Source organism: Bacillus sp. CDB3 (assembly GCF_002081505.1).
Lineage (GTDB): Bacteria > Bacillota > Bacilli > Bacillales > Bacillaceae_G > Bacillus_A > Bacillus_A cereus_AT.
Window position 1 is genome coordinate 1 of the sequence record NZ_ALBR01000097.1, and the last position, 57,671, is coordinate 57,671.

Genomic DNA, 57,671 nt, shown 5'->3' on the forward strand with positions numbered 1-57,671 from the left:
GTAGTTGCGTAGTAGAAGTACTAAGTAATTACTAGTTAGACGTAAGTAGTAAGTAAAGTAAAAGAATAAGTAATAAGTAAACTTAAACTTGTTAGTATTAGACAGAGTTTTTTTTATTTACTATATATATCGATATAAACAAGAAATACAAACTAGTCGGAAAATTATTTGTAACTGATTTGAATTACCATATAATTACTTTATCATTTATCTCGCTTTTGAGATAAATGATAAAGGTATAAAAGAAATGAAGCTATTGTCATATTGTTACGGACTTTATATAGGACAAAATAGAATGGTACTTGTTATGGTTAAATATGGGGAATAATGGACGAATTTAACAGTAGAAATAAATGTTAAATAAGCGTAATATATCGATTATGAATGAAATGGGCGTGTATATCGAGCATATAGAAATAGGAGGAACAGGTCGCACTTAAAAAAGGAGACTAGAACATGTTCGGGAGAAAGAAAAGAAAGCCATTAAAACAATTAATTACACATAAGGAGCCTAAATCGCGTATTGCAGAACAATACCGTAACATTCGTACAAATATTGAATTTACATCTGTAGATAATCATATTCGTTCTATCGTTGTCACTTCAGCAGAGCCAGGTGACGGAAAGACCACGACAATTGCAAACTTAGCAGTTGTTTTCGGTCAACAAGGAAAGAAAGTTTTAGTAATCGGAGCTGACTTACGTAAGCCGACGATACAAAACTTATTTGCAATTCATCATTCAAATGGATTAACGAGCTTATTATCAGGACAAGCGAAATTAATGCAATGCATTCAAAAAACAGATGTAGAGAACGTATACTTAATGGCGTCAGGTCCAATACCACCAAACCCAGCGGAACTGTTAGGAAATCGAGTAATGGACGAGGCATTACTAGAAGCTTATAACATGTTTGATATTATTTTAATAGACACACCACCGGTTCTTGTGGTTACCGATGCACAAATACTTGCGAACAAATGTGATGGAGTCATACTTGTCGTGCGCAGTGAACAAACGGAAAAAGATAATATAGTAAAAGCGAAACAAATTTTAGACAAAGCGTCTGGTAAACTGCTTGGTGTTGTACTAAATGACAAGCGAGAAGAAAAGGAACAATATGGCTATTATTAGAAAATAATGTATGATAAAATAATTTTTAAAGCCAATAAGTATTTTTATTGGCTTTTTTGATTTGTTTCACAGTTGTTTATTGCATATACGAAAAAATGATGCAATGGAAATTTTGGAAATTCTTTGGAATGTGTTGTCAAATTTAAGATTATTTTGTAAGATTATATATGTTTTCAAATAACAATCGTACGTAGATATTACTAAAATAAAAAAATGTAAGATTATATGTTATAATTTTTCTTATGTGCAAATTTTAGAAAGTTGGAGGAACTTATGGAAGAAACAATTAGTTTAAAAGAGTTATTTTATATCTTAAAAAAACGTTTAGCAATGATCCTCGTAATCGCCTTTGGTGCAGCTATTGTAAGTGCTATCATTAGCTTCTTCTTCATGACACCAATCTATCAATCTTCAACGCAAATTCTTGTTAACCAGAAAAAGCAAGAGGGTGCAATGATTCAAGCTGGTGAAATACAAACAAATATTCAATTAACGAATACATATAAGGTCATTATTAAAAGTCCAGTAGTCTTAGACCAAGTGAATGAAAAATTAAATTTAAATATGACTGCACAAGCTTTAACAGGAAAGATTAATGTTGCGAATGAAAAAGATTCACAGGTCATTTCTGTTACAGCGGAGGATAAAGATCCGAAGTTAGCTCGTGATATTGCAAACGCAACAGCAGATGTATTTAAAGGTGAAGTTGCAAAAATTATGAATGTCGATAACGTAACGGTATTATCAAAAGCAGAAGTTGCGGAAAATCAATCTCCAATTAAACCACGTCCGATGCTAAATGTAGCAATTGCTTTCATTGTTGGTTTAATGGCTGCAGTTGGTCTTGCATTCTTACTAGAATACTTAGATAACACAGTGAAAAAAGAAGAAGATGTAGAAAATTTACTTGGCTTACCGGTGTTAGGTATTGTAGCACGTATGGATGAAGAAACAGCAAACGTGAAATCACATGCTCCATCATCAAGAAAAGTGAGGGGACAAACAATTGGCTCTTAATAGTTTATTCAAGAAGAAAAAAAATCATCGTCAACGTCGTCAATTAATTGCTCATCAACAACCGAAATCACCAATTTCAGAACAATATCGTAATATTAGAACGAACGTTGAGTTTGCGTCTGTTGATACAAACTTACATTCACTGATGGTAACATCTGCGAACCCAAGTGAGGGGAAAACGACAACGACAGCGAATATGGCAGTTGTTTTCGCTCAACAAGGAAAGAAAGTATTATTAATTGATGCAGATATGCGTAAACCAGCGATGCATCAAATGTTTCAAGTAGATAATATTTTCGGATTAACGAACGTATTAACACATAGTGAACGTTTAGAGAAGTGTGTACAAACGACAACTGTAGACAATTTACACTTTTTAGCGTGCGGTCCAATCCCGCCGAATCCAGCGGAATTAATAGGTTCGAAATCAATGCAAGAACTTCTTGCTCAAGCGTATAGTATGTACGATTTAGTTATTTTTGATTTACCACCAATTTTAGCTGTTACAGACGCGCAAATTATGGCGAATGTATGCGATGCATCCATTCTTGTCGTTCGTAGTGAATCGACAGAAAAGGAAACAGCGGTAAAAGCAAAAGGATTATTAGAATCTGCAAAAGGTAAATTGTTAGGCGTTGTTCTGAACGATCGTGAAAGCGAACAAGGCTCATATTATTACTACGGTGCAAACTAATTAATAGAGTGAGATATGGCAAGAACATATCTCCTTTTTTCCCTTGAATATGAGATACATTTCATATTCAAGGGAAAAAAGATTTTTATACGAGAGGAAGGATGAGAAGAATGATTGATTTGCATTGTCATATTTTACCTGGCGTCGATGATGGTGCGCAAACAGTAACAGATAGTTTAGCGATGGCACAAAAAGCTGTGCAAGAAGGGATTCATACAATTGTCGCAACGCCACATCATCAAAATGGAAAATACGTAAATGAACGCACTCCTATTATTCATCAAGTGAAACAATTAAATGATGAACTACAACAAAACGAAATTCCACTGAAGATTTTACCAGGGCAAGAGGTCAGATTATATGGTGATTTATTAGAAGACTATGAAGCTGGTAAAATCGTTACTTTAAACGAAACGAATAAATACATATTAATTGAGTTTCCATCTAATCACGTACCTCGCTATGCAGAACAGCTATTATATGAATTACGGGTTAAAGGGATGATCCCAATTATCGTTCATCCAGAACGCAATGCCGAGTTAATCGAGCGGCCAGATAAGTTATATAACCTTGTAAGTAAAGGTGCCTTAACACAAGTAACGGCGGGTAGTTTACTAGGAAAGTTCGGTAAAAAAATTAAAAAGTTTTCATTACAACTTGTTGAACATAATTTAACGCATATGATCGCATCGGATGCACATAACACAACATCAAGAGGATTTCATTTAGCGGAAAGCTACGGGTTAATTGAAAAGGAATTCGGAATGAACGTTATGAGTGATTTAAAAGAAAATCCGTACTTATTAATTAGCGGGAAAGCAATTTATAAGGAAGATCCAGAACAAATTCGTCGTAAAAAATTGTTTGGTATTTTTTAATTGAAGAGTTTGGGTGATGTCTCCTAACCACTATCAATGGGGGCACTCGGTTGTGCTGTGGGTAGAAATTTTTATTTCGGACCTACCTTAGACGCTTGTCGTCGGGAGTATGGCGTGAGGATGGGTTAGATGCCCGTAATTTTATTTCTATTAGAAACTCTACCTATGGAGTTATAACTATGACTCTATAGGTAGGGTTTTTGTTATTGCTACATATAGATAAAGCAATATTTTGTTAGGGGGACAAGATTTGGAAAAAGTAAGAAAAGCAATTATCCCAGCGGCTGGTCTTGGGACAAGGTTTTTACCAGCAACGAAAGCAATGCCGAAAGAAATGTTGCCAATCGTTGATAAACCGACAATTCAATACATAGTAGAAGAAGCGATAGAATCAGGAATTGAAGATATTATTATCGTTACTGGAAAAGGAAAGCGTGCAATTGAAGATCATTTTGATCACTCTTTCGAGTTAGAACAAACTCTACTTGAAAAAGGAAAGCACGAAGTACTTGAAAAAGTGCAAGCTTCTTCAAAAATTAACATTCATTACATAAGACAAAAAGAACCAAAAGGTTTAGGACATGCGGTATGGTGCGCGCGTAAATTTATTGGAAATGAGCCATTTGCAGTATTACTTGGGGATGATATTGTTCAAGCTGAAACGCCATGTTTACGTCAATTGATGGATCAATATGAAAGTACACAGTCTTCAGTTATTGGTGTACAAACAGTACCAGAAAATGAGACACATCGTTACGGTATCATTGATCCAGTTGAACAAAGTAATCGTCGTTATCAAGTGCGACAATTTGTAGAGAAGCCTGTTCAAGGAACGGCACCATCAAATTTAGCGATTATGGGACGTTATGTATTAACACCAGAAATTTTCATGTTCCTTGAAAACCAACAAACAGGCGCTGGTGGAGAGATTCAGTTGACAGATGCGATTCAAAGGTTAAATGAAATTCAGCGTGTGTTTGCTTATGACTTTGAAGGAACTCGTTATGATGTTGGGGAGAAGTTTGGGTTTATTAAGACTACGATTGAGATGGCACTTCAAAATGAAGAATTGAAAGTTGAGTTAATGAAATATATGAAGGAACTCGTGAAAAAGGAAAAAGAAGAGGTACATTCATAAGAGAATGTCCTTTTTCATTGTCAATAAGATACTAATTGTATAAAGAAGGGAATAGATGCATTGAGTTATCGAAAACGGCTCTCATTATTGATTTTATTAGATTCATTTATTGTATTAACTGCCGTGTACTTAAGCTATTGGTTCATACATCCAAACGTATTAAATAAAATTCCTATGACCGTAATTATTAGTTCTATTACATTATTGTGCAGCCATCATGTTTTTGCTGCTATTTATAAGCTTTATAACAAGGCGTGGGAATATGCAAGCATTGGAGAATTAAAACAAATATTTAAAGCAATCACATTATCAATTTTAGTAACGGCAATTGTTCAACAGATTATAAATCACGATATTTATTTTCGAATTCTAGCAATCGCATGGATGTTACATTTATTATTGATTGGTGGTTCGCGTTTTGTATGGCGTATGTTCCGTGATACGTATATTAGTAAGGATGCAAATAAAAAACGAACATTAATTGTTGGAGCTGGCTCAGCAGGAACTATGGTAGTAAGACAATTACTACATAATAAGGATGCAGATCTATATCCAATTGTGTTTGTTGATGATGATAGAAATAAACAAAAATTGGAGATTTATAATGTGCCAGTTGTTGGTACAACAAATCATATTCAAGAAATTGTAGAAGACAATGATATAGAACATATTATTATCGCAATCCCTTCATTAAATAGAAATCAAATAAACGAGATTTTTGAGAAGTGTACAAAAACGAAGGCAAAGACTCAAATTGTACCGATGCTTGAAGATCTTTTAGATGGTAAAGTTTCTGTAAATGAATTCCGGGATGTACAAGTGGAAGATTTATTAGGAAGAGAACCAATCCAATTAGATGATGCAGGAATTGGAGAAAAGATTGTTGGTAAAACAATTTTAGTAACAGGTGCTGGTGGATCAATTGGATCGGAAATTTGCCGTCAAGTAATGAAGTATAAACCAGCAAAAATCGTTCTTTTAGGACATGGCGAAAACAGCATTTATAATATCGAAATGGAAATGAGAGTTACCTATAAAGATACAGTTGAAATTACGACAGAAATTGCTGATGTACAAGATCGTCATAAAATATTTGAAATAGTGAAGAAACACCGTCCATACATTGTATATCATGCAGCTGCACATAAGCATGTGCCTTTAATGGAACGAAACCCTGAAGAGGCTGTGAAAAATAATATTTTTGGTACAAAAAATGTTGCAGAAGCAGCTGATACATTTAAAGTAAATACATTTGTTATGGTTTCTACGGATAAAGCCGTAAATCCTCCGAATGTAATGGGGGCTACAAAGCGATTTGCAGAAATGCTGGTACAACATTTGGCAGCGGTGAGTACTAATACAAGATTTGTTGCTGTTCGATTTGGTAATGTTCTTGGTAGTAGGGGAAGTGTAATTCCACTGTTTAAGAAGCAAATTCAAAAAGGTGGACCTGTAACGGTCACTCATCCGGATATGATTCGTTACTTTATGACAATACCAGAAGCTTCAAGACTAGTTATTCAGGCGGGGACATTAGCTAGAGGGGGAGAATTATTTGTGCTGGACATGGGAGATCCAGTAAAAATTGTTGATTTGGCTAAAAATCTAATTACTCTCTCAGGCTATTCTATTGAAGAAATTGGAATTGAGTTTACTGGTTTACGGCCAGGAGAAAAAATGTATGAAGAGTTACTAAACGAAGGAGAAATCCATCCAGAACAAATATTCCCGAAAATACATGTAGGAAAGGCTGTCTTAATGGACCAAGAGGTTTTAAGACAATTTATGAATGATTTTGAGAAAATGAATAAGGAAGAGATTAGAGAGCGATTATTAGGTATTGCGAATAATAGAGTATTAACACAAGAAAATTAATGAATGTTTTAAAAGAGTGAAAAGAATGTATTATAGCTTCAATAGGAAAGTTTTTTATTAAAAGGAAATTCTCTATTGAAAATAGATTAAGTCGTATATTGATATGGTTGAGGTGGTAAAAAGGTGATATATAGAACATATATAAAAAGAATAATAGACTTTTTTCTTGCATTAATAGGATTAATAGTGTTATCCCCCGTATTTATAGTGTTAATTCTTTGTATAAAGCTTGATTCTAGGGGACCGGTATTATTCAAACAACGTCGGATTGGAAAAGATAAAACAGAATTTTATATTCTTAAATTTAGAACAATGAAAACTGATACACCAAGTAATACACCTACGCATCTTCTTAAAAATTCGGAAGATTATATAACAAGGGTAGGAAAGTTTTTGCGTAAAACAAGCTTAGACGAACTTCCACAAATTGTAAATATTGTTAAAGGTGAAATGAGTATTGTTGGTCCTAGACCAGCGCTGTGGAATCAATATGATTTAATTGGAGAGCGTGATAAATATAAAGCGAATGATGTTTTACCTGGGCTTACTGGGTGGGCACAGATTAATGGTAGAGATGAGTTGCCGATAGATGTAAAAGCAAAACTTGATGGGGAATATGTTGAGAAAATCAGTCTTACTTTTGATATTAAGGTATTTCTTAAGACGGTACTTAGTGTAGCTAAGAGTGAGGGAGTTAAAGAGGGGAAAAATTAATAAAAGCCCCCCATTTAATGAATTTTATAGTTTAGGAGTAGAGTAACAATGAAAATACTTGTGGTTTGTCAGTACTACTTCCCTGAACAGTTTAGAGTTAATGATATATGCTCTGAACTAGCAAGAGAGGGGCATGAGGTAACAGTTCTCACAGGCCTCCCTAATTACCCTAGTGGAGTTGTGGACAAAAAATATAAAACATTTAAAAATAGAAAAGAAGAAATAAATGGAGTTACTGTTATACGTTCTTGGCTTCTTGGGAGGGGAAAAGGGACCAAAAAATTAGCATTAAACTACCTTAGTTTTGCTATTTCTTCTACATTAAAGGCAATGTTTATAAAGAAAGATTTTGATCTTATTTTAGTGTATCAACTATCCCCCGTAACAATGGCTTTACCAGGTATCTTATTAAAAAAAATAACCAAAAAACCACTTGTATTGTACTGTCATGATTTATGGCCTGAAAGCATTGCGTCTGCTGGAATTCCATCGGATGGTAAAGTATATAGTATTTTATTAAAAATAAGTAAGTGGATTTATAAAAGAGCAGATGAAATATTTACGAGTTCTAAACTATTTGAAGAATATTTTAAAAATACATTAGATATTAATGATAAGATTACGCACCTCCCGGTGTATGCTGAGGCATTATTTGAAAATATTCCTCCTGCCAATAACAGCGATGGAATCACAAATTTGGTGTTTGCTGGAAATATAGGAGAAATGCAAAGCGTGGAGACAATTGTCTATGCTGCAAATGAGCTGAAAAAGGATGGAAATATAAAGTTTCATATTATAGGAGATGGTTCTTCACGTGCAAAGTGTGAAACATTAGTCGAACAGTTGGAGCTTAATAATATTAGATTCTATGGCCAATACCCTATTACAGAAATGCCTAGATTTTATGAAATGGCAGATGCTTTTTTAGTCACTTTGAAAGCTAATAAGGCTATATCGTATACGTTGCCTAACAAAGTTCAATCCTATATGGCGGCCGGAAAACCAATTATAGGGGCAATAGATGGGGAAACTCAAATTGTTATAAATGAAGCAAAGTGTGGATTGTGTGTTTCGGCAGAAAATTATGAGGAATTGGCCAATAACATAAGGATGTTTGCAGAAGAGAGGGAGAAACATTCTTTATACGGTCAAAATGCAAGGAATTACTACGATTGCAACTTCTCGAAACAGATTTATATGGAGAGATTGAATAATTTACTAGCAAAAATTAAATTAGATGGAGATGTTAAAAATGTTCAAAGATAAAACGTTATTAATCACAGGGGGAACAGGATCTTTTGGTAATGCAGTTATGAAAAGATTTTTAGATACTGACTTAAAAGAAATTCGTATATTTTCACGTGATGAGAAGAAACAAGATGATATGAGAAAGCAATATAAGAATGAAAAGCTTAAGTTCTATTTAGGGGATGTTAGAGACCTAGCAAGTGTTAAAAATGCTATGCATGGTGTTGACTATGTTTTCCATGCAGCTGCATTAAAGCAAGTGCCATCTTGTGAATTTTTCCCTCTTGAGGCAGTAAAAACAAATGTATTAGGTACGGATAATGTACTTACTGCTTCAATAGAGTATGGAGTGAAAAAGGTGATTTGTCTGTCTACTGATAAGGCTGCATATCCAATCAATGCTATGGGAATTTCGAAAGCAATGATGGAAAAGGTTTTTGTAGCTAAAGCAAAAACAGTATCTCCAGATAAGACACATATCTCTGGAACTAGATACGGGAATGTTATGGCTTCTCGTGGATCAGTTATTCCACTATTTATTGAACAAATCAAAAGCGGACAGCCTCTTACAGTAACAGATCCCAAAATGACTAGATTCCTTATGAGTCTTGATGAAGCTGTTGAGCTTGTCGTATTTGCTTTTCACAATGCTGAAGCGGGAGATATTATGGTTCAAAAAGCACCAGCGAGTACGGTAGGAGATTTAGCTCAAGCTGTAAAAGAATTATTTAATGTAGATAATGAGATTAAAGTAATAGGCACTCGCCATGGAGAAAAATTATATGAGACTCTCCTTACAAAAGAAGAGCATGTAGTAGCCGAAGATTTTGGGGGGTTTTATAGAGTTCCAGCTGACAAACGAGATTTAAATTATGATAAATATTTTGTGGAAGGAAATTCTCAATTATCTACACAAGAAGAATATAACTCACATAACACTGAGCGTTTAAATATTGAACAAATTAAAGAAAAATTATTAACACTTGATTATATTCAAGAGGAATTAAGATTATGGAATTCAAATTTGGTAGAATCAAATATTTAAATAAAAGTTATTGAGGCGATAAGGAGAAATGTATGAATTTTTTAATACTTGGAGCTACAGGTATGGCAGGGCATACAATAGCTATTTACTTAAAAGAACAGGGGCATGAAGTAACAGCCCTATCACGTAAACCATTTTCATATTGTAGGAATATTATTGGAGATGTAACAGATTTAAAATTTCTTACAGATGTAATAAATGAGAATGACTATGATGTTGTAATAAATTGTATAGGAATTCTTAATCAGGATGCTGAGGTAAATAAACATAACGCAGTTCTATTAAATAGCTATTTGCCACATTACCTTAGCCACATAACTCAAAATTCTAGAACTAGAATCATTCATATGAGTACAGATTGTGTTTTCTCAGGAAAAACAGGAAAGTATAATGAAAGTTCTGTGAGAGATGGAGAAACCTTTTATGATAGGTCAAAGGCTTTAGGTGAGTTGGAGAACGAAAAAGACTTAACATTTAGAAACTCAATTATTGGACCAGATATGAATGAAAACGGAATAGGATTATTTAATTGGTTTATGAAACAGGATGGTGAAATTGGAGGATATACTAAAGCTATATGGACTGGAGTAACGACCCTAACATTGGCAAAGGCAATGGAACAAGCTGCTGTTAATAAGCTAACGGGTCTATATAATTTAGTGAATAATGATTCCATTACCAAATATGAAATGTTAAAATTCTTTAATCAATATTGTAGAGAGAATACATTAATAATAAATAAAAGCCAAACAGTGGTATTGAATAAATCATTAATAAATAATAGAACAGATTTTGATTTTGAGGTTCCTTCTTATGAAGAAATGATACGTGAGATGAAAGAATGGATTGACAATCATAAGGAGTTATACCCGCATTATTTTAAATAAATTTAAGGGGGAATTAAAATGAAAAAACTAAAAGTAATGACAATAGTAGGGACAAGACCAGAAATTATCAGACTTAGTGAAACTATAAAAAAAATGGATAAGTATTTTGAACATATACTAGTGCATACAGGACAAAATTGGGATTATACATTAAATCAAGTTTTCTTTGATGAATTAGGAATTCGTGAACCAGATCATTATCTAAATAGTGTTGGTGAAAATCTTGGGGAAACAATGGGAAATATCATAGCAAAATCTTATGAGTTGTTGGTTAAAGAAAAACCGGAAGCATTACTAATTTTAGGAGATACAAATTCAGCATTATCTGCAATATCTGCTAAGAGATTAAAAGTTCCAATTTTCCATATGGAGGCGGGAAATAGATGTTTCGATCAAAATCTTCCTGAGGAAATAAATAGAAAAATAGTAGACCATATTTCAGATGTCAACTTACCATATACAGAACATGCCAGAAGATATTTAATATCTGAGGGGTATAGAAAAGAACATATCTATGTTACTGGCTCACCTATGACGGAAGTTTTAAAAAAATATGAAAATGAAATAAATAATAGTAATGTATTAGATACTCTAGGTCTAGAAAAAGGAAAATATATACTGGTTTCAGCCCATAGAGAAGAAAATATTGATAATGAGAAAAACTTTATATCACTAATGAGTGCTATCAATGAGATTGCTGAGCATTATCAGATGCCAGTGATATATTCTACACATCCACGTAGTAAGAATATTATTGAAAAAAGAGGATTTGTATTCCATCCTTTAGTGAGGAATTTAAAACCGTTTGGTTTCTTAGATTATAATAAGTTACAGTTAAATGCTTACTGTGTACTCTCAGATAGTGGGACAGTACCTGAGGAAGCTTCAATATTAGGTTTTCCTGCTGTATCAATCAGAACTTCTACAGAACGTCCAGAAGCGTTAGATAAGGGTGGAATTATACTTGGTGGTATAAAGAAAGAAGATGTATTGCAGTCTGTTGAACTATGCAGAGATATGTGGGAGGGTAATGAAACAGTACTTCCAGTTATAGATTATACAGATACAAATGTGTCAGTTAAGGTAATAAAGATAATACAAAGTTATACAAAGATTGTGGATAAGGTGATATGGGGAAAGGAATAAAATTCATATGAATATTATGGTTTTTGATGTTCCCGCTGAAAGTGGTGGCGCTCTTTCGGTATTAAATGAATTTCACAAGGATGCTATGTTATGCAAAGACAAAAGCATAAATTGGTTTTTTGTTATTAGTAAGCCAGAACTTGAGGAAACAGAAAATATAAAAATATTACGATTTCCATGGGTTAAGAAAAGTTGGTTGCATAGATTGTATTTTGATAACTTCATAGCAAGTAGTTTGGTAAAAACACACAATGTGGATAAAATTTTTTCACTTCAGAATGTAACGGTTCCTAATACTAACGTTGAGCAAATCTTGTATGTTCATAATTCTTTACCTTTTGTAGACCATAAATTTAAGTTTAAAGAAAATAAACATTTATGGATTTATCAAAATATAATTGGAAGAAATATTATTAAATCAGCTAAGAAAGCTGATAAGGTAATTGTTCAAACTGAATGGATGAAAAAAATTTGTATTGAGAAAATAGACGTAGCAAATAAAAATATTAATGTTGTTCCGCCTAATATAAATGTAGAGATAAAGCATTATTTTAAAGCTAATGAGCAATCCCTCTCAACATTCTTTTATCCAGCAAGTGGAGTTGATTTTAAAAATCATAGAATCATCGTTGAGGCTTGTAGAAAGTTAAAGTCAAAGAGAAAGGCACTAGAGTTTAAAGTTTACTTTACTTTAAGTGGAGATGAGAACAAGCATATTTCTGAATTGTATAATGAAGTTAAAACGGAAGGATTACCTATAGAGTTTATTGGCAATCTTTCTCGAGAACAAGTGTTTAATCTTTATACAAAGTCGATTTTGTTGTTTCCCTCGTATATTGAGACTTTTGGATTGCCTATGCTTGAGGCAAAGCTGCATAAAGGGATTATATTAGCCTCTAACTGTCCATTTTCTCATGAAATATTAGATGGATATGAAAATGCTTACTTTTTTAACCCATTTAATGTAGGAGAACTTTCAAGATTAATGGAAGATGTTTTAGAATGTAGATTATATTATAAACATCCTCCTCAATACCAGATATTAAATGAGATTTTTGAAGGAGAGAAATTGCTTGATAAAGTTATAGGTTAACAACTTTGTGCATTCGTTCCTTCAGATAGTTATAGAGCTAAGAAGTTGAAAAAGGTTTTTTAACAATAATTCACAAACTGTATCATTCACTTATTTCTTATAACATGTTTATCCGTCTAAATTTAGCTGGATGGATAAAAGAGTTTAATAAAGCGGTGAACTAGAAATATTTTCTAATTATAGTTTGTATTGTTAAGGATTATTTTTCATCTTTTTTAGCTTTTCAAAAGAATTTAATAGAATAAAGTCTTAATCACTTATATAAGGAAGTTGTGTGTGGGATTACATGTATATATTATTATACTCAATAGTTTTATTAAATATTATTTTTATAACTAAAATTAAATACAAAACTATTATAAAATCAAATGTACTTTTTACAGGTATGTGGTGTATATGTGCGGGCTTATCTTCACTAGGGTTATATGAGTTGAATAAACCGTCAGCGGTTATACACTTTTTTTCTTTAACTGCTATTTTAACTTTTAATGCTGTATTTTTAATGCATAATAACGTAATAAGTAACAGTATAGATTTCATGAAATTGAAAGGATCTGCACGGTTAAAAATTATTTTACTGGTAAATCTCATTTCTTGGATTTACTCTATTCCTTTTTTAATTAAATCTATAAACATTATAGCAACTCAAGGTTTTAAGGTTTTAAGGGCATATGCATTTGATGCCTCTATGGGGTTAGGAACTACTTTACAATTGTTAATATTACAATGGGTAGTCTATGCTATTTTTATAGCTACAATACTTATAGCTATGATTTACACAGCTATAGGAAAAAAAATCCCCTATATTAATATCGATGGCGCTTATTGATGTAATAATATACACGCTGATTTTTGGGGGAAGATATCTAATAGTTAGAATGATGATGTACTATATTTTGGCGTACCTCATTATGAAGTCCTCTAATTTAAAGAATTTACAAAAGAAAAATTAAATATATTTTTTATTAGTTTAATTATTATTATTGTAGTGATATTGACGAGTCAACGGGAGTGGGGGGAAACTAGTTTTATTGAAAATACAATAGTATACTATATCGGTTCTTTTTCATTCTTGGATGTTGTTTTAGATACTTCATATTTTAACCAAGAATTGACTCCATTATTTGGAATGGGTATATTTGGTTTTGTTGTAAATCTATTGATAGCTCCTTTTACATTTTTGTTGGGGATTCCATATAATGGATCAGACTTTTTGATTACACAAGTAACAGCAACTCCTAGGTATATTTCTCCCACACAAAGTTATAATGCTATGACAACCATGTTATACCCATTTTTACGTGATATGGGATATTTAGGTATATTATTTGGAACTGCTTTTTTGTCATGGTTTGTTAGCTTTTCAGAAAAAATGTTAAGTAAGACAAAAGAAATAAGATTCCTGTGTTTATATGTGTATTTAGCCTTTTTTCTGTTTGATAGCGTAATGTCCTATCAATTATTGTTACCTTCCTCAGGTATAACTTTGGTACTACTGTTTTTATTTATAAACTCAAAAGGCCATCCTGATAAAATATAGAATGGCAAGTGTTTAATAATACTCACTTTATTAGTAATATAAGTATTATTACTAATAAAGTGAATAAATATTATTGAATAACTTTTGAGAATATAGCCCAAATATTTTTATTTATAATAGTCAACTACTCGATTAGAGAGAAAAAGGAGGTAATATTCAAGGTGATATCTGTAATAATGTCAAATTATAACACTAGTGAAAAATATCTCAGAGAATCAATTGAAAGTATCTTGAAGCAATCTTTCACGGACTTTGAGTTTATTATAATAGATGATTGTTCTACAAATAATAGCAAATCAGTTTTGAAAAGTTTTAATGATAATAGAATCAAAGTAATATCTAATGAAAAAAATTTAGGTTTAGCAGCTTCTTTAAATAAAGCTTTGCAAATTTCAAAGGGGGAGTTTATTGCTCGTATGGACTCCGATGATATAAGTTGTGAAACAAGACTAGAAAAGCAGTATAAATATTTAAAGTCGAACCCATCAGTGGGCCTAGTTGCATCATTTGCTAAGAAGATAGGTAATGATAAGGGGTATATTTATTCAATAGTAGAAGAACCAGGGAAAATGAATGTGCCAATGTTTTTTGGGAATGTTATTTGTCATCCTAGTGTTATGTTCCGTAGGGAAGCTATAATAAGTAATCATTTGAAATATAACGAAGAATTTAAGACAGGACAAGATTATGAATTATGGTCAAGATTATTGAAAAAGGAAAAGGTGGCAATAATCCCTGAGGTGCTTTTATCCTATCGCATACACAATAACCAAATTTCAAATGAAAAAAAAATGGATCAGATACAAAATACAATGAAAGTTTATTCATACATGTTGGAGGGTTTAGGATTAGAAGTAAACCAAGAGAGCTTGAAAAAGCACCATGCCTTTTGTACCAGCTCTGAATTAGATACATTTAATCTCAAAGAAATGATTTATTGGGGGGATTTTATAAAAAAACAAAATTTAAAAAACAGGGTATACGATGTTGAGTTATTTAGTCAGTATGTCGATTTTACTATATTTAAAAGAAATATAAGGATGTTACTAAATAGCCATAAGGTTTCTTCGTACATTTTAAAATATTTAATAAAAAAAGGTGTACTCCGTATGAACTATAAACATATAAAAAGTCTTGTAAATATTAGATTTAAAAGTATATAAGGCTAAATATTTTGTATAGTAGAGACGTTACTTATATCATCCCAAAAGTCTATTTTGCAAAATACTAAAGGGATCTTAGCTTTTTCAATTTTATCGAATTATATTTTGTGATTTGAATTTTCGAATATTAGCAAACTACAAAATTTAATAGTTTTTGGAGAAGCATGGTTCTTATAGTTTTAGCACTTTGCATAAAAAAAGTATGGAAAAATGTGACATTTAAATAAGGATTACATCAAAAATCAAAGAGGGATTTTGTGTTCATTACTTAAATGGAATAGTGATAGTCGAAGGGATAGAAAGATAATAAATATCTTATAATAGATGCCTACGTTATTGCTGGGATTATAATTGGTACCAGTGTTTTAATTGATGCAAACTTAGTTATTCTGAAGGGTGTTCAATCGGAAGATATAGTTGCCAGCATCCAAGATAACTCTATTTAAAAAAGAAGGTTAATATTTATGAAAAAAAGCTTATACAAGTCATTTCTTGGCTTTTCAATAGGTCCATTGGGGGCAGCCCTAATAAATTTTATAACAATACCTGTTACTACTAGACTATTATCTCCAGAAGAATTTGGTAAAATTTCGATATTTTTAGTGATTCAAGCTTTAGGAACTTCACTTTTATTTTTGGGTTTTGACCAGTCATATATTAGAGAATTTAATAATAGTAAAGATAAAGAAAAGCTTTTGGTAAATACTCTCTTATTACCTTTACTATTTTCAATTGTTGCAATAGTACTATTACTAGTAAATAAAAATTATTTATCTGTAGCGCTTTTTCAGGATGAAAAACATAGTGCAATATATTTTATTGCATTGTGGATTCCTTTTATTGTAATAGAAAGATTTTTATTACTTACTCTTCGAATGGAAGAAAGGGCAATTATTTATTCAGTTTTTAATATTATAATTAAGTTTCTAGTTATGATTTTAACTGTTACATTTTTGCTTTGGAAACAGGATTATCTTTCTGTAATTATGGCCAATGTATTAGGACAGGTAGTAATTGATATTTTTATTATTATTTACATTAAATCAAAAATGAAAATTACTTTAACTTTAAAGTCTATTGATAAAAAATTTATTATAAAAATGATAAAGTATGGCGCTCCTTTTGTCCCAACAGCAATTTTAATGTGGTTTTTAAATTCCAATGATCGATTATTTCTTAATATGTATTCGAGCTTGGAGAATATAGGGATATATTTTGCCGCATTAAAGGTTGTAGGAATTTTCACAGTCATACAACTGATTTTTACAACATTTTGGTTACCGATTGCATTTAGATGGGAAAAAGAACGTGTTCCTTTCAATAAATATAGCGAAGTTAGTGAGTTGGTAATGTTTATAATGTTTGTGTTATTCATTATAATATTATTGTTCAAGGAATTGATCATTGTAATCATTTCATCTCAGTATAATGAATCCTTAAGAGCGATTCCGTTTTTAATGCTATACCCAGTCATGTATACAGTAGCAGAAGCTACTGGAATGGGTATTGCAATTTCTAGAAAAACTAATTTTAATGTGTTGATATCAATTGTATTGGTTGTAGTCAATATAGTATTAAATATCTTACTTGTACCTCGATTTAATTTTGTTGGGGCATCTATTTCTTTGGGAGTGACATACGTTATTTATTTTTGGTTGAAGACGCTGCTTTCCCGTCGTTTATGGTATAAATTTAGAATAAGCACGTACGTCTTTTATACCGTAGCGCTTATCCTAACTGCTACGGTTAATCTGCTGGTTTTAGGTTATTTTTCGTATATATGGAATATACTGATTCTCCTTGGTGTTTTAATTTTTAATAAAAAATATATAAATCAGTTAGTTAATCTTGTTCACCCAGCAGTTTATAAAAAAAGAAAGCATAATTAGTTAAATATTATTTTGAATCAGGAACCAGATATAAGGATTTAAATTTAAAATATGGTTGATTTTACAATATGAATGATAGCACCTTAAATATGGTTTCGGATTGGATACATCTTATTTCAAATTATATTAAAAAATTCTTCTCGCTAGCGCCAAAGTCTTAAATTTATAAGTTAACTGTTTAAAGTTATCCACCACATTAAGGAAAGAAAATATATTAATGGACTTTTTGGAGGTATCTCTTACTTAACAAGCTGGGGTTTTGGTGATTAATATATTACTTTAATTTTGCGTGTTTAGATTCGCTTTTTGAAATTTGGTGATATGTATAGAATTATTGATTATAATTCGAACTCTTTCTAAATAAGCATATAAAAATAATAATACTGGAAAGGAAAATTATCATGTACAAAATAGCAGTAGCAGGCACAGGATATGTCGGCCTAGTAGCTGGTGTATGCTTTGCCGAAGTGGGACATCAAGTAACTTGTGTCGACATTGATGAAAAAAAAGTAAATTTAATGAAATCTGGTGTCTCTCCAATCTATGAAGCGGATTTAGAAGAGCTGATGCAGAAAAATTATACTGCAGGAAGAATTAATTATACGACAGATTATAAATCAGCATACAAAGATGCAGATGCAATTTTTATTGGGGTAGGGACTCCAGAACAAGCAGATGGTTCTGCAAATCTTTCTTACATTGCAACTGTTGCGAAGCAAATTGCTGAAAATGTAGAAAAGGACTGCCTTGTCGTTGTAAAATCAACTGTTCCAATTGGAACAAATGATAAAGTTGAGCAATTTATTCAGGACTTTTTAGTAAATGATGTAAAAGTAGAAGTAGCATCGAATCCAGAATTTTTAGCTCAAGGTTCTGCTGTTCATGATACGTTATATGCAGAAAGAATTGTCATTGGTACAGAAAGTAAATGGGCTGAAGAAGTATTAATGAATCTTTATGAACCGTTTCATTTACCTATCGTTTCAGTAAATAGAAGATCAGCTGAAATGATTAAGTATGCTTCTAATGATTTCCTTGCCCTCAAAATTTCTTATATGAATGATATTGCAAATCTGTGTGAATTAGTTGGAGCGGACATCCAAGACGTTGCAAAAGGCATGAGTTTTGATGAGCGTATCGGAAGTAAATTTTTAAATGCAGGTATTGGTTTTGGTGGTTCATGTTTCCCTAAAGATACAAAGGCATTAGAATATTTAGCGAGACAACAGGGCTATGAATTAAAAACAGTGAAGGCTGCAATTGATGTGAATAAAAATCAAAAGACCTTATTATATAAAAAGGCTAGCCAAAGACTCATTACTTTTAGTGGACTTAAAGTAGCTGTGTTAGGATTGACGTTTAAACCGGGAACAGATGATTTGCGAGAAGCTGCTTCTCTTGAAAATGTACCTCTATTATTAGAGCAAGGTGCAGATATTTACGCGTTTGATCCAGTAGGTGCAAACAACTTTGCTAAGGTGTATCCAGAGGGTAAAAATAAAAATGGTAATATTACGTATGTTGCTAATGTTGAACAAGCTTTAGAAGGTGCAAACGTCTGCTTTATTTTTACAGAATGGGGAGAAGTGAAAGAATTAACTCCAGAATCTTATAAGAAGTTAATGAGAACACCCCTAGTATATGATGGAAGAAATATTTATGATGTTCCAACCATGCAAGAAGCTGGGATAGAGTATCATTCTATCGGAAGAAAATCCACAAGTAGAGAGCGTATGAAGGAGTCGGATAACATTGAATTACAAGCCTCTAGATAATAGTAAAGTATACCTTGTTACTGGAGTAGCAGGTTTTGTTGGATATTTCTTATCTAAGAAATTATTAGAACAAGGTTGCAAAGTAATAGGTGTCGATAATATAAATGACTATTATGATGTAAATCTTAAATATGCTCGTTTAGAGCAACTAAAGCCCCATGAAAAATTTACTTTTATTAAAGGTGATATTTCTGATAAGGATATGATTACTAAGATCTTTGAAGAGTACAAGCCTAATATTGTTGTAAATTTAGCTGCGCAAGCAGGGGTAAGGTATTCGATCGAAAATCCAGATGTATATATTCAAAGTAATATTATAGGCTTCTATAATATCCTAGAAGCTTGTAGACATTATCCAGTAGATCATCTTGTATATGCATCATCAAGTTCTGTTTATGGGGCTAACAAAAAAGTACCATTTGAGGAAACAGATTTTGTAGACAATCCAGTCTCACTTTATGCATCTACTAAGAAATCAAATGAGTTAATGGCACATACGTATAGTCACTTGTACAAAATTCCTGCAACTGGACTTCGTTTCTTTACAGTTTATGGTCCTATGGGGCGCCCAGATATGGCTTACTTTGGATTTACTAATAAGTATTTCGCTGGCGAGTCAATCAAAATATTTAATAACGGTGATTTTGAAAACGACCTATATCGTGATTTTACTTATATAGATGATATCGTTGAAGGGATTCAACGACTTTTAAGTAATCCACCTGAAGGTGATGTTGAACATAAAGTATTCAATATTGGAAATAATAATCCTGAAAAACTAATGGTGTTTATCGAAACGTTAGAGAAAGCACTAGGTAAAGCTTTAGGAAGAGAAGTTGAGTTTGAAAAGGTGTTTGAACCCATAAAACCAGGAGATGTACCGGCTACTTATGCATCAACTGAGTTATTACAGAAGGCTGTAGAATTTAAACCTGAAACTTCTATAGAAAAAGGCTTACAGGAGTTCGCTAACTGGTATGTAAAGTACTATAAAGTAAAATAATATTAATTATGCTTTTGGGAAAGAAAAAGCATCAAAGGTTTAGGTTACTTAAGCTAGAATATGCTTTGATATACTGGTTATAGAATATCATTCCTAGTATAATAGACTAAGTTGTTATTTTTATTATCTGGAGATTTATTCAGAATGATGGAAAGAAGAGGTCTATAATAATGAAAAAGAAAATCCTATTTTGGATATTAGGAATCATAGGAGTATTAATTATAGGTGGAGGAGTCTACGCTTATAATGTATATTCTAAAGTCTCAAATACATTAAATGAAGTTCATAAACCTTTAGAGCGTGATAAAAATAATAAACAAGAAGAAAAAATCAATAAATCTGAGCCTGTTTCAATCCTATTACTAGGAGCAGATGAACGCGGCGAAGATAAAGGGCGTTCAGATTCTTTAATGGTCATCACGTTAAACCCTAAAAATAATTCAATGAAAACAGTAAGTATCCCTCGTGATACATATACAGAAATCGTTGGAAAAGGTAAAAGTGATAAAATCAACCATGCGTATGCATTTGGTGGTGTAGACATGTCTGTCGCAACTGTAGAAAAGTTCTTAAATATTCCTATTAACTATTATGTTGAAGTGAATATGGAAGGATTTAAAGATATCGTTGATGCAGTAGGTGGCGTTGATGTAAATAATGATTTAGAATTTTCTCTTGGGGAACACCACTTCCAAAAAGGAAATATTCACCTAACAGGTGACCAAGCTCTAGCATTCACACGTATGCGTAAAGAAGATCCAAGAGGCGACTTTGGTCGTCAAATGCGTCAACGTCAAGTGATGCAGGCAGTTATTAAAAAAGGCGCAAGCTTCTCTTCTCTAGCAAGTTATGGTGATGTATTAACAGCAATTCAAAAGAACGTGAAGACAAACTTAACGCAAGATCAAATGTTTGATATGCAAAAGAATTATAAAAACTGTCTGCAGAACAGTGAGGATATCCAAATCCCAGGCGACGGTCACAAAGCCGCTGATGGTATTTGGTATTACTATGTTCCAGATGCAGCAAAACAAGATTTAACGAATAAGTTAAGAGCGCATCTTGAAGTGACTAAGTAATATGTAATAACCCAACTCCTTTGGAAGGAGTTGGGTTTATTTTTGCATAGATTTATATTAGTATTATATATTGTGAGATTAATAGATGAGGTGAATCGATGAATAAGAAAGCAGTTCTTGTCCTTTTTATTTTTGTGCTGTTTGTTGCTTCGGTTGTGAGCGGTAAACTGTATTGGAATAAAAAGATTGCGAATGCAACGGGACAAACGAGTGAAGTAACGAAAACAAAGGCTGAAGTGAAAGATAGCGGAGCGAAGAAAGAAGAGAAAAAACAAGATGCAAAATCATCTTTTAATGAAGCGTACGCAAAGAACTTACCAGATGCAGTGAAAGAAAAGTTAAAGAAAGCTGCTCAGGATAAAAAGGCAGTAAATCTTGTTATTGTTGGCGATGAAGCTTCTTCATCTGAAAAAGATGCTTGGGTAGCTAAGTTCACTGCTAATTTAGAGGCTTCTTACGGTAAAGGTTTATGGAATGTGACGGTAAAGGAATATAAGGGTGAAAGTACAGAGGAATTAATCACGAATAAACGTGATAAAGAGATTGCGAAAGAAAATCCAGATGTAATTTTATTTGAGCCACCATTTATTACTGATAACGGAAAAACTGGTAATGGGAATTCTGTAGCGAGTACACAGAAGTTTGTGCAAGCACTTTCTACTAGTGCAAAAGGCGCTACAATTATGATTCAACCATCAAATCCAGTGTATGGTGCGAAGAATTATCCAAAAGCGATTGAAGCATTAAAACAATTTGCGACGCAAAATAATTATACATATATTGATCATTGGGGAGCATGGCCGGATGCAACAACGAAAGCAATTTTACCGTACTTACAAACAGAGTTTGGTTTCCCAAGTGCTAAGGGACATGAAGTTTGGGCACAATATGTAACGGATTATTTTGTGGCTAAATAATAAATGAGAGAGGGTATCGTCGACAAAATATGTTCGACAATACCCTCTCTTTTTTTGTCTTATTTTTGCTATACTAAACTGTACTATAATACAAGATGGAAGGAGGAGAATGATGAAAATACTTGTAGTAGATGATGAATCGAGTATTCGTAATTTGATTCGGATGCAGTTAGAGATGGAAGGGTATGAAGTATTGACGGCGGCTGATGGGAGAGAAGCTTTAGAGAGGTGGAATGAGCAGCCGGATGTACTTATTTTAGATGTGATGCTTCCTGATACGGATGGGTATGAGTTATTACGTTTATTCAGGGAGAAGGATCGTGATATTCCGGTGCTTATGCTGACAGCGAAGAGTCAGATGAATGATAAGTTACTTGGTCTTCAGCTTGGAGCTGATGATTATGTGACGAAGCCTTTTAATTATGCGGAGCTTATTCTTCGGGTGAAGAATATGAGCAGGCGTGTGAAGAAGGAGGTAGTTGTAAGCCACGAAGTAATTCGTGCAGGTGAGTTAGTGATTTGTCCTAAGGAGAGAAAGGTACATGTGAATGAGCAGGAGATTCAATTAACGTACCGAGAGTTTAATTTGTGTCAGTTGTTTGTTTCGAATCCGCAGCGTGTATTCATGAGAGATGAGTTACTCGAGAAGGTATGGGGTTTTGAGTATATCGGAAATACGAGAGCGGTTGATATTATGGTGCAAAGGCTTCGAAAGAAACTCGGGAAGAGCGGAGAGTATATTAAGACAATTTATGGTGTGGGTTATAAGCTTGATTGCTAAAAGGTGATGATATGTCTTTAAAACGAAATATGGTGTTTGGAATAGTTGGATTGTTGATTCCAATTCTTGTTCTTTTGTATGCGGTTGTTTATATTGCACTGGAGAAGAATGTATATCATAATGCGGCAGATTCCTTAGAAAAGTTAAGTGTGGAAGCGCAAATTTATACGATGAATTATTTAGAGAAGGAAGCAGAAGTAGAGACGTTAGGTCCTAATTCGCTTTTAATTGCTTCGTATTTAGCGAAGCGAATGGATGTCAGGGTGCAGATGATTGGGAAGAATGGAGATGTTGTTGCAGATACACAAAAAGGAGCGTTGCTTCATCGGAATATTGATATTGAGAGTTCTTTGAAGGGAAAGAAATCCTATGTTTTCGAGGAGGGAGACCCAGCTCCAATTCTTTTGTTTTCAAGTCCGGTTTATTATGGAAACGATGTCATTGGGAGTATTCGTTTTATAAATGAGTTAACGGATGAGAAGGAAGTTTTAACAAATGTGAGTTGGACGTTTTTTATGACGTCGCTTTGTTTAGTGGCTGCTGGTATTTTCTTTGCGATGCGTTTGGCGAAGTCTCTTCATAAACCAATTGATCAGTTAAGGCAAATGGCGCATCGGCTTGCGAATGGGGATTATGAAAGTAAGATTGAGCTAAATGAGTATGTGGAGATTGCACAGCTTTCAGCATCCTTTAATGCTATGGCTGATGGGATTGAACTGCATATTAAGCAGCTGAAGGAAGAGAAAGAGAAACAGAAAGATTTCTTGGACCGTATTACGCATGGGCTGAAAACACCGCTTACGGCAATTATCGGTTATGTAGATTTGATTCCGAAGTTACAATCGAAGGAGGATGTGCAGGAGAGCCTCCGTTATGTGGCTGTAGAAAGTGAGCGTCTCTTATCACTTGTAGAGGAATTACTTAAGTCTTCAAAGTACGGGACGAGTACGTTTGAAGTGTCGCCTACAGTCGTGAATATAAAGGAATTGGCAGAAGAGGCAGTTTCGATTGTGAAACTCAGGTTGCAGCAGTTTGAAATTGAAGTTATGAATGAGTTAATGGAAGTACACGTCGTTGCGGATTTTGATAAGACGAAGCAAATTTTCTTGAATGTGCTTGATAATGCGATTAAATATAGTGATGCTACGCAAGTTCGTATGAATGTAATTATAAATGAGCAAGAAGCAAAGGTTTTTGTTCATGATGATGGCATCGGTATGGATGAAGGTGTGCTTGCAGAATGGAATGAGTCTCCGGAAGGGAAGGTGCTTCCTTCTAGTTATGGGAATGGCTATGGCTTATACATTTGTCAGGGGATTATGAAGAAGCAAGGCGGAAGTATGCGAATTGAGAGTAGTGAAGAAATGGGAACTACAATATGTATGACATTTGTACTTCCGAGACGGATGGAAGACATAAAAAACTTGAAAGCGGTTAAATGATACATTTATGAAACAATTATGCGGTATTTTCGAAACAACGTTTTTTTATCTTGGAGGTAGGCAGAAATGAAAAGGCTATCATTTCAAATTCTTATGTTTGTCTTTTGTATGATCGTTTCTCTTATTTTGTTCTATGTTATTGAGAAGCAAATATATAATCGAATCACGATTGTGGATGACAAACAAGCCGTTTTACAAAGAGTGAATGAATCCCTTCCTACTGAAGTGAAAGTAAGGCATGAGAAGTGGGGAGAAATTGTTGTAACGGATGAAGTTCGTTTGCATACGATTGTTTCATTCTTTGACCGAATTCGAGTAGAACCGAGAGAAGCGAGGAATCAAGAACAAGTATTTACTGGAGAAGTAACGTACTTGAATGGACATAAACGTACTTTTGCAGTAGGTGACTTGTTCCAGTATGAGGCTAATGTATACGGAAAGAATGGTACGGATCCGATGATCTCAGCATTGCAAACGTATTTGTTAAGTCTGTATTATACACCGGAGCGCATTAGTAATTTCTTTGCGGAGGCAAAGGAAGTTGTAGTGAGGCAAGGGGATGTAATACGTACTATAGATCTTACGCAAATATTTGATTCTATTCGATACGCAAAGCAAATTACAGATTACGGAGAAATTCAGAAATTATTACAATCACAGAATGAGCCGATTGCTTATATTACTGCCTATAAAACAGGCAAGCGTGTAAAGAATGAGCGGGAGGATATTCTAACTATTTCTGTGTATCCATCGTACTTTGTTGTGCAATATCTCGGTGATAATAACGGGAATGTCATGTATATGAAGGGCTCCCTAGCAGAATTCCTTGTAAAGGAGAATGTGTCATGAGAAAGATAGCCTTTTTCTTCTTTTTGCTAGTAATCGGAGGAGCGATGTCTAGTTGCTCTCGAGATACAACCTCTATTAAATATAATAAAAGTGGTCTCCCTATTTTGGATGATCGTCATCTTGTTGCGTATGTAGCGGCCCGTGAGGAAGTTGGTGAAGCTTTGCTTTCATCATTTTGTAAACAACGCGGGTGTACATATGAATTTATTCGTCTATCGACAGAAGAACTTCTTCGGAGAGTAGAAGAGGAAGCTGGAAATCCGAAGGCGGATATTATTATTGGCGGTACAGTAGATGCGCATCAAATGATGAAGCAAAAGAACCTTTCTATTCCTGTTATGAGCCAGCATGCGAACCGTATTTCAAAGTCTGTTAAAGATAAAGATGGTTATTGGTACGGTTATGAAGTGGAGAAACTAGCAATCGCGATTAATAAAGAGCGGTGGAATGAAGAAATAGCGCCGCTCGGTCTTCCGTATCCATCAAGGTGGCAAGATTTATTAAACTCTGCGTACACTGGAAAGATTGTTATGCCAGATCCAAATGTTTCGGGTACTGCATATACGTTTTTTCAATCACTTATTGATACTTTAGGCGAAGAGGAAGCGAAGGCGTATGTGAAGCATCTTGCAGGACAGGTTGGAGAAGTAACAGTGAATGGTTACATACCAGCAGAACTTGTGGCAAGTGGTGAATATATGATAGGCATCAATTTTATGGGAGATCAGAGAATGCTTCAAAAACGAGGCTTTCCTATTTTAAGTAACGAACCCGAGCAAACAGGTTTGTCTGTCAATGCGATTTCAAAACTAAAACGTGCACCGAGTGGTATTATTGCGGACTTATTTATTGATTATTGTTTATCAGAAGAAGCGGGTCACATTTTAGAAAAAGTTTCGTTTGGCGTACCAACGATGTTTGCAAAGAATGAGAAAGAAATAGAAGGACAGCCTGTTAGAAGGACGAACCAAAATATATCAAATAGTGGAATAATCGAGATATGGAATAGACAGCGTCTCTCTCAAAAGTGAGAAAAGGAGACGAGAGTATATGTTTAAATGGCTTAAGCCAGCACCTGCAATTGAGAGATTACCAGCGGATATGATCGCTAAAGTATATACATTACTGCGTATTCGTGTATTAATTGGAATTTCAGTTGGGTATGCTGCTTATTATTTAGTGCGCAGTAATTTTACGTTATCAAGTACGTATTTAGTACAAGAATATGGTTTTAGTACAGCTGAAATTGGACTACTAGGTTCAGTAATGGCGATTGTTTATGGATTTAGTAAGTTCTTTATGGGGAATTTATCAGATAAAGCTTTTGCCCAGCGCTTTATCGCAGTCGGATTATTCTTATCAGGGCTTGTAAATATTTGTTTCGGGTTTGCATCTTCTTTTGGAATGATTGTTACATTACTTGTCCTGAACGGTATTGTACAAGGTATGGGAGCACCACCTTGTAGTATCGTTATGACGAAATGGTTCTCGAAGAAAGAACGTGGTACGAAAACAGGTATTTGGAATATTTCACATAACGTTGGCGGAATGCTAGTGCCGCCCCTTGTCGGAATTGGTGTAGGTATTTTCGGTGAAAGTCATTGGCAAGGCGGCGTGTTTATTTTCCCAGCGATTATCGCAATGGTAATTTCAGTTCTTGTTTGGATCAATGCGAAGGATACACCAGAGTCTGAAGGTCTTCCTCCAATTGATGAGTATCGTAATGACTATGAAAATCTTGAAAAAGCAGATAATGCTAACAAGATGTCACCAAAAGAAATTTTAATGAAATATGTAGTGAAAAATAAATTTGTATGGTTCTTATGTATTGCGAATGCATTTGTTTATTTAATTCGTTTCGGTGTTATTAACTGGGTTCCACTTTATTTAACAACAGTTAAAGGTTTTTCAAAAAATGAAGCACATGCAGCATACGCAATTTTTGAAGGTATGGCAATTCCAAGTTCATTAATCGTTGGTCTTTTAAGTGATAAATTATTTAAAGGAAAACGTATGCCATTGTGTATTATTAGTATGGTTGGAGTTGTTATTGGTACGTTTGTATATTGGCAAGCAACTAGCGTACTTGTTGTAAGTATTGCAGTTTCTATTATCGGATGTTTAATTTACGTACCACAGTTCTTAATCGGTTTAAGTGCGATGGAATTAGTACCGAAATTTGCAGTAGGTACGACAGTTGGTCTGTTTGGTTATGTGGGCGGAAGTCTTGTAGCAAACGCAGCAATTGGTGTTATTGTTGATCGTTCTGGCTGGGATGGTTGCTTTATCTTACTATTAACAGGTGCAATTTTATCAACAGTCTTCTTATTTATCGTTCAACGTGGACATGAGAGAAAAGGTTCTAAAGTGGCGTAATATTTTGTTTGAAAAGCTATCCAATTGTTATTTTGGATGGCTTTTTCTATATAATATAATCTTTCCTTAAAACTATCTTAAAAGATAAGATGTCATATTTCTAATCATTGGAATTTTTGTTACAATATAAATGAATGTGTAAAACTTTGTAAAAAGATTGTAATAATATACAATTATTTTTCAGAAAGTTTTATACAATTGTGGTGTTTATTAAACTATTAACTTATAAAGGGAGAGAGAATATGGTACCAAATACGGTTCGTACTCCAAACAAGAAGAAAAAATGGATTATTATCGGGGTTATTGCACTAATTGTTATTGTGGCAGCAGTTAATATTTTTATTATGCAAGGTAAGAAGAAGGGCGCATCGACAACGGCTGATGCTGTAAGTTTTGAGAAAGTGACAGAGCGTAAGCTGAATAATACGAAGTTAATTTCTGGTCAGGTGAAGCCTGGTAATATTGAAAGCTTCTATGCAGATCCGACTAAAGGAAAAGTGAAAGATATTGAGGTAAAAGAAGGGCAAGAGGTAGAGAAAGGTACGAAGTTATTCTCTTATGACAATGAAGAGATTAATCTTCAAATGAAGCAAGCCGAGCTTGATCAGAAGATGGCTGATATGCGTTATGATCAAGGGAAAAAGAAGATTGATTCATTGAAGAAAGAAATTAAGAAAGCAAAAGATGGCGGGGCTGGGAAAGAAGTAACAGACCCAATGGAAGAGCAAGTAAGTGAGTTAGAGATGACGCAGAAAACAACTGATCTTGAGAAAGAAAAAGGGAAGTTGCAAAAAGAAGAGTTAAGTAAAAAGCAGAAAGAACTTACGATTTATAGTAACTTTACGGGTGTTGTTCAAAAGTTAGATAAAGATGCAGCACAAAGTTCATCTCAAGCGTTAGGTGGACAAGGAAAGGCATTTTTACAAGTGGCTTCTAAAGACCCGTTCCAAGTTCAAGGGACGTTAACTGAGCTTCAAAAGTCACAAATTCAAAAAGATCAAACATTCACTGTAACTGCGAAAGCAAATAGCAAGAAGAAGTGGACAGGTAAGATTACAGAGGTAAGTGAATTCCCAACGAGTGCAGAGATGGCTCAAGCTGGTGGTGTAGGCGAAGCGACTCAAAATATGTCTCAATATACATATAAAGCAAGCCTTGATAGTCAAGACGGTTTATCTCCAGGTTACCACGTTTCATTGCAAGTAAATTTAGAGAATAAGACGATGATTGCTGTTCCGACTAAGAGCATTGTAGAAAAAGGCGATGATGCATTTGTTTATGTTGAGGATAAAGGGAAGCTTCGTAAGCAAAATTTGAAAAAAGGTTCTACTGATGGAGACTGGACAGAGATTGTAGAAGGCGTAACAGTGGGGCAAAAGGTGGTTAAAAATCCTTCCGACGATGTGTATGACGGAATGGAAGTGAAAGAGAAATGATTACGTTAAATAATATTGCTAAAACGTATTACCAAGGGAAATTGGCGGTGCCGATTTTGCATGGTATTAGTTTAACGATTCAGAGTGGTGAGTTTGTTTCGATTATGGGGCCTTCTGGTTCCGGTAAGTCAACGCTTATGAACATTATTGGTTGTTTAGATCGTCCAACAGAAGGCGAATATATGCTGAATGATGTGAATATCTTAACAGCAGATGAATCAAAGCTTGCTTTAATTCGTAATGAATATATTGGATTTGTATTCCAGCACTTTAATTTACTGCCTCGTCTTTCTGCGGTGGAAAATGTTGAACTTCCGCTCGTATACGGTGGCGTGAAGAAAGCAGAGCGACGTCAAAGAGCTCTGGAAGCACTTGGTAAAGTTGGTTTGTCCGACAGAGTTCATCATTTGCCGAATGAGTTATCAGGTGGACAGAAGCAGCGTGTCGCTATTGCGAGATCGATTGCGAATAATCCAACTTTCATTATGGCCGATGAGCCAACTGGTGCGCTTGATACGAAGTCTGGTGAGCAAGTCATGGATATTTTCACGAAGCTTAATGCAGAAGGTACAACAATTGTTATGGTTACGCATGAAGAGGAAGTAGCAGCGTATTCTTCCCGCCGCATTGTACTGCGAGATGGGAAAGTTACAGAAGATAGAAGGTGTGCGGTATGAGTTTACTAGATAGTATAAAAATTGCCCTATCTTCTATTTTAGCTCATAAACTGCGTTCAGCTCTTACGATGCTCGGTATTATTATCGGCGTTGGTTCTATTATTACTGTCGTTGCGATCGGGCAAGGCGGGGAAGCGATGTTGAAGTCGAAATTCGCAGGTTCTGGTGGTAATAACCTTATGCCAATTCAATTTAAACCAGATATTAATGATGAGTTTGCTATAGGTGGATTTGAAATACCAAAGTTAACGGAAGAAGATATTTTGGAAGTAAAACAAGTGAAAGATGTTTCACACGTTATTACGACAAACCAGAATTCAGAGGTGCTTGATGTAAATGATAAAAAAGCAAATCTGAATGTTATTGGTCTTGATAATGAATATTTTGCGGTTAATAAAGTAAAGGTCGTAAAGGGACGTACTTTAAGTGAATCAGATATTTCTCATGCAAATAACGTTGTGATGATTAGTACAAAAACAGAAGAGACATTATTTAAGGACGTAAACCCAGTTGGACAAATTATTGAGATGAAAGGACAACCGATGCAAATTATCGGTGTGTACAGATCTGATAATGAGTTTATGGGATTTGAAATGGAAGAAGCATTAGTCCCCCTTACGTTATGGCCTGTTTTATACGGAACAGATAATATTCAAAATATCGCAATTCAAGCTAAAAATGTAGATGATTTAGAAGCGGCAGGGAAACAAGCTGTTGATGTATTAAATAGTCGTAAGCCAAGTGAAATTCCAGGTAAATATGAACTGGTGAATTTAAAAGAATTCCAAGAAAATGTTTCTAAAGTAACTGGTATTATGACGATGATTATCGGTGGTATCGCGGGTATTTCATTAGTCGTTGGTGGTATCGGCGTTATGAACATTATGCTCGTATCTGTAACGGAGCGTACGCGCGAAATTGGAATACGTAAAGCACTTGGAGCGACGCGTAGTAAAATTTTATTACAGTTCTTAATTGAAGCGGTTATGTTAACACTTCTAGGTGGTTTGATCGGAATTGGTCTTGGATATGGCGGAGCATATATCGTTTCCACATTTGCGAAATGGCCACCGCTCGTTTCATGGGAAGTTGTTGTTGGAGGTGTATTGTTCTCGATGACACTTGGTATTATTTTCGGATTAATTCCAGCGAATAAAGCTGCGAAATTGGATCCAATTGAAGCATTACGTTATGAGTAATTAATAGTGTAGTAGAGCTACACATTACCGTTCTAGTGGGCGGTTCGTAGCCTCAAAATGAGGATGTGAACCGCCCGTTAGAACGGGTTATATAAATAAAGGGAGGCGTTATAATGGAAGCAAATATTAATATGCAAGATGAAGGTGCGAAGAAGCCGTCATTATTTGGAATGGTTACTTCTCCAGGCTTACAGTTTGAGAGAATGAAGGCGAAAAGCCCAGTCTGGGGAGGATTTTTCTTATTTCTTTTAATGGGGACAATCTTATCAGCAGCGGTAGCTTATTTAGGGTTACTTAATACTCCGGAGCTAGCGAAGCTGGTTAAGGATGATGCGACGGGGATAATGAAATGGACTACACTTGGGTTTGGGGCTGTAGGAGGTCTAGTTGGAACAGCTGTTGGTCTTTTTGTGGTAGCAGGATTTTATAAAGTTATTATGATGTTTATGAGCAATGATACTCCGTATATGAAGATATTATCTATTTATATATATGCCAATGTTGTCTTTTATGTTGGTAGTCTTCTTAATGTAGCTTTAGGATATATTCTTGGTGGGAATGGCGCTGATAAATATACAAGTTTAGGGCCTTTATTTGAACAAGGAACAATTGCATATGGCATCGGTTCTGCATTTGAAGTCTTTAACATTTGGAGCTTAATTTTAACTGGCTTAGGTTTGCATATCGTTGCTGGTTTAAGTAAAAAACAAGCAATAATTTTAATTTCTATATTCTTTATTCTTACAATCGGGTTTAGTATGTTAGGCGGTATGTTCTCTAATTTTGGCGCATAATATGTTATTTTAAAAAGGTGACTCTTCTGAGAGTCACCTTTTTTCAGAGTGTTGGGAAACCCTTTAGGGTTCCCAACACTCTGAAATCTTTTTGATTTTAGCAAATGAAAACAACATAAAATAATAGAATTTAGAAAAATAGCCCTCCACCAGACCCTTTTTGGTCAGATGGAGGGCTATTTTTTTCATATTTTGACAAGCTGAGGTGAGATAAGCCTGCATTTGGACAGACTTCAGCCCCCGAAACCGAGCATATCGATAGCCATGGAGTTCTTTGGCGTCCGCAAAGCTTCGCTCTATAGTTGAACAGCGTACTTTATACAACTTTTTCCCTGTAACTGTTAGCTTGTTTTTTCTAGCGATATCTTTATATTTCTCCCATACATGATGAGTGATAACTTTTGTTTCTGTTTCTTTGAAAAGCACACCTCACGTAGCGGACAAACAGCGCAGTCTTCTGGATTCGATTTATATTGACGATATCCTTCGCGATCCGTTGTCGCATACTCTAAAATACATCCCATCGGACAAGCAAATGCATTCATTTCTTCTACATATTTAAATTGGCTTTTCGGTACTTCTTTATTTCGCTTTCCAAATCGGCGATACCCCATCACCATAAATATATTTCTTTCTGATAATTTCTTACAGATATAACCTGTAAAATAGCCTGCATCAAGAGCTACAGCTTCCACCTTAAATCCGAATTTATTAATTTGAGCTTGTAGACGTGCTAAATACGGCTCGGAATCTGCCATATTTCCAGCCGTTATATAGGTATCTGTAATGATATTGTACTTCGCATCAGTTGTACGATGATCTAAGAAATGAAAACCGTTCGGTTTTCCATCTCTCATTAAAAATCCACTATCTGGATCCGTAGTGCTTATACGAGTTTTTTTAGTAGGGGTATCACTTTCCTTTCTAGGTTTTAATTCTTTTTTCCGTGTACCTCACGATCTTCGATTACCGCAGCTTCTAGTTCATCTATATAAAACTTTGCCTTTTCTTTTTTATATTTATGTACAAATTTATTTTTATTAGCATTGGCCTTAATATGTGTAGAATCTGTCATCAGTGCACGTCCTCCCACCATCCGGTTCTCCGTCGCTTGCCTCACAATCTCATCAAAAATTTCTTCGAAAATATTTGTATGAATAAAACGGGTACGGCGATTCCAACTGATTGTAGAATGATCTGGAATAGTATCTGATAGAGAAAACCCTAAAAACCAACGGTAGGCGATATTCGTTTTAATCTCCTTTTCCAATTGACGCTCAGAACGAATACCATAAAAATATCCAATAAACATCATTTTGAATAAAACGATAGGATGGATTGACGGACGTCCATTGTTTTCACAGTAATAAGGGCGTAACTTCTCCTCAATAAAATCAAAACGAATTGTCGCTTCAATCGCACGAAGGAAATGATCTTGTGGAACTAACTCTTCTACAGAAACAGATACACGTTCATCGCGATGATTTTTTAAAGCACCCATCATAAGAAATCTCTCCTTTTCCTCTTTTTTATCAGTGTTGACACATAAAAAGAGGTTCAGACACAAAAACAGGCTGTGGAGAAGACTTTCTCCACAGCCTGTAAAAAGGTGACTCTTCTGAGAGTCACCTTTTTTATTTTTACCCCTATTTCAAATACCCCAAGCAGAATTTCAAATACTGCCTAGTGTAATTTCAAATTCCGGCAGCAGTATTTGAAATTACCCACAATGAAATTTCCTTTCTCATTTTATATTGTAGAGGTACCGCGGAATACTAAAGAGGTATACCTTTTAGAAACGGGTACTTTGTGAAGCCAGCGACTTTTGCAGATACGGTTGTTTTGTATGAAGGTATGATTGTAAATCAAATAAAGAGGTTAAATATTTACCAAGATTATGAAGAGTATTATCAATGTGGTTTAATTGGTCTTTGGCATGCTTATGAAAGATATGAGGAGGAGAAAGGTAGTTTTCCTGCTTATGCGGTTGTAACGGTACGTGGTTATATATTGGAGAGGTTGAAGAAAGAATGTGTAGTGCAAGAGAGGTATGTATGCACCGATCAGTATGAGGAACGATTTGAGTGTGAAGATGCAGGAACGAGAGCGAAGGACTTTATGAGTGTGTTAGATGATAAGGAGAAGCACATCATTTCAGAGCGGTTCTTTGTAGGGGAAAATATGGGGGAGATAGCCGATGAAATAGGGATGACGTATTATCAAGTGAGATGGTTATATCGACAAGCGCTTGAGAAAATGCGAGATAGTGTAAGGGGATAAGAATAGTAAATAGAATGGAAGGCAAGGGAAATATTGCGTTCCATTCTATTTACTTTAATACAGTAAATGTGGCAAGAGGTTTTTTACGTGTAGTGAATCTTTCATGTTCATTCGGGATAATACATGCCCAGCTTTCAAGAATTGTTGTCCGGTAATAAGGGTGTTTGCAAGGTTCGAGCATCATTGTAGAACGAGAAATAAAAATATCATTTTCATTATCCATGATTCTAAATCCTCCCTTATAGAACTTAATTCACATATAATTATATATGAATTATGTAAAGTTTCTATTAATCTTCTGTTGCGTATTGTAAATTTTTACTGTTCGTTTACAATCAATAGATGATGGTCTTTCTAATTTGTATCGCTTGTACATATATATGAAAATAGAAAAGAGTAGGCGGTGATATAGCATGAAGAAAAAGTATATTATTATTATGGTTCTAGCTGTTGTTCTCTTAGTTTATTTAGCAAATAGTAATCCGGGTAAGGGAGAATATACGGATTGGGCAGCAAAACAATTTATGAAGCGTAATGATGTGAGTAAGAAGCTAGACGAGGTTGAGAAAGAAAACAAAGAGGGTATACTTGGCGATCTAGCATCGGCGGGAAAGAAATTGGCAAATAAGTATGTTGAGCCACAAGTTGGATTATTAATCGATCATTATACAAAGCGAAATGATTATATTTTCTTCTCGACATATAAGACAGAGTTTGATGTAGGCGGAGAGAATTATAAGTATGTTTGCGTTGGTTTTTCAAACATTTTTATCCCGATTGAAATGCCGAAGAAAAAAGACGAATCTGCAAAATAATGCAGATTCGTCTTTTGGATTTACGGAGTAATCTGAACTTCAGATATGTTTTTTTCTATGAGGCGAGCCCCTTTTTTACGAGCATTTTCACCAATTGATGAAAATACAGATGAAGAAAGAATGGTATCCATTACTTGATTTACGACTAGTTCATTTACTGGTGTGATGGGATTTTCGATAGAAAAGGCAACTGTTTTTCCATCTTCTTTCACGAAAATTAACTCTAGTACTTGCATGTTTTATTCCCTCCTTTTTATTTATCCCGCAACCGCCGGATTGGTGCGGGATAATAATCAGTGGGGATGAGCACAACCCCCCACTGATTAAAGTTTCACTTTACAGGTTAGAAAGATCTGACGTGCTTACAAGTTGTACAGCTTGAAGTGATGATTGTTGTAGTGAAGCAAGAGCACGTGCTACTTCATGTACTTTTCCTAAATCTGCATTTGTTTTCACACGTTTGAATTGTTTGTTCTTTAAAACTGTTTTACCGTTTTTGTCTAATCCTCCGTTTAATACAGGGCGTAAAGTTAAATCCATTACGATTGTTTCAACTGCCATGTTTATCACCCCCTTTCACTTTATAAATAGGGGGTAAATGTCATGTTTTGGCGTGAAATTTTTTCTTTTTTTGGTACTCTTAAAAGACTAAGAGAGGAGCTTTCGGGAGAATGAATCGTAAATGGTTATTTTGGATTCCTGTATTACTATGGATGGGGCTTATTTTCTATTCCTCAGCACAGCCATATAAAAAACAGGATATGCGCTCAAATATTGAGCAATATGTAAATGTTGAGTTTGTGAAAGAGCATTTTTCATGGGTATCTATCGATTATGGCGGAGGTACACCTGTTAGCATCGCAAATAAAGGTGTAGGTGGATTTGTTGAGTTTTTCCTTCGTAAAGGTGCTCATTTTATGGTGTTCTTTATGCTAGGTTCATTGACGTATTATGCTTTTCATCGATCGGGTTATTCGAGAAAAAGATGCTTTGCATACGCCCTCCTTTTCGTTGCAGGTTATGCAACATTTGATGAAATTCATCAATGGTTTACAGGAGATCGTACACCGATGTGGCAAGATTCATTGCTTGATACGTGCGGCGGGTTAACAGGAATTATAATAAGCAATTGGTTTTGGCATAGAAAAAGGAGCTAATCTCATTTAGAGATTTGCTCCTTTTTGATTTATCCCGCTATTTGCCGGGCAGTAAGACCCCCACCTCAAGATTCAGCGAAAGCAAAGAAGTTAGGTGGGGGTCGGGCTGCCCGTAAAAGCCCGATTGGTGAGGGCTGATAATCAGTGGGGGATGAACAAAACCCCCACTGATTAAAGTTTCACTTTATACGCCAAGTAATTCTTTTAGTTCGTCTGTTGATAGTTCGGTCATCCAACTATCGCTTGTAATGACGGCGTTGTTTAATGATTGTTTTCTTTCTAACATTTCATCAATTTTTTCTTCAAGCGTTCCTGTTGTAATGAGTTTATGAACGTGAACGAAGCGTTTTTGACCAATGCGATATGCACGGTCTGTTGCTTGGTTTTCTACAGCTGGATTCCACCAACGGTCATAGTGAATGACATGGTTGGCAGCAGTTAAGTTCAATCCTGTTCCGCCGGCCTTTAATGATAAGATGAAGATGTCATACGTTCCGTTTTGGAACTGCTCGATCATCTTGTCACGTTCTTTCTTCGGTACACTCCCGTTTAAGAAGAGAACACGCTGACCGAATTTTTCTTCTAGCATACGTTTTAGCATGTTCCCCATGCCAATGTATTGAGTGAAAATTAGGCAACTTTCATTTTGGTCTTTTATATTTTCGATGAGCTCCATTACCGTTTTTGTTTTCATAGAGCGTTCGATGATATCTTGTGGTTCTTCTTCTTTCAAATAAAGGGCTGGATGGTTACAAATTTGTTTTAGCTTATTCAGCATAAGTAATATGAATCCGCGTCTTTCAATTCCACTTAATCCTTCTACATTTTGTAATGTATCTTGAACAAGTTGTTCATATAAGGAAGCCTGTTCACCAGTTAGTGGACAATAAGCTTTTTGTTCTTGTTTATCTGGCAAGTTTAATGCGACTGTTTGATCTTTCTTCGTACGACGCAGTAAAAATGGCGAGATAAATCGTTGTACTTGCTGGATTTTTCCTTCATCACGGTCCTTTTCGATCGGTGTGACGAAGCGGCGCTGGAATTGTCCTAAGCTTCCGAGATACCCATGATTGATAAAGTCGAAAATAGACCAAAGCTCAGCAAGTCGGTTTTCCATTGGTGTACCGGTTAAAGCAATTTTGTGATTTGCTTGTAGGTTTCTTACTGCTTTCGACTGTTTCGTATGTGGGTTTTTTATATTTTGAGCTTCATCTAAAATAACAGCATCCCAGCATAAGGTACTAAGTTCTTCTTCATCAAGCTGAGCTAATGCATAAGAAGTTAATACAACATCTGCTGATTGAAGGAAGTCTTTAAATGACTCATCCTTAGCTCGGTTACCCCCGTAATGTAACTGAACACGTAAATTTGGTGCGAAACGCTCAAATTCTTTTTGCCAATTTCCAAGGACTGATGTTGGTGCAACAATTAATGCAGGTCCTGTTTGGAGATTGTTTTCTTTAGCGTATAGTAAGTAAGTTATCGTTTGAATACTTTTTCCAAGTCCCATATCATCGGCTAATAATGCTCCAAATCCAAGCTTTCGTAAGTATAGCAACCATTCAATACCGTGTTGTTGATATGGACGGAGTGTTGCTTGTAGCGAAGAGGGTACATCTACTTTTGGAATATCTCCAATGTGCAGAAGTTTTTGGAAAAGCTCTTCATAATATCCATCTAGTTCGATTTCAATATCGGTAAACGGACTATCGTCTTCTACAATTTCTGTTTCCGCGGTGTTAGATAAATGTTGCTGCAACACGTCTTTCATTTCTAGTCCATATTTATCTGCGCGGTTCATTAGTTTTTTTACTTCTTCAATAAAGGCAGGATCAAGTCGCATCCATTGACCATTTAAATTGAAAAGGCGTTTGTTCTGCTCAACAAGTTCAAAAAATTCGCTTTCTGATAAATCAATTCCGTCCGTTGAAATGCGCCAGTCGAAATTAACGAGCGTATTCATGCCGAAGAAAGATTGTGTTTGTGCTGTGCTTTGCTTCAGCTGTACACGTAACTTCGGTTTTGTTGCTTTTAAATTTTGCCACCATGATGGTAGTAAAATTGTAATACCTGCTGCGAGTAATTCATTACTTGCTTCGGTTAAGAAGTTCCAAGCTTCTGTTTCAAAGAGTTCTTCCCTGAACTTGTCGTCCTCTTTTAGCCACGGTATGAGCTTACTGAATCCTTCTTGTGTTTCAAGAATACGTTCTTCGTAATCGTGCCATCTTTTTGGCAAGGAATCGATATTCTCATATACATATATGCGATGAGCGCCACGCTTTGGCGTAACGATTGTTTCGAGCTTCCACATTTCAAATTCTTCTTGTGGTTCTTGAAGTCTTAATCCAACTATAAATGGAAGATCATCTTCAATGTAACCAATTTTTCGAAGCCAATCTTCCTCATGTAGCGCTGCTTCCAATTGTCTTTTCGTAAAGTCGTAATGTTCATATAGTCTCTTTGCATCTTCCCAGCCATCATTTGAGCGACTATCTTGCAAAATACTTTCGTTCACCGCTGAAGTGAAAAGTGATGCTAACGTGTCATCTTCAATTGGGGTATTCTGAACTTTCCAAGATGGCTGATGAGACCAACGCTCCATATCGGGTACGAAGCTTCCACTTACGAAAGCGTCCCATAATTCATTCGCATCCTTTGTAAGTGCTGTAATAGGACCGTTCATTTGCATATTTGCAAATGAGTTCATCGGTTTATTTGCGATGTATTCAAATGCTTGCACATTCGTTAGCATAACGCCTTGTTTACCTTCATACGTTGCTTCTTTTAGAAACGTGCCGTAGAAGGAAGTAGAGTGCCATGTGAATGCATTTTGTTTCCAAATTGCTACGGATAAGGGAGCACCGCTATCATCTTCTCCCCAAAGGAACCAACCTTGACTAACGTGCTGGAGCCTAATTGTTACTTCAGTTTGTATGATCATCGATTAATTTTCCTTTCCGTAATTCCTCTTGTAGTGCGCGCAGACGTGAATGTAAATTAGCAATGTGAATAATGAAGGCATCCCATTCATCAGTTCGTTTCAGTCGTTTATAAAGCATACGTAATTTCTTTAAGTAACGAACGGCACGTCTATATGATTTGCGATTCCGTTCTTCAATTGCTGCTGTTGCGGCAAGGTGATAAAGAGGAAGTGCTGCTTCAGGCGCTTCTTTTTCAATATCTTTCAATGGTTCTTTCAAAAGTTCGATTGCCTCAAATCCATATAAGAGATGAAGTTCTGCCCATGCACGGTATTGTTTCTTCGCTAGTACGTATTGTTCGTAATTTGCGAAACTATACGGCAGGAGTTCTTGTAAAATCATTTCTAATCCCGCTTGTTCATTTGTGTGTGTTGCATACGTTTCATACATCATTACAAATAACCGAACGATATCTTGTATGAAGACGGTATTCTCTTGTTCGAGTATTGTTTTCTTTACTTGTTTATACGTAAAGGAAAGCCAGTTTTTCCCGCGATCCCACTGCATTGCACTTAATAACTCTTCTAACCAATAAAAATAAAGGCTTACGACAGAAGCAGGCTGTTTTTCGAGTAATTCCATTGCCAATAAATCTTCATTATTTAAAAAGAGCAGATGAGAAGAGGCTAATGCTTTGGAAAGTGGATTCATTTTAGTATCGATCCGTTTTGCTTCTTCCTGTAGCTGTTCTTCTGTTCTTAACAATTCACTCCATATGTGACGATAAATGAAGAATCGCTCTTGTGTATAGGCATCGGTAGAGAAGAATACTTCATGCGTGAGCCGAGCTGTTTCTTGTAAAATCGATTCGGATTCTGCCGGAATCGCTTCTGTTTTTAAGTCCCTAACGATAGATTCAACTTTATCAACGAATAGACGAACGACGTTAACTGGTTGGTGATAAGAATATAGTTTGTTTGCTTCAAATTCTTGAATTTCTTCTAGTAATTTTTGAAAGCAATAAAGTGCCGCGTGCAATTTAAATAATTCATGAATAGCAATGACGCGCGGAGCTTTCCGTTCTAATTTTGTATAGAAGTCTGTAAAAAGACTCATAAGAAAATACATTTGTTTATAAGTGAGCCGAGCCTGTTCCTTTTTAAATGATTCAAATTCATTTTCAAAGTATGTGTGCCAACTTTTATAATCCATTTCTTCAAAAGCTGATGATTGCAATACTTGTCTTGCAGTTCGAATAGGAGGAAGGGAAGGTTTCGTATTATTTTTAAATAAAGTTAATACGTCTCCTACCTGCCCAAAACTTGAAGCTGCAGATAGTAACACAGCAAGCATATGCTCACATTGCGTTGGCGCGAAGCAATCGCAATAGCTTTCAGCGACATTACGAATCGGGATGTGAACGCTATATACGCTGCCTTCAGCATCTACAGTTCCCGATAGCGTATAGCCATCAAAGTCAACGTTATAGACAACACCACTACGATATAGGTGCCGAGCTGTAGCGACATGCTCCTGATCAGCAACTTGCTGCGGATCAAGCCCTTGAACGAACTCATTCGCAATCATCATAATTTCATCTTTCGTAATTGAGTGTTGCAGCATAATATTCCTCCGTACACAGATTTCTTTCCTTTACCATTATAAACAAAAAATGCTCAAAACAGAAAAAATGAAATTCTAATTACACAATTAGAAAATCATGGTAATATATATGAAGTTAATTTTGTATATTACTATATATTTATAGGGAGAGAGTTAGCTTGTCAGATTTACAGACGAAATTAGGTAGTGGAATGAATAAGTTACAAGAGGGAATAGAACAAGGAAAGCAGAAGTTGCAAATTGCACAAGAAATTGCTCAATATTGATGTATCTGGAAATGTAATGAATTTATTCGAGGCAAGTGGCACGGTGCTATCTATGCAAAATTCATTTATATATTTAACTTTGTTTAGTTTTATTGTGACATATGTAGCGGCGTCCGCTGGAATGAAATTAGCTAAGAAATAGGGGGAGAGCATATTGAAGTTTTGTGGAACTTGTAAAAATCAGGTTACAGACCATTTGAACTTTTGTCCTGAGTGTGGAAGTAAAGTAGAAGAAATTGCTGATCAAACAGCTTCGTCTCATTCAGAAATGCGGAGAGAAAAAAGGCAAGTGAAAAGTAAGAAAAACATGTTTTTACTTATAGGTTTTGTTATTGTTGTTGCTATTTTGTTTGGTGCATATAAATTCGGTGCAAGCAAGTTTTCGAAGGAAAAGCAAGTAAATGCAATGATCGAAGCATTCCAAAAGAAAGATGTGAATGCAATCGATGAGTTTTTGAAAGTAGACGATCCAAGCTTAAAAGTGAAGACAGAAGATATTAAAGCTTACATACGTTATTTAAAGGATAATCCTTCGTACAATAAAGCATTACTGTCTTATTTACAAAAAGAAACAGTAAATCAAAAGTTAGCGAGTGATAATGCATCTTTTAAAGATGGGCAAATTATAGAAGACGGGAAAGAGTGGTTCTTATATCCGAAGTATAAGTTCAGCATGAAATCTTATTACATGAGTGTTAGCACAACTGCAAAGAATGCTGAAATATATGTAAATGATAAAAAAGAAGCAGAGCTTTCTAGTGGTAAAAATTCGAAAGAATTAGGGCCATACTTCCCAGGTGCTTATGTTGTAAAGGCAAAGGCGAAGACAGAACTTGCTGAATTAGAGACAGAAAAAGAAGTAGATCTAGCAGATGAAAAGAATGGGACAGTAGAAGTGAATTTGTCACTTGAAGGAAATTATGTAACCATTTCTTCCGATGAAAGCGACGCAAATGTTTTTGTTAATGGTAAGAAACGCGGAAAATTAAGTTACGGTAGCTATAAACTTGGTCCTGTACCGACAGATGAAACGGTAGAAGTACATTTAGAGAAAACCACTGATTTTGGTGTCATTAAATCTGAAAGCATCAAAGTTGGAGACCAAAGCACATATTATTTAAAGTTCCCGAAAGAAGCTTCAAGCTCAGCGGTTGGTGACTTTGTACAAAATCATATTTATAATAACGTGCGTGCAATTGCATTAAATGATTTTAGCTTAATTGAAAATGATTATGATAAGAGCGGGAAATCGTATAAGGAAGACCGTGATTACTTGCAATATCTACACAAAAAAGGAATTACAGAAGATTTATTAACAATGGAAATTCGTAATGTAGAGCGTCAAAGTGCTACGAAATATAAAGTAACGACATATGAAGAGTACCATATTCGTTACGGTGATGGCTCTATTAAATTTAAGAGCTTTAATAATGACCATATTGTAACGGTTAATGGGAATGGCAAGATATTGTATCATTCTCTTGGTGCAAATAATACGTTGAAATCAGAAGAAGTATCTGGTCCGACTCGTTAATATGAGAGAGGCTGTTCATTTAGAACAGTCTCTTTTTTTAGGTAGCATGTCACCTATTCGGATTTTTCGACTAGGTGATATCCTTTTTAGCAATTAGAAGCGAGCTTCTTTTAATATCGCTTGTACATATGGGTCTTGTAATATTTGTTCTATAATTGGTAACATGTTTTGTTCGAATGGAACGTCGATAGGAAACGGCTTTTGAGAGCCTGGTTTGATTCCATATTGCACAATTTTGTAATGTGTATTCTTTTCAGACTTGAGCACAATTAACTTATAGCGATTGTCATCGCCAGCGAGTGAAAAATCAATAGAAGTAGCGTCATATGTTGCTTCATCTTTATATATGTACGGTTTTGGTGTACCGACCCAGTCTACTTTTGCTTGTAAATTCATGGACATAACCTCCTTATATGTATTATATAAAAAATAAAAGCCAGCTCTCAATAAAGAGAACCGGCTGTAATTTAGCAGTCATTGGTTATTTTAAAATTTTCACTTTAACAGTTTTGCGGCCCCATTTTTGAGCAGCGCTATCTGATCCAAGTAGAATGTCGATACGGTTACCTTTAATTGCACCGCCAGTATCACCAGCGATAGCTTCTCCATAACCTTCTACCCATACTTTAGATCCTAATGGGATTACTTTCGGGTCAACAGCGATCATTTTCATGTTTGGGTTCGCTGTTAGGTCATGACCCATTGCAGTTAACACACGGCCGCCGTATGTGCCACCGTTTTCGCTCGGATGAGCTGTATATGCTGTAGCTACAACTGTTAACTCACGACCACCAGATGGTTCGCTAGTTTCAGCAGCTTTCACAGCAGGCTTAGTAGCCGTTTTTACTGGTGCAGGTGCTTGAGCTTTAGCTGGTGCTGCAGCTTTAGCAGGAGCAGGCGTTTCTTGTTTCTCAATAACAGGTGCTGTACCTGTTAAGAAAGGAACATGAACGTAAGCTGTTTTCCCGTTATATTCAAATTGTAACCACTCATTTTGTACTTGGTTCGTTGTTTCGATCATATCGTCTTTCTTAAGCGTTCCAAGAATTTCTGAGTTTGTGTTCGCTTCAGCACGTACATTTAATACGTTAGCTGTTACATAGTAAGAGCTTTTTGTAAACTCTGTACTTACGAATGCGTCTTTACCATCTAATTTGATTTGTGACCATCCGTTTTCTGTATTTTGAACATCTAATTTATGACCATTTAGTAATTTACCGACAACTTTTGATTCAGTAGTAGGGTTTTCTCGTACGTTTAGTACGTCTGTTGTTACAACAGTTTCTGCATTGGCAGATGAAGTGAAAATCCCAAGACCAAAAACTGCTGCTGTTGCTATACCAATTAATTTTTTCATGATAGCCTCCATTGCGTTTGTTTTCGTGTCCTCATTATAGCAACAGATTTTTTCGGATTTGGGGAAAACACACAATTACAAACCATTCGTAATAAGTCGTTAACACTTTGTAATATAGCTAGAATGAGAGGAAAGCGTTTTTCATTCTATATGATTAGTAGGTTTCTAGTTATATTCAAAATATTTAATACAACATATATTTTTCGGCGTAAATAAAAATATTACAAGGGTGTTACATAATGATTACTATACAGTTACATTCCTTGAGTATTTTACCGTTTTATGGGTAATATAGTTATATAAACATAAACATCTCGTTTGTGAAGTTATAAACACGCGCTATATACTAGCAAAAAACCGCATAATTGTTACAAGAAGAAAGGGTTGTAAAGAATAAATCTGCCCTTTTTTAAAACTGTAACACATCCTTTTTTGGGGAAATCTCTTCCCATCCGCATTTTTCTCACACAATTTGACAGTAGTATTCCAATCTTGTAGCTCTTGCAGAGTGAAAAGGTTGTACGGAAGGTAAGGCTGTCCATAAGAATTCTAATTGGTGAAGGCAAAACTAAGAGAGCCGAAAGAAAATCACCACAAAAAACTATGGTTTTCTATCCGATTTAACATATCGGAATTTATGTTATTTACAAGAAATGAAACATACGAAGGGGGATTTGATGAGGAAACTGACGAAAACATTTATTGTCTCATTAACATTATGTATTGCATTTACACTTTGGGGGATTATTCCCGAATCTATTATTGGAAAAGGTAGCTTAGGAAATGTAACGACTGCAATTCAAGCTGCGCTAGTTAGTAAGTTTGGTTGGTTCTATATTATTTCCGTTTCTATTTTCTTAGGAATTGCTATTTTCTTAATTGTTTCTAAGTACGGTTCGATTCGTTTAGGTAAAGATAACGATGAACCTGATTATAGTTATAGGACATGGTTTGCTATGTTATTTAGTGCCGGCATGGGAATTGGTTTGGTTTTCTGGGGCGTTGCAGAACCGTTGAATCATTTATACACACCTCCGTTTGGAGAGGGTGCAACTGAAGAGAGTGCACGTCTTGCACTTCGTTTCTCATTTTTCCATTGGGGATTACATCCGTGGGGATTATATGCACTTGTAGCATTATGTATTGCGTACTTTACATTTAGAAAAGGAAGGGCAAGTACAATTAGTGCGACAGTGGGTCCGCTATTTAAGGGCGGTGAACATGGCCGTATTGCCCATATGTTTGATGTTCTAGCTGTATTTGCGACAGTATTTGGTGTGGCAACATCATTAGGACTCGGGGCAAAGCAAATTGCGGGTGGTGTTAGTTATTTAACATCAATTCCGAACACATTAACGACACAGTTAGTAATCATCGGAATTGTAACTGTTCTTTATATGCTATCTGCACAAACGGGACTCGATAAAGGAATTAAATATTTAAGTAATGCGAATATTATTTTAGCGTTTGCACTTATGATAATTGTATTATTTGCAGGTCCGACAAACTTTATTATGAATTATTTCACTTCAACAATCGGTTCATACATTCAAGAATTGCCAAGTATGAGTTTCCGTTTAAGTCCATTAAATGAAGGCGGAAATCAATGGATTCAGTCATGGACAATTTTCTACTGGGCATGGTGGATTGCATGGTCACCATTCGTAGGGACGTTTATTGCTCGTGTGTCACGTGGACGTACAATTCGTGAGTTTGTCATCGGTGTGTTACTCGTACCAACAATAATCGGTGCACTTTGGTTCTCTGTTTTCGGAGGAACGGGTATTCACATGGAATTGTTCGATGGAGCGAATATATATGACCAAATTAAAGAAATGGGTACAGAAGTAGGATTGTTTGCTATGTTAGACCAAATGGGCGGCATGGGACCAGCTTTATCTGTCCTAGCTATTTTACTTATTTCAACATTCTTTATTACATCGGCAGATTCTGCTACGTTTGTTCTAGGGATGTTAACGACACATGGTAGTTTAAACCCACCAAATCGCATTAAAATGGTTTGGGGTATTGTTTTAGCAGTAATAGCTTCGACCTTATTGTATGTTGGTGGATTAGAGGCGTTGCAAACTGCGTCGATTATTGCGGCATTCCCATTTGTATTTGTTATTTTCTTTATGATTGCAGCGTTGTTTAAAGAACTGCAAAAAGAAGGACGTACAAAGAAACATTAATAATAGAAGGAAAGGGGCTGATTTTATATCAGCTCCTTTTTAATGCACCTATTAGGAAAAGGGTGATATCAGCAGTTCGAAAAGGAAAATCGATATGTTTCGACAATATTCGATATTGTGTAAATTATGTTCATATTTTTGACAAAAATATGTCGGAAATGTGTTGTCACTTTTATGTATATGTGCTATATTATTTCCTGTAAGCGATTTCAAATAGTTTTAAATCGCATTCAAGGGGGACATCTAGAATAATGAAACGTTACGAAAGAAAGTGGAAGCATATTTGTTTGAAACGTGTGGCACATCGCAATGTCCAAGAAAGCACGGAACCTAAGACTGAAACGCGCAAAGAGCAGCAAGAAAAGCAACTGGTTCTACAAAAATAGCAATCACTTTTTCGTATATAAATGAAGGTCGATCGTTCGTTGGGGGATGGACGTGAAATTACTTTCAGCTAAGGGGTATTGTCTGATATATAGTATTACGGTAAAAAATAAGCACAGAGCTTACGGCGCTCTGTGCTTATTTTTTATTCCGTAAAAGCCCGATTGGTGAGGGCTAATAATCAGTGGGAAATGAATAACCCCCACTGATTAAAGTTTCACTTTATTTTTCCTTTTTAAATCGTACTGTTTTATCCCAGCCAATTACTTGTTTCTTGCTCTTTGCACGTAAGTAAAGAATGAGACTGCGAATAAACAAATACGTAAAGAGCTGTGCGTACGTAAAGTACATAATGACGCTTATGAAAATGTTGGTTGGTGTAAAGGTTCGTTCGACGCTCTGGGCACTAAATAATTGAGAAACGTATGTAATATATGCGACATACCACATAAATAGTAATGGAATGCTGTATTGAATTTGGAATATCCCGAGCAGTCCAATTACAAACCAAACGTTTGAAATGATTAAGAATAGCCAAAATACGACATATACTAAAACTTGCTGTAAGGAATGGACGAGTAGCTTTCCTTTAAAGAAGCTTAGCGAAGAAAACATTTTTTCTAAAATATATAAGTTTCCTTGAAGCCAACGTGTACGCTGTTTAATAAGAATTTTTAAATGTTCAGGTTCTTGTTCCCATGTAACCGATTCCGGGACGATTGGTAAGAGATAGCCTTTTTGGGTAATTCTCAATGTTAATTCGGCATCCTCTGCAATTGCATAAGGATCATAGCCGCCAAGTTCTTCTAATGCGGAACGACGAAGAAGCATGTTTGTTCCGGTTAGTGAGCCTGTTTGGAATAATAGCCAGCGTCCAGATTGCATCAGGAGCTGGAAAATCTGAAATTCTAATGAAATCATTCGTGTAAGCCAATTTCTCTTTTCATTTACTGTACGAACGTGGCCAACTGCACCAACTGCATCCTGGATGGTTTCAGCATGTTCTACGAGCATTCGCAGTGCATGTGGTTCAGGTTGATTATCTGCATCGTAAACACAGAAATATTCACCATCTGAAATGCTAAGACCGTAGTTTAATACACGCGATTTTCCTTTCGGTTCGCCAGGTGGTACACGAATGTGATGAATATGAGCATAAGCTTTGTCGAAATCATCGCCAATTTCAGGTGTTTCATCTTGAGAGTTATCGTTTAATAAATAAACGTTTAGTTTGCCCGGGTATTCAATCTTTGCCATTGCTTCTAATGTATCTTTAATAACAACCCCTTCATTATGGGCAGGTATTAAAATATCTACACTTGGATAATGTTCTAGCGTACGATCTTTTCGTTTACTATTTCGATGAATTAAGCCCGCGAGTGTTAAAAGAGAGTAGTAAACGAGTAGGCCTGAGAATAGAAAGGCAGTAAAAATAAGTACATATTTGATTGAAAATGTGATGCTAATCCAAAATACGAGTACGCAGAACAGCAGGAATAAAAGGAGTATAACGAGTGTCATCATAATAATGTCTTTCCTTTTGTCGTGATTTGTTCTCGTTTTATTTTAATGTCTTGAATTGCTTCAGCAGCAAGCCATTGCTCCATTTTTGGCTGTAGACGGTTCATTACAATATCAGCACCAGCTTCATTTGTGTTTTGTAATAAAATGACTAATGTGTTGCTGTCATATTCAGCAGCAAGGTCAAAGTCAGTTCTTACTGTATCAACTAATAATGAAGCTACACGATCCATGATACTTTCCTTCGTATATTTACTAAAGGAAGTGAAATCAAAGAAAATAATAATGCCTGTTTCATTGCGACGATTCATCGCAGTCTTTAATAATGCTTGTCGTCTTTCGAATTCTTGTCTTGTTAATAGTTTGGATTCTCCAATGTATTGCTCAAGCACCTGCACTCGTTCAGTTAACTCTCTATTTTTAAGGATAACCTTTTTTAATAAGTGGGTTGAAATATAAACAAGGAAGAAGTTAGCTGCCATTAGGAAGTGGGTAATGATATATTTCCATTGATCTGATGTACTCCATAAGTGAAGCCACGCTTCATAAAATAAATAGAATACTGAAATAATGGTTCCCAGTATAAAGAAAATAAATGCTGTTTTATCAGCTAAAAATAGGAATAGTACATTTATGATGACATATATAATTGTAAAAATGAGCGCGTGCTCATATTTCGTCACATGTACAGTAGTAAAATAAAATAAAATTTGTAAAATCCACATAGAAAGGATTTTATAGGATTTATCTTTCACGAAACTGGCCTCCTTAAAGATAATTCATGCAGGATATTTGTAGTATGCACAATTATTAATAAATGGACCGTGTAGCTGGAATTCTTTTTTAAGCGTGCGACATCAAATAGTATCCCTTTCATTGCAAGAAAAAATAAAGAGACATACTAATCGTCAAAACGTATAATCTTGATGTATAGGTATTTGATGTTTAGTATATGTGAAAAAATATTTATAGAATACAAAAAAGCCTCCTCTTTTAAAGAGGAGACTTTACATTAAATTATCCCGCATTAACGGGCAGTAAAACTCCCACCTACAAATTCGGCTGGAGCAAAGAAGTTAGTTGGGAGATCCACTGCCCGTAAACGCCCGATTGGTTCAACTAATAATCAGTGGGGGATGAAGCCCCCCACTGATTAAAGTTTCACTTTATAGGAACATCATACCTGCAACTGCTGCGTTTAAGAAGTTCGCTAGTGTACCAGCGATAACTGCTTTAATCCCTAATTGTGCAATTTGTTTACGGCGAGTAGGAGCTAATGTTCCTGTTACACCTAATTGAATTGCGATAGAAGAGAAGTTTGCAAAACCACAGATTGCGAATGTTAAAATCAGATTTGTTTTTGCAGAGAACTCTGCCATGTGAGGTCCTAAGTTTGCGTATGCAACGAATTCGTTGATTGCAAGTTTTTGACCGATAAAGCTTGCTGCTTGTATAGCCTCACCCGGTGAAACCCCGATTAAGATTGCAAATGGTGATAGTAAGTAACCGAAGATTAAATCAAGGCTAAGTTTAATATCGAACCAAGAACCAACCCATCCTAATAAGCCATTTAATAAAGCGATTAATGCGATGAAAGCCATTAACATTGCTGCTACGTTAATAACAAGTTGCATACCTTCAGATGCACCACGTGCAGCTGCATCGATAACGTTTGCGTCTTCACGTTCTGTAGAAAGTTCAACGTTATTATCTACTTTTTCTGTTTCTGGCATAATTAGTTTTGCAATTAGTAAACTTGATGGAGCTGCCATAATTGCTGCTGCTAATAAGTGTTCTAACGGAATTCCCATTGCTGCATAGCCGACAAGAACTGATCCGGCAACAGCTGTCATACCACTTACCATAATAGTGAAGAATTCACTGTTAGTTAAACGTGCTAAGTATGGTTTAATTAAAATTGGTGCCTCAGTTTGTCCTAAAAATACAGTTGTTACTGAGTTTAAACTTTCTGCTTTCGAAGTTCCAAGAAGTTTACTTAATGCGCCACCAACAATACTAACAAATTTCTGCATAATACCGAAATGATATAAGATTGCAACTAATGAACTAATAAATACAATTGGAAGTAGTGCTTGAATCACGAAGATAAATCCCCAAGGTCCTTTTGCGTTGACTAAATCCCCAGCAACGAACCTAATTCCCTCGTAAGAAAAATTAATTAATCCTTGAACACCGTCAGCAGCGTGTTTTAAAACTGCTTTTCCAGCATCCCATCGTAATACGATAAATGAAAATGACATTTGTAATGCTAGCGCGATTAAAATTGTGCGCCAATTAATAGCTTTGCGGTTGGAAGATAATAAGAAAGCGATTGCTAATACTCCAATCACGCCGCCAATTCCCCATAAAACATTCATGCAGTGTATGCTCCTTCCTCATAGTAAAAAAGTGTATAAACCAGTTGTCTATACTTTTGCGAATATAACATCTTAAGTAACTTATCATAATGGACATCGGAGGTCAAACGTCTAACGAAAAGTTTAAATAAAAAGAAAATTCTTTGAAAAAACACATATAAAATGAATCGACATGAAATAGGTTATGTTTTTTGTGGAAATATATACATTATGATAACGTTTTGGATAATTTTTATAGAATATAGTGTATGAAATAAGTAAATGAACGCACAATTTTTGCGTAGTGAGAATGAAAGGGGATTACTATATAGAGCCCTTTAAAAAAAAGCCTTCTAGTAAACTAGAAGGCTCTGAAACTATAACTTAAGGTGCTTTCGTGTATCCTAAGAAGTGGCTTTTCCAATAAGAGTTACTTAATGAAGCGATTGCTACACCTTTATCTCCAGCTTGGATAAATGATCCGCCCCCAAGGTAAATACCCATGTGAGAAGGACCTGATTTATAAGTGTTTTGGAAATAAATTAAGTCACCTGGTTGTGGATTTGAAGTTTGTGGTAGGCTACTCCAATATCCCGCAACACTTTGACGGCTAATGTTATGACCAAATTTCTTAAATACGTGGTAGATGTAGCCACTGCAGTCTACGCCGTTAGCAGAAGTTCCGCCCCAAACGTATGGTACACCTTGCATTGATTTTGCATATGCAAGTACGGAAGAACTGTCGCCGCTATTATTGCCCGTATTATTATTGTTGTTATTGTTTTGATTGTTATTTTGGTTGTCGTTAGGCTTATTATCTACTGCGCCCCCAACTGGTGTTTTAGATAGGAAACGTGTTCCGATGTAACCAGTTTGACCATTGTAGTTAATTTTGCTCCATCCAGAGTTTTCAGAGATTACTTGAACCTTCTGCCCTTGTGGAAGTGCGCCTATGATTCTATAATTTGTACCTTCGCCGCTACGTACGTTTAGTGCAGAAGCATTAATGTAGTAGTCGCCAATTGCACCTTGATCAGGTTGTTTTGGTTGTTCTGGTTGTTTCGGCTGTTCAGGAGTAGCAGTGCCACCTTTAACGAATTTTACAAATTCGCTACTAACATAGCCTGTTTTTCCTTGATAGTTTACTTTAAACCAGCCGTTTTCAGATCCAACCACGTTTAATGTTGTACCGTTTAGAACACCGCCAATTACACTATGGTAAGTAGCAGGGCCTGTACGAACACGTAAAGATGTTGCGTTAACAACGTAAGTACCGCCAGTTTGAACTGTTAAATTATCATTTTGTTCTTGCTTATTATCTTGTACGACGTTCTCGTTAGAGCCGCCTTTTGTTACGTAGTCTTTGCTTAAGTAAGCTGTTTGTCCTGCATAATTGATTTTGAACCAGTCTTGAACTTCGCCTACAACTTGTACTACTTGTCCTTTTTTCACAGAACCTATAGTTGTATGAGAAGTACTAGGACCTGTACGAACGCGAAGGGAAGATACGTTTACTGTATAGTTGCCACTTGCTGGTTTTACAGATTCTTGGTTGTTGTTTGAAGAACCTGTATTAGAAGAAACACCAGATACGAATTCGCCACTTACATAGCCAACTTGTCCATTATGGTTGATTTTCACCCAACCATTTTCTTGACTAATTACGTTTAATGTTTGTCCTTCATATACACGTCCTGAAACAGAACTAGAAGTGTTAGGAGCTGTACGAACACGTAATACATCAGCAGTAACTTTATTGTTTCCACCTGTACTTACATTGTTATTTGTTTTTTCCCCATTTTTTGATACAAATTCACCGCTAACAAAGCCAGTTTGTCCATTATGGTTAATTTTGAACCAACCATTTTCTTCTCCAATTACGTTTAAAGTTTGACCATTATAAACGCGAGAGATGATGTCGTGAGAAGTACTTGATCCTGCACGAACATGTAGCACGCTAGCATTCACCGTATAAGATGAGCTGTTTGATGAGGAAGCTTGGACAGTTTGTGTAGCAGCTTTTTGTGTGTTTTGTTCAGGGGCAGCTTGAACGCTATCAAGTGTAGGTGCTGCTCCTCCTGCTACAGACACTGCCGCAAGACCGGCAAGGTATTTTTTCATAATTTGTCGATTCCTTTCTGTCTGTAATGTAGTGAAGAAATATTTACCAACTGTTAAAAATTCTAAAGAGCATGTCGATTACTGTCAAGACTTATGCGGGAATCTGAATATGACAAAAAGATTACAAGAAAAAATCAAGGTATAAATCTACACCTTGATTTTTATTTAAATACATATGTTGGATGTAGAGATAATAGAAATTATTCGTGTTTAAGAAGATGACATGTTGGATTGTAACAAGCTTTGAGAAAAGGATTTTTGTAGCATTTTTGTGATAGGGCCAACTTGACCATCTTGAATTGCAGTTCCATCAAGGTGGGTCATCGGTAAAATTTCAATAGTCGTTCCCGTAAAGAAGCATTCATCTGCTTGATAAACATCGCGAACGCTGAACAGTTCTTCTTGTACAGGAATACGAAGGGTTTTCGCTAAGGAAAGGACATATTGACGAATAATGCCATTTAAAATAAGGTGATTGGCTGGATGTGTGTAAAGAGTTCCATTTTTTATGAGAAAGAAATTAGAACAGCTTCCCTCAGTTACAGTACCGTTTCGTACGAAAAGTGCTTCTTTACAACCTTTGCGTTCAGCTTTCGTAGCAGCTAATACATTGGGTAATAAATTTAAAGATTTGATATCACAGCGTAGCCAGCGCGTATCTGGTTCTGATATAGCACGTACACCATATTCAATCCATAAAGCTGGTCTTTCCTTCTTTGTAATATAGGCATAGATTGTCGGAGGGACGTCATATGAGAATGCATGGGTACGGGCTTGTACACCACGAGATACTTGCAAATAAATAGTACCATCTTCGTGGAAATTATTACTTTCAATTAGTTTGTAAAGTAGGATAATAAGCTCTGCTTTTGAGAAAGGAAGTGATAATTCTATTTCTTCCATGGAGCGATATAACCTTGTGATATGCGGATCTAATAAGTGGAAGTTCCCTTTATATAGGCGAATAACCTCATAGACACCATCTCCAAACTGCAAGCCTCTTTCTTCAAGTTCTATGTACGCGCTATGTTTTGTTGTATCAATAACTGCATCATTCCATAGTACAAATTTTTCGTATGCCAATTTTCGTCCCATCCTTTCGTTAGTACATGAATAAAAAGCACTCTAATTATTTTTATGTGAGCAATTCTCTTCATATGACGTATATGTATTTGAAAATTATAGAGAAGTAGTGGTGATTTACTAACGCCCGATTGGTGCGGGCTAATAATCAGCGGGGGATGAATAACCCCCCACTGATTAAAGTTTCACTTTATAGCATTTTGTATATACAAATTCGAAAATAGTAAATGAGAATCCTGCTTTTTGAAATAAAAAAAGCAACATTCGTATTGAATGTTGCACAAGGAGGGTAGCTATCTTTCATAGGGACATCGTCTTATTAAAAATTTTAGTAAGACAATTATAAGAAAGTTGAAAACAAATGGTGCGCATATTTCTCTAAGGGATCTTATCGCAGATGAGAGATAAGAAATATGTGAAACCTCGTTTACATATTTTATTATAAAGATACTTCATTAATGTAGTGTAAATATTCGGTGAAGGTTATGTAATTTTAAAGTTAATGAATTAGGAGAGGAAGGATAGCAGAAAATAAAAAAGAGGCTGAGATTACTCAGCGCTCTTCTTTTCTTCTTTAATAGCTGTTTTTACTTCACCAGTTTTGATTTTATTGCTTTCAGAGAAGCGAAGTAAGTCGCCTTCAATGATTTTGTCTGACATGTTTAATTCATTATGTGCACGATCAATAAGTGGTTGAGCTTCTTCTTTTGGTAATTGCAGAACTTCACCAGTGTGGCGATCGTAGAATGTACTGTTTGTGTACATATACTTATCTGTAATGAAACTACCGTCACGAAGAACAACAAATCCTGTATTATCTGGTGAGAATATGTCATGACCGAATTGAATTTGATTCGTAGAATCTACACCAAGTAAGTTTAGAATTGTTGGTTTAATGTCAATTTCACCAGTTGGTTTTGAAATTGTTTTACCTTCTTTTTGACCTGGAACGTGAATAAACATCGGTGTTTTTTGTAAGTTCATATGGTCAAATGCAGTAATTTCTTCTTTTCCTAAGAACTGTGCCATTGCACGGTTATGGTTTTCAGAAATACCATAATGGTCACCGTAGAATACGATCACAGAGTTGTCGTAGATGCCTTCAGCTTTTAGACGCTCAATAAAGTGTTTCATTGCTTCGTCTAAATAACGAGCAGTTACCATGTAACGGTCAAATACGCCATCGCCTGAATTGTATTCGTCGATTAATTTCGTACTGTCATCATAAGTGAATGGGTAATGGTTTGTTAAAGTAAGGAAACGAGTATAGAACGGTTGCTTCACTTCTTTTAACATATCGATAGACTGATCGAAGTATTCGATATCTTTTAGTCCCCAGTTTAGTTTTGTTTCTGGTGTAATCTTGTAGTCAAGTTCGTTGTAGTAACGATCATAACCAAGTGCCGGATACATAATGTTACGGTTCCAGAATGTTGCGTTGTTTGCGTGGAATACTGATGTGTGATACCCTTGCTGACGCAAAATCTCTGGAGTTGCTGTATATTCGTTGTTACCGTGTGTGAAGAATACAGCACCACGGTCTAGTGGATATAATGAAGTATCTACTAAGAATTCAGCATCAGATGTTTTACCTTGACCAGTTTGATGGTAGAAGTTATCGAAGTAATAACTTTCTTTCGCAAATTGGTTTAAGAATGGTGTAACTTCTTGTCCGTTAACTTGCGCACCAATTAAGAATGTTTGTAATGATTCAAGAGAGACAACAATTACGTTTTTCCCTTTTGCAGTACCAAACATATTTGGATCTGGTTTACTTTGTGTTGTTTTCACATAGTTTTCTGCTTCTTGCAATTTACTACTATCAGCAAACGCTTTTTGTGAACTTGATTTTGCTTGTAAGCCAAGATCGTATGCTTGGTGTACATATAATCCTAAGTTTTTAACAAGCATAACGCGGTCGAATGAACGTGTTAATAGTTCTGGACGCTCAGCTTCTGCAAATCCTAGGTTTACGAAGAAAATAGCAATTGTTGACACGAAGTATAGGGAACGCATCGGACGTGCTACACGCTCTGTCGGTGCAAAATTTTTCTTCTTCTTCAATAGAACGAAGAATACAATAATATCCGCAAATGCAAGGATGATTTTGTAGTTAAATAATTCTTTCACACTAGAACCTAAACTTCCGAAATTAGATGTTTGTCCTAGTACTGGTAAAGTAACGAAGTCATTGTAGAATCCGTAGAACATTACGTTACCAACAAGGATAAACGTTAAGATAAAGTTGATTCCTAGTGCTATATAGTTACGTTTTTTCCCTTTTGCAAATAATGCAAGACCCACAAACAGTAATGATGCTGCTAATGGACTAATGAATAGAATGAATTCTTGCATAAAAGATTCAAGTTTTAAATCGAAGCTAGTGCGTGTAATGATGTAGGTTTTTAGCCATACGGCCAAAGCTACGAATAAAGTGAAACGCACATTTTGAAATTGTGATTTCATGGTTTCTTTCATTCATTTCCACCCTTTCTCTATCAGGCTTGGTCGATTTTGGAGCGAAAAATGTTAAAATAAAAAATACATAGTTTTCTTGGCCATAATTAGAGTTTCTATATTCACCCATATACGACTTTAACTATGCATACCCTTTTTGGTTTCTTGTGCTGCTCATAAGCATAACGTCATTTCTGTATTATACAACAAAATTCATTTCTGAGAAACACTATAACATTTTACATTTTTTGTATGTTATTTGTCACTACCAGAGAAAACTTTAACATTCGTTTATATGCTCGTCAACTAGAAAATATAATAAATATAGAAAAGAATGTTAGGTGGAATCGAAAATTTTAAGGTTGAGAAATATGAAATGCAAAGCTTAAATTGGCTTTCTAGAAAACTATTATATGAAGGGAAATACGAGAAAATAAACGAACACTTGTTCTTTTTGGGTTTGTTTGTTACAATGAAATTTATTGATAAATTTTGTGTAATTTTGATGAACTTTTACTGATAACATAAAGTAGCTTATTTCTTTTGAAAATAGGGAGGCTTTTAAATGAAACAAAAATTTTCAGTGGAGGCGTTTTGGAAGAAAATAAAACATGTTGCAAAGCAAGCTGGTCAGTCTGTAATTTATGTGAGTTTATTGTTGTTTTACGTTTTGCAAAGACCGGATGTTCCAAAACGAGTGAAAATTATTGTAATTGGAGCACTTGCTTATTTTATTGCACCGATTGATGCAATCCCAGATTTCATTGCGGGAATTGGTTATACGGATGATTTGGGTGCGTTAACGGCCGCACTATTACAAGTATCGTTATACGTAAATGAAGATGTGAAAGATAAGGCACGAGTGAAGTTGGCAGAATGGTTTGATTCGGAGATAGACACATCATTTATCGATCAAAAATTAGATCAATAGGTGAGAACTGTCATATGGTGACAGGGCGAACGTAAGCGAGGAAGTGCATTATGCCATCAGGAAAAACGCATACGAAAATAAACTTAATATCTCTTCCAGTTGTTTTGTTTATGCTCTTTTCGTATGGATTAACAAATTTTGATTTTTTATTAACTTTTGCAATTGGCTTTTTAGTAGGTACTTCATTTTTAACACCGGATTTAGATACGTATAGTAATGCGTATAATAAATGGGGATTCCTCCGCATTTTTTTGGTATCCATATAGGAGCGTAATGCCCCATCGTTCCTTCTTCACACATACGATTATAATTGGTGATATTATTCGTATTGCATACATGTTAATCGTGTTTTCTCCGTTTTTATTCCTATTAAATGTAATCGCACTCGATGGAAATTTAATAGAAATTGCGAAGAAACATGAGGTTGAAATTGTAACGTTCGTAATGGGCATTGTAGTGGCGAGTACGCTCCACATTATAGCGGATAAAGTGAACACACGCCGAAAGAAAATGATGAGAAAAAAGAAGAAACGCAGAAGATAAAGAAACCGTCCCAAAAGGTATTTTGGGACGGTTTTTTTCTTATTAATAGGTAGGTTATGCTTGTCGTATCGCCGATAAAATTTCATTTACCATCATGCGACAGTTTCTTTTTAATCAAACGTTTGTTTAAAGTTAAGCTTTCAGTACTTTAATACCTTTTACGATATTCCAAATGAAGTAGTATAAGCTAATGATTCCGCAAATACATAGAACAATCATTGCTCCGATTCCAAGTGTTACATCTGACTGATCAGATCCGATGCCCATAATTCCTAAAATGACTAATCCAATAAATGAAGCGATGCTTGGAATGATATGTGTCCATAGAGCACGTTTTGCA

Annotated in this window: 48 protein-coding genes and 6 pseudogenes (1 of these 54 running past the window's edge); 38 read left to right on the forward strand and 16 right to left on the reverse strand. The window is 35.4% G+C overall.

Annotation, left to right across the window (positions count from 1 at the left end; all coding sequences use genetic code 11):
* Window positions 1-456: 456 nt before the first annotated feature.
* From CDB3_RS24185 to yknW, 29 genes and pseudogenes are all read left to right on the forward strand, one after another.
* On the forward strand, window positions 457-1,134 hold the full coding sequence (locus tag CDB3_RS24185) for a CpsD/CapB family tyrosine-protein kinase (RefSeq protein ID WP_128856226.1): 678 nt from the start codon (window positions 457-459) through the stop codon (window positions 1,132-1,134).
* Between the two features lie 273 nt (window positions 1,135-1,407).
* Window positions 1,408-2,151 (forward strand): YveK family protein, encoded by a 744-nt coding sequence (locus CDB3_RS24190; RefSeq protein ID WP_128856227.1) that lies wholly within the window; start codon window positions 1,408-1,410, stop codon window positions 2,149-2,151.
* Window positions 2,141-2,845, forward strand: a complete 705-nt coding sequence (locus tag CDB3_RS24195) for a CpsD/CapB family tyrosine-protein kinase (RefSeq protein ID WP_128856228.1) — start codon at window positions 2,141-2,143, stop codon at window positions 2,843-2,845. The genes CDB3_RS24190 and CDB3_RS24195 overlap by 11 nt, the downstream gene beginning before the upstream one ends.
* 110 nt (window positions 2,846-2,955) lie before the next feature.
* Window positions 2,956-3,723 (forward strand): tyrosine-protein phosphatase, encoded by a 768-nt coding sequence (locus CDB3_RS24200; RefSeq protein WP_128856229.1) that lies wholly within the window; start codon window positions 2,956-2,958, stop codon window positions 3,721-3,723.
* Between the two features lie 250 nt (window positions 3,724-3,973).
* Complete coding sequence (bpsC, locus tag CDB3_RS24205) at window positions 3,974-4,861, forward strand: UTP--glucose-1-phosphate uridylyltransferase BpsC (protein ID WP_128856230.1); 888 nt, start codon at window positions 3,974-3,976, stop codon at window positions 4,859-4,861.
* Between the two features lie 60 nt (window positions 4,862-4,921).
* Window positions 4,922-6,736: a polysaccharide biosynthesis protein gene (locus CDB3_RS24210; RefSeq protein ID WP_128856231.1), complete on the forward strand. Its 1,815-nt coding sequence runs from the start codon at window positions 4,922-4,924 to the stop codon at window positions 6,734-6,736.
* Between the two features lie 123 nt (window positions 6,737-6,859).
* Entirely contained in the window at window positions 6,860-7,450 is a 591-nt protein-coding gene (locus CDB3_RS24215) for a sugar transferase (RefSeq protein ID WP_128856232.1), read from the forward strand.
* A 48-nt stretch (window positions 7,451-7,498) separates the two neighbouring features.
* Complete coding sequence (locus tag CDB3_RS24220; protein ID WP_128856233.1) at window positions 7,499-8,716, forward strand: glycosyltransferase family 4 protein; 1,218 nt, start codon at window positions 7,499-7,501, stop codon at window positions 8,714-8,716.
* Window positions 8,703-9,743 carry a polysaccharide biosynthesis protein gene (locus CDB3_RS24225; RefSeq protein WP_128856234.1) on the forward strand — a complete coding sequence of 347 codons (1,041 nt, stop codon included), beginning with the start codon at window positions 8,703-8,705 and terminating at the stop codon, window positions 9,741-9,743. The genes CDB3_RS24220 and CDB3_RS24225 overlap by 14 nt, the downstream gene beginning before the upstream one ends.
* A gap of 32 nt (window positions 9,744-9,775) precedes the next feature.
* Window positions 9,776-10,630, forward strand: coding sequence for an SDR family oxidoreductase (locus CDB3_RS24230; protein ID WP_128856235.1), 855 nt, complete (start codon window positions 9,776-9,778; stop codon window positions 10,628-10,630).
* A gap of 18 nt (window positions 10,631-10,648) precedes the next feature.
* Window positions 10,649-11,776: a non-hydrolyzing UDP-N-acetylglucosamine 2-epimerase gene (gene wecB, locus CDB3_RS24235; RefSeq protein WP_128856236.1), complete on the forward strand. Its 1,128-nt coding sequence runs from the start codon at window positions 10,649-10,651 to the stop codon at window positions 11,774-11,776.
* A gap of 7 nt (window positions 11,777-11,783) precedes the next feature.
* On the forward strand, window positions 11,784-12,869 hold the full coding sequence (locus CDB3_RS24240; RefSeq protein WP_128856237.1) for a glycosyltransferase: 1,086 nt from the start codon (window positions 11,784-11,786) through the stop codon (window positions 12,867-12,869).
* Window positions 12,870-13,155: 286 nt separating this feature from the next.
* A complete protein-coding gene (locus CDB3_RS24245; protein WP_128856238.1) occupies window positions 13,156-13,698 on the forward strand; it encodes a hypothetical protein in 543 nt (180 codons plus the stop codon).
* A gap of 123 nt (window positions 13,699-13,821) precedes the next feature.
* Window positions 13,822-14,409, forward strand: a pseudogene (locus CDB3_RS24250) (oligosaccharide repeat unit polymerase); the annotation flags it as partial.
* A gap of 161 nt (window positions 14,410-14,570) precedes the next feature.
* Entirely contained in the window at window positions 14,571-15,572 is a 1,002-nt protein-coding gene (locus CDB3_RS24255; protein WP_128856240.1) for a glycosyltransferase, read from the forward strand.
* A gap of 464 nt (window positions 15,573-16,036) precedes the next feature.
* Entirely contained in the window at window positions 16,037-17,461 is a 1,425-nt protein-coding gene (locus CDB3_RS24260) for a lipopolysaccharide biosynthesis protein (protein WP_128856241.1), read from the forward strand.
* Between the two features lie 401 nt (window positions 17,462-17,862).
* Complete coding sequence (locus CDB3_RS24265) at window positions 17,863-19,236, forward strand: UDP-glucose dehydrogenase family protein (protein WP_128856242.1); 1,374 nt, start codon at window positions 17,863-17,865, stop codon at window positions 19,234-19,236.
* Window positions 19,214-20,239, forward strand: coding sequence for a GDP-mannose 4,6-dehydratase (locus CDB3_RS24270; RefSeq protein WP_128856243.1), 1,026 nt, complete (start codon window positions 19,214-19,216; stop codon window positions 20,237-20,239). The genes CDB3_RS24265 and CDB3_RS24270 overlap by 23 nt, the downstream gene beginning before the upstream one ends.
* Window positions 20,240-20,409: 170 nt before the next feature.
* Window positions 20,410-21,318 carry a polyisoprenyl-teichoic acid--peptidoglycan teichoic acid transferase TagU gene (gene tagU / locus CDB3_RS24275; protein ID WP_128856244.1) on the forward strand — a complete coding sequence of 303 codons (909 nt, stop codon included), beginning with the start codon at window positions 20,410-20,412 and terminating at the stop codon, window positions 21,316-21,318.
* A 98-nt stretch (window positions 21,319-21,416) separates the two neighbouring features.
* Entirely contained in the window at window positions 21,417-22,235 is an 819-nt protein-coding gene (locus tag CDB3_RS24280) for an SGNH/GDSL hydrolase family protein (protein ID WP_128856245.1), read from the forward strand.
* A gap of 112 nt (window positions 22,236-22,347) precedes the next feature.
* On the forward strand, window positions 22,348-23,016 hold the full coding sequence (locus CDB3_RS24285) for a response regulator transcription factor (protein ID WP_128856452.1): 669 nt from the start codon (window positions 22,348-22,350) through the stop codon (window positions 23,014-23,016).
* An 11-nt stretch (window positions 23,017-23,027) separates the two neighbouring features.
* The gene (locus CDB3_RS24290; protein WP_128856246.1) at window positions 23,028-24,458 is read left to right on the forward strand and encodes a HAMP domain-containing sensor histidine kinase; all 1,431 of its coding nucleotides are present in this window, start codon (window positions 23,028-23,030) and stop codon (window positions 24,456-24,458) included.
* A gap of 66 nt (window positions 24,459-24,524) precedes the next feature.
* Window positions 24,525-25,307 carry a DUF3919 family protein gene (locus CDB3_RS24295; protein ID WP_098271084.1) on the forward strand — a complete coding sequence of 261 codons (783 nt, stop codon included), beginning with the start codon at window positions 24,525-24,527 and terminating at the stop codon, window positions 25,305-25,307.
* Window positions 25,304-26,338: an ABC transporter substrate-binding protein gene (locus tag CDB3_RS24300; RefSeq protein ID WP_128856247.1), complete on the forward strand. Its 1,035-nt coding sequence runs from the start codon at window positions 25,304-25,306 to the stop codon at window positions 26,336-26,338. The genes CDB3_RS24295 and CDB3_RS24300 overlap by 4 nt, the downstream gene beginning before the upstream one ends.
* A gap of 19 nt (window positions 26,339-26,357) precedes the next feature.
* Window positions 26,358-27,683: an MFS transporter gene (gene pgtP / locus CDB3_RS24305; RefSeq protein WP_128856248.1), complete on the forward strand. Its 1,326-nt coding sequence runs from the start codon at window positions 26,358-26,360 to the stop codon at window positions 27,681-27,683.
* A 242-nt stretch (window positions 27,684-27,925) separates the two neighbouring features.
* Window positions 27,926-29,119: an efflux RND transporter periplasmic adaptor subunit gene (locus CDB3_RS24310; protein ID WP_128856249.1), complete on the forward strand. Its 1,194-nt coding sequence runs from the start codon at window positions 27,926-27,928 to the stop codon at window positions 29,117-29,119.
* On the forward strand, window positions 29,116-29,796 hold the full coding sequence (locus CDB3_RS24315; protein ID WP_097832417.1) for an ABC transporter ATP-binding protein: 681 nt from the start codon (window positions 29,116-29,118) through the stop codon (window positions 29,794-29,796). The genes CDB3_RS24310 and CDB3_RS24315 overlap by 4 nt, the downstream gene beginning before the upstream one ends.
* Window positions 29,793-30,995, forward strand: coding sequence for an ABC transporter permease (locus CDB3_RS24320; RefSeq protein WP_097832416.1), 1,203 nt, complete (start codon window positions 29,793-29,795; stop codon window positions 30,993-30,995). Before CDB3_RS24315 ends, CDB3_RS24320 begins: the two co-directional genes overlap by 4 nt.
* A 113-nt stretch (window positions 30,996-31,108) precedes the next feature.
* Window positions 31,109-31,789 carry a YknW family membrane protein gene (yknW, locus tag CDB3_RS24325; protein ID WP_128856250.1) on the forward strand — a complete coding sequence of 227 codons (681 nt, stop codon included), beginning with the start codon at window positions 31,109-31,111 and terminating at the stop codon, window positions 31,787-31,789.
* A gap of 63 nt (window positions 31,790-31,852) precedes the next feature.
* Here yknW and CDB3_RS24330 read toward each other — a convergent pair.
* Window positions 31,853-33,293 (reverse strand): annotated as a pseudogene (locus tag CDB3_RS24330) (IS1182 family transposase).
* Window positions 33,294-33,598: 305 nt separating this feature from the next.
* Between CDB3_RS24330 and CDB3_RS24335 the strand changes: the two are divergent.
* Complete coding sequence (locus tag CDB3_RS24335) at window positions 33,599-34,069, forward strand: sigma-70 family RNA polymerase sigma factor (RefSeq protein WP_128856251.1); 471 nt, start codon at window positions 33,599-33,601, stop codon at window positions 34,067-34,069.
* A gap of 54 nt (window positions 34,070-34,123) precedes the next feature.
* Here CDB3_RS24335 and CDB3_RS33165 read toward each other — a convergent pair.
* Both CDB3_RS33165 and CDB3_RS24345 read right to left on the reverse strand, forming a co-directional pair.
* Window positions 34,124-34,216: pseudogene (locus CDB3_RS33165) on the reverse strand (competence protein ComK); the annotation flags it as partial.
* Window positions 34,200-34,292 (reverse strand): annotated as a pseudogene (locus CDB3_RS24345) (competence protein ComK); the annotation flags it as partial. The pseudogenes CDB3_RS24345 and CDB3_RS33165, both read right to left, overlap by 17 nt.
* A gap of 190 nt (window positions 34,293-34,482) precedes the next feature.
* On the opposite strand from CDB3_RS24345, the gene CDB3_RS24350 reads away from it, so the two are divergent.
* The gene (locus tag CDB3_RS24350) at window positions 34,483-34,884 is read left to right on the forward strand and encodes a DUF4359 domain-containing protein (protein WP_128856252.1); all 402 of its coding nucleotides are present in this window, start codon (window positions 34,483-34,485) and stop codon (window positions 34,882-34,884) included.
* 20 nt (window positions 34,885-34,904) lie between these two features.
* On the opposite strand, the gene CDB3_RS24355 is transcribed toward CDB3_RS24350, so the two are convergent.
* The gene (locus CDB3_RS24355; RefSeq protein ID WP_001197608.1) at window positions 34,905-35,120 is read right to left on the reverse strand and encodes a DUF2922 domain-containing protein; all 216 of its coding nucleotides are present in this window, start codon (window positions 35,118-35,120) and stop codon (window positions 34,905-34,907) included.
* A 100-nt stretch (window positions 35,121-35,220) separates the two neighbouring features.
* Entirely contained in the window at window positions 35,221-35,445 is a 225-nt protein-coding gene (locus CDB3_RS24360) for a DUF1659 domain-containing protein (RefSeq protein WP_128856253.1), read from the reverse strand.
* Window positions 35,446-35,555: 110 nt separating this feature from the next.
* On the opposite strand from CDB3_RS24360, the gene CDB3_RS24365 reads away from it, so the two are divergent.
* Window positions 35,556-36,041, forward strand: a complete 486-nt coding sequence (locus CDB3_RS24365) for a VanZ family protein (RefSeq protein ID WP_128856254.1) — start codon at window positions 35,556-35,558, stop codon at window positions 36,039-36,041.
* A gap of 184 nt (window positions 36,042-36,225) precedes the next feature.
* On the opposite strand, the gene CDB3_RS24370 is transcribed toward CDB3_RS24365, so the two are convergent.
* Together CDB3_RS24370 and CDB3_RS24375 are read right to left on the reverse strand one after the other, a co-directional pair.
* Window positions 36,226-38,982, reverse strand: coding sequence for a DEAD/DEAH box helicase (locus CDB3_RS24370; RefSeq protein WP_128856255.1), 2,757 nt, complete (start codon window positions 38,980-38,982; stop codon window positions 36,226-36,228).
* Entirely contained in the window at window positions 38,966-40,585 is a 1,620-nt protein-coding gene (locus CDB3_RS24375) for an SWIM zinc finger family protein (RefSeq protein ID WP_128856256.1), read from the reverse strand. Before CDB3_RS24375 ends, CDB3_RS24370 begins: the two co-directional genes overlap by 17 nt.
* A 261-nt stretch (window positions 40,586-40,846) precedes the next feature.
* Here CDB3_RS24375 and CDB3_RS31840 point away from each other — a divergent pair.
* Window positions 40,847-40,993, forward strand: a pseudogene (locus CDB3_RS31840) (zinc ribbon domain-containing protein); the annotation flags it as partial.
* A 12-nt stretch (window positions 40,994-41,005) separates the two neighbouring features.
* On the forward strand, window positions 41,006-42,385 hold the full coding sequence (locus CDB3_RS24380; protein ID WP_128856257.1) for a zinc ribbon domain-containing protein: 1,380 nt from the start codon (window positions 41,006-41,008) through the stop codon (window positions 42,383-42,385).
* A gap of 93 nt (window positions 42,386-42,478) precedes the next feature.
* On the opposite strand, the gene CDB3_RS24385 is transcribed toward CDB3_RS24380, so the two are convergent.
* Both CDB3_RS24385 and CDB3_RS24390 read right to left on the reverse strand, forming a co-directional pair.
* Entirely contained in the window at window positions 42,479-42,781 is a 303-nt protein-coding gene (locus tag CDB3_RS24385; protein WP_128856258.1) for a DUF3910 family protein, read from the reverse strand.
* 85 nt (window positions 42,782-42,866) lie between these two features.
* Complete coding sequence (locus tag CDB3_RS24390) at window positions 42,867-43,742, reverse strand: cell wall-binding protein EntA (protein ID WP_128856259.1); 876 nt, start codon at window positions 43,740-43,742, stop codon at window positions 42,867-42,869.
* 677 nt (window positions 43,743-44,419) lie between these two features.
* Here CDB3_RS24390 and opuD point away from each other — a divergent pair.
* Window positions 44,420-45,934 carry a glycine betaine transporter OpuD gene (gene opuD, locus CDB3_RS24400; protein WP_128856260.1) on the forward strand — a complete coding sequence of 505 codons (1,515 nt, stop codon included), beginning with the start codon at window positions 44,420-44,422 and terminating at the stop codon, window positions 45,932-45,934.
* A 251-nt stretch (window positions 45,935-46,185) separates the two neighbouring features.
* A complete protein-coding gene (locus CDB3_RS32590) occupies window positions 46,186-46,320 on the forward strand; it encodes a hypothetical protein (RefSeq protein ID WP_000833065.1) in 135 nt (44 codons plus the stop codon).
* A 220-nt stretch (window positions 46,321-46,540) separates the two neighbouring features.
* On the opposite strand, the gene CDB3_RS24405 is transcribed toward CDB3_RS32590, so the two are convergent.
* From CDB3_RS24405 to CDB3_RS24430, 6 genes are all read right to left on the reverse strand, one after another.
* A complete protein-coding gene (locus tag CDB3_RS24405) occupies window positions 46,541-47,842 on the reverse strand; it encodes a glycosyltransferase family 2 protein (protein WP_128856261.1) in 1,302 nt (433 codons plus the stop codon).
* Complete coding sequence (locus CDB3_RS24410) at window positions 47,839-48,594, reverse strand: nucleotidyl cyclase domain-containing protein (RefSeq protein WP_128856262.1); 756 nt, start codon at window positions 48,592-48,594, stop codon at window positions 47,839-47,841. The genes CDB3_RS24405 and CDB3_RS24410 overlap by 4 nt, the downstream gene beginning before the upstream one ends.
* Before the next feature lie 411 nt (window positions 48,595-49,005).
* The gene (locus CDB3_RS24415; RefSeq protein ID WP_001101995.1) at window positions 49,006-50,217 is read right to left on the reverse strand and encodes a NupC/NupG family nucleoside CNT transporter; all 1,212 of its coding nucleotides are present in this window, start codon (window positions 50,215-50,217) and stop codon (window positions 49,006-49,008) included.
* A gap of 363 nt (window positions 50,218-50,580) precedes the next feature.
* On the reverse strand, window positions 50,581-52,317 hold the full coding sequence (locus CDB3_RS24420; protein WP_128856263.1) for a C40 family peptidase: 1,737 nt from the start codon (window positions 52,315-52,317) through the stop codon (window positions 50,581-50,583).
* A 210-nt stretch (window positions 52,318-52,527) separates the two neighbouring features.
* Window positions 52,528-53,412, reverse strand: coding sequence for a D-amino-acid transaminase (locus CDB3_RS24425; RefSeq protein ID WP_097832401.1), 885 nt, complete (start codon window positions 53,410-53,412; stop codon window positions 52,528-52,530).
* Window positions 53,413-53,949: 537 nt separating this feature from the next.
* Window positions 53,950-55,878 (reverse strand): LTA synthase family protein, encoded by a 1,929-nt coding sequence (locus tag CDB3_RS24430; RefSeq protein ID WP_128856264.1) that lies wholly within the window; start codon window positions 55,876-55,878, stop codon window positions 53,950-53,952.
* 544 nt (window positions 55,879-56,422) lie between these two features.
* On the opposite strand from CDB3_RS24430, the gene CDB3_RS24445 reads away from it, so the two are divergent.
* Entirely contained in the window at window positions 56,423-56,788 is a 366-nt protein-coding gene (locus CDB3_RS24445) for a YkvA family protein (protein WP_097832398.1), read from the forward strand.
* A 50-nt stretch (window positions 56,789-56,838) separates the two neighbouring features.
* Window positions 56,839-57,331 (forward strand): annotated as a pseudogene (locus tag CDB3_RS24450) (metal-binding protein).
* 132 nt (window positions 57,332-57,463) lie between these two features.
* On the opposite strand, the gene CDB3_RS24455 reads toward CDB3_RS24450, so the two are convergent.
* Window positions 57,464-57,671 carry the 3' portion of a magnetosome magnetite crystal formation protein family gene (locus tag CDB3_RS24455; RefSeq protein ID WP_128856266.1) on the reverse strand. The gene runs 110 nt beyond the window's last position, so 208 of the gene's 318 nt are visible here — the last part of the coding sequence; its start codon lies beyond the right edge, outside the window — the gene reads right to left on this strand; the stop codon is at window positions 57,464-57,466.

What these genes read in the sequence shown, in the direction of transcription:
- CDB3_RS24185 (WP_128856226.1), top strand. Translation starts at nt 457, where the DNA reads ATGTTCGGGAGAAAGAAAAGAAAGCCATTAAAACAATTAATTACACAT.
- CDB3_RS24190 (WP_128856227.1), top strand. Translation starts at nt 1,408, where the DNA reads ATGGAAGAAACAATTAGTTTAAAAGAGTTATTTTATATCTTAAAAAAA.
- CDB3_RS24200 (WP_128856229.1), top strand. Translation starts at nt 2,956, where the DNA reads ATGATTGATTTGCATTGTCATATTTTACCTGGCGTCGATGATGGTGCG.
- CDB3_RS24220 (WP_128856233.1), top strand. Translation starts at nt 7,499, where the DNA reads ATGAAAATACTTGTGGTTTGTCAGTACTACTTCCCTGAACAGTTTAGA.
- CDB3_RS24225 (WP_128856234.1), top strand. Translation starts at nt 8,703, where the DNA reads ATGTTCAAAGATAAAACGTTATTAATCACAGGGGGAACAGGATCTTTT.
- CDB3_RS24230 (WP_128856235.1), top strand. Translation starts at nt 9,776, where the DNA reads ATGAATTTTTTAATACTTGGAGCTACAGGTATGGCAGGGCATACAATA.
- wecB (WP_128856236.1), top strand. Translation starts at nt 10,649, where the DNA reads ATGAAAAAACTAAAAGTAATGACAATAGTAGGGACAAGACCAGAAATT.
- CDB3_RS24240 (WP_128856237.1), top strand. Translation starts at nt 11,784, where the DNA reads ATGAATATTATGGTTTTTGATGTTCCCGCTGAAAGTGGTGGCGCTCTT.
- CDB3_RS24245 (WP_128856238.1), top strand. Translation starts at nt 13,156, where the DNA reads ATGTATATATTATTATACTCAATAGTTTTATTAAATATTATTTTTATA.
- CDB3_RS24260 (WP_128856241.1), top strand. Translation starts at nt 16,037, where the DNA reads ATGAAAAAAAGCTTATACAAGTCATTTCTTGGCTTTTCAATAGGTCCA.
- CDB3_RS24265 (WP_128856242.1), top strand. Translation starts at nt 17,863, where the DNA reads ATGTACAAAATAGCAGTAGCAGGCACAGGATATGTCGGCCTAGTAGCT.
- tagU (WP_128856244.1), top strand. Translation starts at nt 20,410, where the DNA reads ATGAAAAAGAAAATCCTATTTTGGATATTAGGAATCATAGGAGTATTA.
- CDB3_RS24280 (WP_128856245.1), top strand. Translation starts at nt 21,417, where the DNA reads ATGAATAAGAAAGCAGTTCTTGTCCTTTTTATTTTTGTGCTGTTTGTT.
- CDB3_RS24285 (WP_128856452.1), top strand. Translation starts at nt 22,348, where the DNA reads ATGAAAATACTTGTAGTAGATGATGAATCGAGTATTCGTAATTTGATT.
- CDB3_RS24290 (WP_128856246.1), top strand. Translation starts at nt 23,028, where the DNA reads ATGTCTTTAAAACGAAATATGGTGTTTGGAATAGTTGGATTGTTGATT.
- CDB3_RS24295 (WP_098271084.1), top strand. Translation starts at nt 24,525, where the DNA reads ATGAAAAGGCTATCATTTCAAATTCTTATGTTTGTCTTTTGTATGATC.
- CDB3_RS24300 (WP_128856247.1), top strand. Translation starts at nt 25,304, where the DNA reads ATGAGAAAGATAGCCTTTTTCTTCTTTTTGCTAGTAATCGGAGGAGCG.
- pgtP (WP_128856248.1), top strand. Translation starts at nt 26,358, where the DNA reads ATGTTTAAATGGCTTAAGCCAGCACCTGCAATTGAGAGATTACCAGCG.
- CDB3_RS24310 (WP_128856249.1), top strand. Translation starts at nt 27,926, where the DNA reads ATGGTACCAAATACGGTTCGTACTCCAAACAAGAAGAAAAAATGGATT.
- CDB3_RS24315 (WP_097832417.1), top strand. Translation starts at nt 29,116, where the DNA reads ATGATTACGTTAAATAATATTGCTAAAACGTATTACCAAGGGAAATTG.
- CDB3_RS24320 (WP_097832416.1), top strand. Translation starts at nt 29,793, where the DNA reads ATGAGTTTACTAGATAGTATAAAAATTGCCCTATCTTCTATTTTAGCT.
- yknW (WP_128856250.1), top strand. Translation starts at nt 31,109, where the DNA reads ATGGAAGCAAATATTAATATGCAAGATGAAGGTGCGAAGAAGCCGTCA.
- CDB3_RS24350 (WP_128856252.1), top strand. Translation starts at nt 34,483, where the DNA reads ATGAAGAAAAAGTATATTATTATTATGGTTCTAGCTGTTGTTCTCTTA.
- CDB3_RS24355 (WP_001197608.1), bottom strand. Translation starts at nt 35,120, where the DNA reads ATGCAAGTACTAGAGTTAATTTTCGTGAAAGAAGATGGAAAAACAGTT.
- CDB3_RS24360 (WP_128856253.1), bottom strand. Translation starts at nt 35,445, where the DNA reads ATGGCAGTTGAAACAATCGTAATGGATTTAACTTTACGCCCTGTATTA.
- CDB3_RS24365 (WP_128856254.1), top strand. Translation starts at nt 35,556, where the DNA reads ATGAATCGTAAATGGTTATTTTGGATTCCTGTATTACTATGGATGGGG.
- CDB3_RS24370 (WP_128856255.1), bottom strand. Translation starts at nt 38,982, where the DNA reads ATGATCATACAAACTGAAGTAACAATTAGGCTCCAGCACGTTAGTCAA.
- CDB3_RS24375 (WP_128856256.1), bottom strand. Translation starts at nt 40,585, where the DNA reads ATGCTGCAACACTCAATTACGAAAGATGAAATTATGATGATTGCGAAT.
- CDB3_RS24385 (WP_128856258.1), bottom strand. Translation starts at nt 42,781, where the DNA reads ATGAATTTACAAGCAAAAGTAGACTGGGTCGGTACACCAAAACCGTAC.
- CDB3_RS24390 (WP_128856259.1), bottom strand. Translation starts at nt 43,742, where the DNA reads ATGAAAAAATTAATTGGTATAGCAACAGCAGCAGTTTTTGGTCTTGGG.
- opuD (WP_128856260.1), top strand. Translation starts at nt 44,420, where the DNA reads ATGAGGAAACTGACGAAAACATTTATTGTCTCATTAACATTATGTATT.
- CDB3_RS32590 (WP_000833065.1), top strand. Translation starts at nt 46,186, where the DNA reads ATGAAACGTTACGAAAGAAAGTGGAAGCATATTTGTTTGAAACGTGTG.
- CDB3_RS24405 (WP_128856261.1), bottom strand. Translation starts at nt 47,842, where the DNA reads ATGATGACACTCGTTATACTCCTTTTATTCCTGCTGTTCTGCGTACTC.
- CDB3_RS24415 (WP_001101995.1), bottom strand. Translation starts at nt 50,217, where the DNA reads ATGAATGTTTTATGGGGAATTGGCGGCGTGATTGGAGTATTAGCAATC.
- CDB3_RS24420 (WP_128856263.1), bottom strand. Translation starts at nt 52,317, where the DNA reads ATGAAAAAATACCTTGCCGGTCTTGCGGCAGTGTCTGTAGCAGGAGGA.
- CDB3_RS24425 (WP_097832401.1), bottom strand. Translation starts at nt 53,412, where the DNA reads ATGGGACGAAAATTGGCATACGAAAAATTTGTACTATGGAATGATGCA.
- CDB3_RS24430 (WP_128856264.1), bottom strand. Translation starts at nt 55,878, where the DNA reads ATGAAAGAAACCATGAAATCACAATTTCAAAATGTGCGTTTCACTTTA.
- CDB3_RS24445 (WP_097832398.1), top strand. Translation starts at nt 56,423, where the DNA reads ATGAAACAAAAATTTTCAGTGGAGGCGTTTTGGAAGAAAATAAAACAT.